This is a genomic window from Nocardia sp. NPDC057353 (assembly GCF_042667085.1).
Taxonomy (GTDB): Bacteria; Actinomycetota; Actinomycetes; order Mycobacteriales; family Mycobacteriaceae; genus Nocardia.
Genome location: NZ_JBHVAK010000049.1, coordinates 1 through 55,426, shown reverse-complemented (window position 1 = coordinate 55,426; position 55,426 = coordinate 1). Strand labels below are relative to the sequence as shown.

General features: G+C 69.8%; 52 protein-coding genes, 1 tRNA gene and 1 pseudogene (1 of these 54 cut by a window edge). 31 read left to right on the top strand and 23 right to left on the bottom strand.

The window, feature by feature from the left end:
- A protein-coding gene (locus ACFUUZ_RS23325; RefSeq protein ID WP_378699541.1) for a 3-oxoacyl-ACP reductase crosses the window boundary here: on the bottom strand, positions 1–843 show its 5' portion. 522 nt of this gene lie to the left of the window's left edge; 843 of the gene's 1,365 nt are visible here — the first part of the coding sequence; its start codon is at positions 841–843; the stop codon falls past the left edge of the window.
- 112 nt (positions 844–955) lie between these two features.
- On the opposite strand from ACFUUZ_RS23325, the gene ACFUUZ_RS23320 reads away from it, so the two are divergent.
- Positions 956–2,254 carry an acetyl-CoA C-acetyltransferase gene (locus ACFUUZ_RS23320; protein ID WP_378699539.1) on the top strand — a complete coding sequence of 433 codons (1,299 nt, stop codon included), beginning with the start codon at positions 956–958 and terminating at the stop codon, positions 2,252–2,254.
- A gap of 139 nt (positions 2,255–2,393) precedes the next feature.
- Here the strand turns inward: ACFUUZ_RS23320 and ACFUUZ_RS23315 are convergent, their stop codons facing one another.
- Positions 2,394–2,978, bottom strand: a complete 585-nt coding sequence (locus ACFUUZ_RS23315) for a hypothetical protein (protein WP_378699538.1) — start codon at positions 2,976–2,978, stop codon at positions 2,394–2,396.
- 165 nt (positions 2,979–3,143) lie between these two features.
- A complete protein-coding gene (gene gnd / locus ACFUUZ_RS23310) occupies positions 3,144–4,172 on the bottom strand; it encodes a phosphogluconate dehydrogenase (NAD(+)-dependent, decarboxylating) (protein ID WP_378699536.1) in 1,029 nt (342 codons plus the stop codon).
- A gap of 1,349 nt (positions 4,173–5,521) precedes the next feature.
- On the opposite strand from gnd, the gene ACFUUZ_RS23305 reads away from it, so the two are divergent.
- Positions 5,522–7,171, top strand: coding sequence for a VanW family protein (locus tag ACFUUZ_RS23305; RefSeq protein ID WP_378699535.1), 1,650 nt, complete (start codon positions 5,522–5,524; stop codon positions 7,169–7,171).
- Between the two features lie 316 nt (positions 7,172–7,487).
- Positions 7,488–7,811: a hypothetical protein gene (locus ACFUUZ_RS23300; protein ID WP_378699533.1), complete on the top strand. Its 324-nt coding sequence runs from the start codon at positions 7,488–7,490 to the stop codon at positions 7,809–7,811.
- 183 nt (positions 7,812–7,994) lie between these two features.
- Here ACFUUZ_RS23300 and ACFUUZ_RS23295 read toward each other — a convergent pair whose 3' ends face one another.
- From ACFUUZ_RS23295 to ACFUUZ_RS23285, 3 genes are read right to left on the bottom strand one after another with little or no spacing between them, the layout of a single operon-like run.
- A complete protein-coding gene (locus ACFUUZ_RS23295; RefSeq protein ID WP_378699531.1) occupies positions 7,995–9,020 on the bottom strand; it encodes a hypothetical protein in 1,026 nt (341 codons plus the stop codon).
- The gene (locus ACFUUZ_RS23290) at positions 9,017–10,189 is read right to left on the bottom strand and encodes a sensor histidine kinase (RefSeq protein WP_378699529.1); all 1,173 of its coding nucleotides are present in this window, start codon (positions 10,187–10,189) and stop codon (positions 9,017–9,019) included. Before ACFUUZ_RS23290 ends, ACFUUZ_RS23295 begins: the two co-directional genes overlap by 4 nt.
- On the bottom strand, positions 10,156–10,818 hold the full coding sequence (locus ACFUUZ_RS23285; RefSeq protein ID WP_378699526.1) for a response regulator: 663 nt from the start codon (positions 10,816–10,818) through the stop codon (positions 10,156–10,158). Before ACFUUZ_RS23285 ends, ACFUUZ_RS23290 begins: the two co-directional genes overlap by 34 nt.
- A gap of 188 nt (positions 10,819–11,006) precedes the next feature.
- Between ACFUUZ_RS23285 and ACFUUZ_RS23280 the strand changes: the two genes are divergently transcribed.
- The gene (locus ACFUUZ_RS23280) at positions 11,007–11,201 is read left to right on the top strand and encodes a hypothetical protein (protein ID WP_357017450.1); all 195 of its coding nucleotides are present in this window, start codon (positions 11,007–11,009) and stop codon (positions 11,199–11,201) included.
- A 56-nt stretch (positions 11,202–11,257) separates the two neighbouring features.
- Here the strand turns inward: ACFUUZ_RS23280 and ACFUUZ_RS23275 are convergent, their stop codons facing one another.
- Positions 11,258–12,352, bottom strand: a complete 1,095-nt coding sequence (locus ACFUUZ_RS23275; protein ID WP_378699524.1) for a DUF4185 domain-containing protein — start codon at positions 12,350–12,352, stop codon at positions 11,258–11,260.
- A gap of 112 nt (positions 12,353–12,464) precedes the next feature.
- A complete protein-coding gene (locus tag ACFUUZ_RS23270) occupies positions 12,465–14,297 on the bottom strand; it encodes an acyl-CoA dehydrogenase (protein WP_378699522.1) in 1,833 nt (610 codons plus the stop codon).
- A 167-nt stretch (positions 14,298–14,464) separates the two neighbouring features.
- Here ACFUUZ_RS23270 and ACFUUZ_RS23265 point away from each other — a divergent pair, with 167 nt between their 5' ends.
- A complete protein-coding gene (locus tag ACFUUZ_RS23265) occupies positions 14,465–15,088 on the top strand; it encodes an alpha/beta family hydrolase (protein WP_378699520.1) in 624 nt (207 codons plus the stop codon).
- On the opposite strand, the gene ACFUUZ_RS23260 is transcribed toward ACFUUZ_RS23265, so the two are convergent.
- Positions 15,074–15,745, bottom strand: a complete 672-nt coding sequence (locus ACFUUZ_RS23260) for a class I SAM-dependent methyltransferase (RefSeq protein WP_378699518.1) — start codon at positions 15,743–15,745, stop codon at positions 15,074–15,076. The two genes, ACFUUZ_RS23265 and ACFUUZ_RS23260, sit on opposite strands and share 15 nt — an antisense overlap.
- 104 nt (positions 15,746–15,849) lie before the next feature.
- Here ACFUUZ_RS23260 and ACFUUZ_RS23255 point away from each other — a divergent pair, with 104 nt between their 5' ends.
- The 3 genes from ACFUUZ_RS23255 to ACFUUZ_RS23245 are packed head-to-tail and all read left to right on the top strand — an operon-like array spanning position 15,850 to position 18,785.
- Positions 15,850–17,382 (top strand): acetyl-CoA acetyltransferase, encoded by a 1,533-nt coding sequence (locus ACFUUZ_RS23255; RefSeq protein WP_378699516.1) that lies wholly within the window; start codon positions 15,850–15,852, stop codon positions 17,380–17,382.
- Entirely contained in the window at positions 17,379–18,143 is a 765-nt protein-coding gene (locus tag ACFUUZ_RS23250) for a crotonase/enoyl-CoA hydratase family protein (RefSeq protein WP_378699514.1), read from the top strand. Before ACFUUZ_RS23255 ends, ACFUUZ_RS23250 begins: the two co-directional genes overlap by 4 nt.
- A gap of 3 nt (positions 18,144–18,146) precedes the next feature.
- Positions 18,147–18,785, top strand: coding sequence for a TetR/AcrR family transcriptional regulator (locus tag ACFUUZ_RS23245; protein WP_378699512.1), 639 nt, complete (start codon positions 18,147–18,149; stop codon positions 18,783–18,785).
- Here the strand turns inward: ACFUUZ_RS23245 and ACFUUZ_RS23240 are convergent, their stop codons facing one another.
- Positions 18,786–19,562, bottom strand: coding sequence for an alpha/beta fold hydrolase (locus ACFUUZ_RS23240; RefSeq protein WP_378699510.1), 777 nt, complete (start codon positions 19,560–19,562; stop codon positions 18,786–18,788).
- A gap of 53 nt (positions 19,563–19,615) precedes the next feature.
- Between ACFUUZ_RS23240 and ACFUUZ_RS23235 the strand changes: the two genes are divergently transcribed.
- From ACFUUZ_RS23235 to ACFUUZ_RS23220, 4 genes are all read left to right on the top strand, one after another.
- Positions 19,616–20,458, top strand: a complete 843-nt coding sequence (locus ACFUUZ_RS23235; RefSeq protein WP_378699508.1) for an oxygenase MpaB family protein — start codon at positions 19,616–19,618, stop codon at positions 20,456–20,458.
- On the top strand, positions 20,455–21,042 hold the full coding sequence (locus ACFUUZ_RS23230) for a TetR/AcrR family transcriptional regulator (protein ID WP_378699506.1): 588 nt from the start codon (positions 20,455–20,457) through the stop codon (positions 21,040–21,042). Before ACFUUZ_RS23235 ends, ACFUUZ_RS23230 begins: the two co-directional genes overlap by 4 nt.
- Positions 21,043–21,116: 74 nt before the next feature.
- A complete protein-coding gene (locus ACFUUZ_RS23225) occupies positions 21,117–21,443 on the top strand; it encodes a hypothetical protein (protein ID WP_378699503.1) in 327 nt (108 codons plus the stop codon).
- Positions 21,444–21,511: 68 nt separating this feature from the next.
- A complete protein-coding gene (locus ACFUUZ_RS23220) occupies positions 21,512–22,735 on the top strand; it encodes an acyl-CoA dehydrogenase family protein (protein ID WP_378699501.1) in 1,224 nt (407 codons plus the stop codon).
- Here ACFUUZ_RS23220 and ACFUUZ_RS23215 read toward each other — a convergent pair.
- Positions 22,725–23,213, bottom strand: a complete 489-nt coding sequence (locus ACFUUZ_RS23215; RefSeq protein ID WP_378699499.1) for a GAF domain-containing protein — start codon at positions 23,211–23,213, stop codon at positions 22,725–22,727. The genes ACFUUZ_RS23220 and ACFUUZ_RS23215 overlap by 11 nt on opposite strands.
- A 98-nt stretch (positions 23,214–23,311) precedes the next feature.
- Here ACFUUZ_RS23215 and ACFUUZ_RS23210 point away from each other — a divergent pair, with 98 nt between their 5' ends.
- The 5 genes from ACFUUZ_RS23210 to ACFUUZ_RS23190 all read left to right on the top strand — a co-directional run bounded on the left by ACFUUZ_RS23210 (position 23,312) and on the right by ACFUUZ_RS23190 (position 28,176).
- Positions 23,312–24,703, top strand: coding sequence for a styrene monooxygenase/indole monooxygenase family protein (locus ACFUUZ_RS23210; RefSeq protein ID WP_378699497.1), 1,392 nt, complete (start codon positions 23,312–23,314; stop codon positions 24,701–24,703).
- Positions 24,704–24,806: 103 nt separating this feature from the next.
- Positions 24,807–25,919, top strand: a complete 1,113-nt coding sequence (gene sfnG, locus ACFUUZ_RS23205; RefSeq protein WP_378699495.1) for a dimethylsulfone monooxygenase SfnG — start codon at positions 24,807–24,809, stop codon at positions 25,917–25,919.
- Positions 25,919–27,151 carry an SfnB family sulfur acquisition oxidoreductase gene (locus ACFUUZ_RS23200; protein ID WP_378699493.1) on the top strand — a complete coding sequence of 411 codons (1,233 nt, stop codon included), beginning with the start codon at positions 25,919–25,921 and terminating at the stop codon, positions 27,149–27,151. The genes sfnG and ACFUUZ_RS23200 overlap by 1 nt, the downstream gene beginning before the upstream one ends.
- A gap of 19 nt (positions 27,152–27,170) precedes the next feature.
- Positions 27,171–27,686 carry an NADPH-dependent FMN reductase gene (locus tag ACFUUZ_RS23195; RefSeq protein WP_378699490.1) on the top strand — a complete coding sequence of 172 codons (516 nt, stop codon included), beginning with the start codon at positions 27,171–27,173 and terminating at the stop codon, positions 27,684–27,686.
- Entirely contained in the window at positions 27,679–28,176 is a 498-nt protein-coding gene (locus tag ACFUUZ_RS23190; protein WP_378699488.1) for a flavin reductase family protein, read from the top strand. Before ACFUUZ_RS23195 ends, ACFUUZ_RS23190 begins: the two co-directional genes overlap by 8 nt.
- Here the strand turns inward: ACFUUZ_RS23190 and ACFUUZ_RS23185 are convergent.
- Entirely contained in the window at positions 28,173–28,466 is a 294-nt protein-coding gene (locus tag ACFUUZ_RS23185; protein WP_378699487.1) for a hypothetical protein, read from the bottom strand. The two genes, ACFUUZ_RS23190 and ACFUUZ_RS23185, sit on opposite strands and share 4 nt — an antisense overlap.
- Before the next feature lie 124 nt (positions 28,467–28,590).
- Here ACFUUZ_RS23185 and ACFUUZ_RS23180 point away from each other — a divergent pair, with 124 nt between their 5' ends.
- The 3 genes from ACFUUZ_RS23180 (at position 28,591) to ACFUUZ_RS23170 (ending at position 29,837) form a co-directional block, all read left to right on the top strand.
- Positions 28,591–28,995 (top strand): VOC family protein, encoded by a 405-nt coding sequence (locus ACFUUZ_RS23180; RefSeq protein ID WP_378699485.1) that lies wholly within the window; start codon positions 28,591–28,593, stop codon positions 28,993–28,995.
- A gap of 5 nt (positions 28,996–29,000) precedes the next feature.
- The gene (locus tag ACFUUZ_RS23175) at positions 29,001–29,426 is read left to right on the top strand and encodes a nitroreductase family deazaflavin-dependent oxidoreductase (protein ID WP_378699483.1); all 426 of its coding nucleotides are present in this window, start codon (positions 29,001–29,003) and stop codon (positions 29,424–29,426) included.
- A gap of 93 nt (positions 29,427–29,519) precedes the next feature.
- Positions 29,520–29,837: a transposase gene (locus ACFUUZ_RS23170; protein WP_378699543.1), complete on the top strand. Its 318-nt coding sequence runs from the start codon at positions 29,520–29,522 to the stop codon at positions 29,835–29,837.
- Positions 29,838–30,520: 683 nt separating this feature from the next.
- Here ACFUUZ_RS23170 and ACFUUZ_RS23165 read toward each other — a convergent pair.
- The 4 genes from ACFUUZ_RS23165 to ACFUUZ_RS23150 all read right to left on the bottom strand — a co-directional run bounded on the left by ACFUUZ_RS23165 (position 30,521) and on the right by ACFUUZ_RS23150 (position 34,034).
- Positions 30,521–31,177, bottom strand: coding sequence for an MAE_28990/MAE_18760 family HEPN-like nuclease (locus ACFUUZ_RS23165; protein WP_378699481.1), 657 nt, complete (start codon positions 31,175–31,177; stop codon positions 30,521–30,523).
- On the bottom strand, positions 31,174–32,292 hold the full coding sequence (locus tag ACFUUZ_RS23160) for a DUF262 domain-containing protein (RefSeq protein WP_378699479.1): 1,119 nt from the start codon (positions 32,290–32,292) through the stop codon (positions 31,174–31,176). Before ACFUUZ_RS23160 ends, ACFUUZ_RS23165 begins: the two co-directional genes overlap by 4 nt.
- Positions 32,293–32,449: 157 nt before the next feature.
- Positions 32,450–32,523 (bottom strand) — tRNA-Gly (locus ACFUUZ_RS23155).
- A gap of 827 nt (positions 32,524–33,350) precedes the next feature.
- Entirely contained in the window at positions 33,351–34,034 is a 684-nt protein-coding gene (locus ACFUUZ_RS23150; protein ID WP_378699477.1) for a hypothetical protein, read from the bottom strand.
- Positions 34,035–34,122: 88 nt separating this feature from the next.
- On the opposite strand from ACFUUZ_RS23150, the gene ribH reads away from it, so the two are divergent.
- Complete coding sequence (gene ribH / locus ACFUUZ_RS23145; RefSeq protein WP_378699475.1) at positions 34,123–34,635, top strand: 6,7-dimethyl-8-ribityllumazine synthase; 513 nt, start codon at positions 34,123–34,125, stop codon at positions 34,633–34,635.
- Here the strand turns inward: ribH and ACFUUZ_RS23140 are convergent.
- Together ACFUUZ_RS23140 and ACFUUZ_RS23135 are read right to left on the bottom strand one after the other, a co-directional pair.
- Entirely contained in the window at positions 34,598–35,437 is an 840-nt protein-coding gene (locus ACFUUZ_RS23140; RefSeq protein WP_378699473.1) for a deoxyribonuclease IV, read from the bottom strand. The genes ribH and ACFUUZ_RS23140 overlap by 38 nt on opposite strands.
- The gene (locus tag ACFUUZ_RS23135; protein ID WP_378699471.1) at positions 35,437–36,210 is read right to left on the bottom strand and encodes an SDR family NAD(P)-dependent oxidoreductase; all 774 of its coding nucleotides are present in this window, start codon (positions 36,208–36,210) and stop codon (positions 35,437–35,439) included. Before ACFUUZ_RS23135 ends, ACFUUZ_RS23140 begins: the two co-directional genes overlap by 1 nt.
- 128 nt (positions 36,211–36,338) lie before the next feature.
- Between ACFUUZ_RS23135 and dcd the strand changes: the two genes are divergently transcribed.
- Positions 36,339–36,938 (top strand): dCTP deaminase, encoded by a 600-nt coding sequence (gene dcd, locus ACFUUZ_RS23130; protein WP_378699469.1) that lies wholly within the window; start codon positions 36,339–36,341, stop codon positions 36,936–36,938.
- Here dcd and ACFUUZ_RS23125 read toward each other — a convergent pair.
- On the bottom strand, positions 36,935–37,393 hold the full coding sequence (locus tag ACFUUZ_RS23125) for a hypothetical protein (RefSeq protein WP_378699468.1): 459 nt from the start codon (positions 37,391–37,393) through the stop codon (positions 36,935–36,937). The genes dcd and ACFUUZ_RS23125 overlap by 4 nt on opposite strands.
- Before the next feature lie 230 nt (positions 37,394–37,623).
- On the opposite strand from ACFUUZ_RS23125, the gene ACFUUZ_RS23120 reads away from it, so the two are divergent.
- From ACFUUZ_RS23120 to ACFUUZ_RS23110, 3 genes and pseudogenes are all read left to right on the top strand, one after another.
- Entirely contained in the window at positions 37,624–38,985 is a 1,362-nt protein-coding gene (locus ACFUUZ_RS23120; protein ID WP_378699466.1) for a helix-turn-helix domain-containing protein, read from the top strand.
- Positions 38,986–39,072: 87 nt separating this feature from the next.
- Entirely contained in the window at positions 39,073–40,320 is a 1,248-nt protein-coding gene (locus ACFUUZ_RS23115; protein WP_378699464.1) for a pyridoxal phosphate-dependent aminotransferase, read from the top strand.
- Between the two features lie 313 nt (positions 40,321–40,633).
- A pseudogene (locus ACFUUZ_RS23110) lies at positions 40,634–41,887 on the top strand (YibE/F family protein); the annotation flags it as partial.
- 411 nt (positions 41,888–42,298) lie between these two features.
- Here ACFUUZ_RS23110 and ACFUUZ_RS23105 read toward each other — a convergent pair.
- The 3 genes from ACFUUZ_RS23105 to ACFUUZ_RS23095 form a co-directional block, all read right to left on the bottom strand.
- Positions 42,299–43,171 carry an Abi family protein gene (locus tag ACFUUZ_RS23105; protein ID WP_378699462.1) on the bottom strand — a complete coding sequence of 291 codons (873 nt, stop codon included), beginning with the start codon at positions 43,169–43,171 and terminating at the stop codon, positions 42,299–42,301.
- A 310-nt stretch (positions 43,172–43,481) separates the two neighbouring features.
- A complete protein-coding gene (locus ACFUUZ_RS23100; RefSeq protein ID WP_378699460.1) occupies positions 43,482–44,804 on the bottom strand; it encodes an Hsp70 family protein in 1,323 nt (440 codons plus the stop codon).
- 170 nt (positions 44,805–44,974) lie between these two features.
- Positions 44,975–46,297, bottom strand: a complete 1,323-nt coding sequence (locus ACFUUZ_RS23095) for a UDP-glucose dehydrogenase family protein (protein ID WP_378699458.1) — start codon at positions 46,295–46,297, stop codon at positions 44,975–44,977.
- 279 nt (positions 46,298–46,576) lie between these two features.
- Here ACFUUZ_RS23095 and ACFUUZ_RS23090 point away from each other — a divergent pair, with 279 nt between their 5' ends.
- The 5 genes from ACFUUZ_RS23090 (at position 46,577) to ACFUUZ_RS23070 (ending at position 50,451) form a co-directional block, all read left to right on the top strand.
- Positions 46,577–47,119: a YdcF family protein gene (locus tag ACFUUZ_RS23090; protein WP_378699456.1), complete on the top strand. Its 543-nt coding sequence runs from the start codon at positions 46,577–46,579 to the stop codon at positions 47,117–47,119.
- A gap of 78 nt (positions 47,120–47,197) precedes the next feature.
- On the top strand, positions 47,198–48,427 hold the full coding sequence (locus ACFUUZ_RS23085) for an acyl-CoA dehydrogenase family protein (RefSeq protein ID WP_378699454.1): 1,230 nt from the start codon (positions 47,198–47,200) through the stop codon (positions 48,425–48,427).
- Positions 48,427–49,572: an acyl-CoA dehydrogenase family protein gene (locus tag ACFUUZ_RS23080; protein ID WP_378699452.1), complete on the top strand. Its 1,146-nt coding sequence runs from the start codon at positions 48,427–48,429 to the stop codon at positions 49,570–49,572. The genes ACFUUZ_RS23085 and ACFUUZ_RS23080 overlap by 1 nt, the downstream gene beginning before the upstream one ends.
- Before the next feature lie 55 nt (positions 49,573–49,627).
- The gene (locus ACFUUZ_RS23075; protein ID WP_378699450.1) at positions 49,628–50,095 is read left to right on the top strand and encodes a hypothetical protein; all 468 of its coding nucleotides are present in this window, start codon (positions 49,628–49,630) and stop codon (positions 50,093–50,095) included.
- A 113-nt stretch (positions 50,096–50,208) separates the two neighbouring features.
- The gene (locus ACFUUZ_RS23070; protein WP_378699448.1) at positions 50,209–50,451 is read left to right on the top strand and encodes a hypothetical protein; all 243 of its coding nucleotides are present in this window, start codon (positions 50,209–50,211) and stop codon (positions 50,449–50,451) included.
- Positions 50,452–50,501: 50 nt separating this feature from the next.
- Here the strand turns inward: ACFUUZ_RS23070 and ACFUUZ_RS23065 are convergent, their stop codons facing one another.
- Positions 50,502–53,954: a heterodisulfide reductase-related iron-sulfur binding cluster gene (locus ACFUUZ_RS23065; protein ID WP_378699446.1), complete on the bottom strand. Its 3,453-nt coding sequence runs from the start codon at positions 53,952–53,954 to the stop codon at positions 50,502–50,504.
- Between the two features lie 475 nt (positions 53,955–54,429).
- Here ACFUUZ_RS23065 and ACFUUZ_RS23060 point away from each other — a divergent pair, with 475 nt between their 5' ends.
- A complete protein-coding gene (locus ACFUUZ_RS23060) occupies positions 54,430–55,143 on the top strand; it encodes a hypothetical protein (RefSeq protein ID WP_378699444.1) in 714 nt (237 codons plus the stop codon).
- The last annotated feature ends 283 nt before the right edge of the window (positions 55,144–55,426 follow it).

Below are 55,426 nucleotides of genomic sequence, written 5' to 3'. Positions count from 1 at the left end.
GAACTCGGCCAGCTTCTCGGCGGCGTCCGGCGCGGTGACGTCCAGCGCCAGCGCGGTGCCGCCGACCTTGTTCGCGGTCTGCGAGAGCGCCTCGCCCGCGGCCGGGATGTCGGCCACGATCACGGTGGCGCCGTCGCGCGCGAAGACCTCGGCGATGGTGGCGCCGATGCCGCGTGCCGCGCCGGTGACCACGGCGACCTTGCCCGCCAGCGGGCGGTCCCAGTCCAGCCCGGTGACCGCGGCGTCGTCCTTGCCGACCCGGATGACCTGGCCGTCCACGAACGCGGACTTGGCGGAGAGCAGGAAGCGCAGCGTCGACTCCAGCCCGGTCGCGGCGGGCGCCGCCTCCGGGTGCAGGTAGACCAGCTGCGCGGTGCCGCCGCGGAGCAGCTCCTTGCCGACGCTGCGGGTGAAGCCCTCCAGCGCGCGCTGCGCGATCTGCTCGTCGGCCGAAGCGGTCAACTCCGGGGTCGTGCCGACCACGACCACCCGGCCGGACGGCGCGATGCTGCGCATGGCCGGCTGGAAGAACTCGAAGAGCTGCGACAGCTCCTCCACGGTGCCGATGCCGGTGGCGTCGAAGACCAGCGCGCCGTACTTGGTGCCCTGGGCGAGCGTGTCGGCGAAGGTGTAGTCGGTGAGCAGCGCCCGGATCGGCTCGGCTACCCGGCCCTTGCCGCCGAGCAGCACCGGGCCGGGCAGCGCCGGTTCACCCTGCTGGTAGCGGCGCAGCGCCTCCGGCTGCGGCAGCCCCAGCTTTCCCGCCAGGAACTTGCCCGGACCGGAGTGGACGAAGGAGCCGTAGAGGTTGGGCGCACCTTTGGCGGCAGAGGACTTGGCCACTGTTCCTACCTATTCTCTCGGGTGTCGGCGTGCTGGGGTGCTGTGTCGACAAATAACTTACTCCAGAGTAAGTTTAGTGTAAACACCGACCGACCACGACGGGGAGACTCGAGTGACCACCTCAGCCAAGAACACGTCCACGCGCCCGGTCGCGATCGTGGGCGGCAACCGCATTCCGTTTGCCCGTTCCGACAAGGCCTATGCGCACGCCTCCAACCAGGACATGTTCACCGCCGCGCTGGACGGGCTGGTCAGCCGGTTCGGCCTGCAGGGCGAGCGGCTCGGGATGGTGGCGGGCGGCGCGGTGCTCAAGCGGGTCGGCGAGCACAGCCTGATCCGGGAGAGCGTGCTCGGCAGCACCCTCTCGCCCTACACCCCCGCGCACGACCTGCAGCTCGCCTGCGGCACCGGCCTGCAGGCCGTGGTCACCGTCGGCGACGCCATCGCGCTGGGCCGCATCGAGGCGGGCATCGGCGGCGGCACCGACACCACCTCGGACGCGCCGATCGGCGTCAGCGAGGGGATGCGCGAGTGGATGCTCGACATCAACCGCGCCAAGACCGGCAAGGACCGCGCCAAGTTGGTCGGCAAGCTGCGTCCAGGCATGGTCGGCATCGAGATCCCGCGCAATGCCGAGCCGCGCACCGGGCTCTCCATGGGTGAGCACGCCGCCATCACGGCGAAGGAGTTCGGCATCGCCCGCGAGGCGCAGGACGAGCTCGCCTACCTCTCGCACAAGAACATGGCCGCCGCCTACGACCGCGGCTTCTTCGACGACCTCATCACCCCCTTCCTCGGCCTGACCAGGGACGACAACCTGCGTCCCGGCTCCACCGTGGAGAAGCTCGCCACCCTGAAGCCGGTCTTCGGCGTCAAGGCGGGCGGCGCCACCATGACCGCGGGCAACTCCACCCCGCTCACCGACGGCGCCTCCGCCGTCCTGCTGTCCAGCGAGGAGTGGGCCGCCGAGCGCAACCTGCCCGTCCTCGCGCACCTGGTGGACAGCGAGGTCGCCGCCGTCGACTACATCCACGGCCCCGACGGCCTGCTCATGGCCCCCACCTACGCCGTCCCGCGGCTGCTCGCCCGCAACGGCCTCACCCTGCAGGACTTCGACTACTACGAGATCCACGAGGCCTTCGCCTCCGTCGTCCTCTGCACCCTCGCTGCCTGGGAGTCCGACGCCTACTGCAAGGAGCGGCTCGGCCTCGACGGCGCGCTCGGCGCCATCGACCGCAGCAAGCTCAACGTCAACGGCTCCTCCCTCGCCGCCGGGCACCCGTTCGCCGCCACCGGCGGGCGGATCGTGGCCTCGACCGCCAAGTTGCTCGCCGAGAACGGTGGGGGTCGGGCGCTGGTCTCCATCTGTGCCGCCGGTGGGCAGGGGGTCGTGGCGATCATCGAGCGCTAGCTCGGTGGGAATGCTCGAAACACCCAGCGTGCTAGAGTGATCTGGAGCAAGGAGCCGGTCCTCTGAGGTTCGCCTCGGACAGCCGGTCCGGCCCCCGGTGTAGCTACGGCAGCCGGGGGCCTGCTTGTCTCCGAGTTCGTCAGTCCAGCGGTGGCGCGAAGTGCACCCGAGCCTCGATCAGGCCGAAGAACTTCCCGGTGCGGTCGCTGTGCGTGAGCGATCGGCGATAGGCGGACGAGATCAGATCCGGGAGCCACAGCAGCCGTTCGGCCGCAGGTGAGGTCTGCAGCAGTCTGGTGCCGCGGGGAATCAACCCGTCGCCGAGCAGTTCGCGGTGAGTCCGCTCGTCCGCGGCCCGCAGCGTTTGCTGGTTGCGCTGCTCCAACACCATCAGGTCGGTGGCGGCCCAGTCGTCACCGCCGTTGGCGAGCCGTATGGTGAGGCCCCGGTAGCAGCTCCGACGCGCGGACTCTCCGGTCGTATCCCCAGCCTCGATCGGGGCGCGCAGGGCGAGTACGCACGTCTCCGGGCCGTCGGCCAGGAAACCGAGCATGTCTTCGGTCCGGTCTCGGCCGTCGTCGCGCTGCAGTGCCTCCGTCGTGTGCCACCAGTCCCCGCCTGCGATTTCCCGCAACCCGCGCCGGAGCTCCGCCATCTCGTCGAATCCGACTATTACCGCCGTCAGGATGTAGAAGGTGTTGTCGACCGTGACATCGGCGTTCACCACCTGATATGACTCGTCCAGGTAAGCGACCGGCCCCCGAGCGTTCCGGTAGGCCGCCGCCAGCACCTCGCGCTGTCCCCCCACTGTGCTGCGCATCCGCGGGATCTTAGAGATCGGCGGCGGTTACCCCGAAGTCACCTGTCGGATCGGCAGAATCCTGCCGATTCACCCTCCGGCCAACTCCTCATGCCCTCCGAACGCCTTCCGCATCGCCGACAACACCTTGTCCGCGTACACCGCCTCCCCCCGCGAGGAGAACCGCGCGAACAGCGCCGAGGCCAGGACCGGGACCGGGACGCCGGTATCGATGGCGGCGTCGAGCGTCCACCGCCCCTCCCCGGAATCGGAGACCCGCCCGCCGAAGGCGTCCAGATTCGGGTCGGCGTGTAGTTCGGCGGCGGTGAGGTCGAGCAACCAGGAGGCGACGACCGACCCGCGCCGCCACACCTCGGTGATCTCCGGCACATCCAGGTCGTAGCGGTACAGCTCGGGCCGCTCCAGCGGCGTCTCCTCGGCGGAGAACTCCTTCGGGTCGACCGTGCCGAGGTTCGCCCGGTGCAGGATGTTGAGCCCCTCGGCGTATGCGGCCATCGCGCCGTACTCGATGCCGTTGTGCACCATCTTCACGAAGTGGCCCGCGCCCGCCGGACCGCAGTGCAGGTACCCCTGCTCGGCGGGGGCGGGCTCGCCGGTGCGGCCGGGGGTGCGCTCGGCGGCCTCGACCCCGGGGGCGATGGACTTCAGCAGCGGGTCGAGGTGCGCGACCGCCTCCGCCTCGCCGCCGATCATCAGGCAGAACCCGCGGGTGCGGCCGAAGACCCCGCCCGAGGTGCCGATGTCGACGTAGTGCAGCCCCTGCGGCTTCAGCTTGGCGGCCCGCGCGATGTCCTCGTGGTAGCGGCTGTTGCCGCCGTCGATGACGATGTCACCGGGCTCGAGCAGCTCGGCGACCTGGTCGATGACGGCGCCGGTCGCCCCGGCCGGGATCATCACCCACACCACCCGCGGGGCCTGCAGCGCACCGACGAAGTCGGCCAGTTCGGTGGTCCCGGTGAAGGTGCCGCCGAGCTCGGAGGTGAGCGCTTCGATGTTGCTGTGCTGCCGGTCGAGGCCGACGGCGGTGTGCCCGTCCGCGACGACCCGGCGGACGATGTTCGCCCCCATCCGGCCGAGGCCGATCATTCCCAGCTGCATGCCGTTCCACTCCTCGTTCGTCGGTGCCCGTGGCTGCGCTTGCGACGACCCGGGGGCCGTGGCCTCGATTCTTCCGCCCCGGGGCCGCAACTCGCACGCCGGTGTGCTCGGGCGAAACCCGAATATTTTTTCCGGCGGGGTGTAACGCCCCGTGCGGGGTGCCGATATGCAGGTTGGCTCCGCGTAGTTGCCAGACCCCCGACCCGGCAACTGCGCGGAGCCTTTCGGCGTGTCGGCCACCGGCGTTGCGGGTGATTTGCCACCGCTCGCCCGTGCTGCTGACGTCGGGGTGGCCCATTATCGTGGGCATGGGCCCGCACCGGGCGGGCCCGACAAGTGCATCCCAGCGGGGAGGACCGTTCGTGACCGACGAGTCGAGTTCGGGGCGGCGCGACCGCCGTTCCGGGACCGAAGTGGGGTTGCGCAGGCTCCTCGAAGGTACCCAGGTTCCCGATCCGGGTGCCGCTCCCTCCGCTCCGGTGTCACCCACCGATCATTACCCCACCGAGCAGTTCGCCAACCCTCGGAATCCGGCGCAGGCGCCGCGCGGTCGCGGCGAACCCCCGGCGATCCAGGGGGAGCCGGCGACCGAGGAGCTCGAGGCGTGGAATCCGCACGGCTCGACCCAGCCCATGCCGAGTTCGCGGCGGGGGGCGCCGGTGCGCAGTGCCGGGGCCGGGTTCGCCTTCTGGGGCGAGCCGGATCAGCCGGAGTCCGGTGCGGGCACGCAGGGTGTGGCAGGTGGCCATCCCGAGACCGGCTCCTTCGGCGGCGGTCAGCCCCAGGCAGGCTCCCTCGGCGGTCGGCCCGAGGACAGGCAGTTCGGCGGTGCTCGTCCGGCTGCCGATCTGTTCGGCGGGCCCCGTCCTGACGCAGGCTCGTCCGGTGGTCGACCCGGCGACAGTCCCTACGGTGGTGCGCGGCCCGAGACCGGCGGCCCGTCCGACGGTCGTCCCGGAGACGGCCCCTACGGTGGTGCGCGGCCCGAGGCCGGTCCGTCCGGAGACGATCCCTACGGTGGTGCTCGCCTCGAGACCGGCCCCTCCGGGGGGCGGCTCGGAGACAGTCCTTATGGTGGGCATCCGGAAACCGGCACGTTCGGCGGTCGGCCCGACCCGAACCCGGGCGGCGGGCGCCCCCCGCACGGTTCCTACCCCGACCCCAGGTCCGACAGCGGCGCCCGCGCCGGGGCCCCCCGCCCCGGTGCCCCCCGCCCCCGGAACGCCGCCCGTTCCCGCGCGGCCGGGAACAACCGCCCCCCGCGCGGCAGCGGGCCCAGCACCTTCACCGACTTCCTCAAGTCGGACACCGGCCGCAAGGCGGGCATCGCCGCGGGCGCGGTGCTCGCCGTGGCCGCACTCGGCTACGCCGCCGACTGGTTCCTCTCCTCCGGCCAGGTGCCGCGCGGCACCGTCGTGGCCGGTGTCGACGTCGGCGGCATGGACACCGCCAAGGCCGACGTCGTCCTCCGCTCCCGCTTCGAGGCCCGCGCCGACCAGCCCCTCGACCTCACCATCGCCGACGTCCGGGAGCAGATCGTCCCGGCCGCCGCAGGGCTGCAGATCGACTGGGACGGCACCTGGGCCAGGGTCGGCGACCAGCCCGCCAACCCCTTCACCCGACTCGCCTCCTTCTTCACCACCCGCGATGTCCCGATGGCCACCGCGGTGGACGAGGCCGCGCTGGAGGGCACCTTCACCCGGCTCCGGGTGCACGACATCCCGACCGTCGAGGGCACCATCCGCTTCGACGGTTCCCGCCCGGTCGGCGTCCCGCCGACGCAGGGCCGGGTCCTGGACGGCGCGGGCGCCCGCGACACCCTGCTCGACGGCTGGGTGACCGCACAGACACTCGACCTCCCGGTCATGCCCGCCCCGCTCACCGTGCGCCCCGAGGCCGTGGACGAGACCCTGCGCGCCGTGGCCCAACCCGCGGTGAGCGCCCCCATCCGCTTCGCGGGCCGGGACGGCGACGCCGAGCTGACCCCCGCCCAGACCGCCACCGTGCTCACCTTCGCCCCGGACGGCTCCGGCGGCCTCGCCCCGGTCTTCGACGTGCCCGCGCTCACCGGCCTGCTCGCCCCGCAGCTGGCCGCCTCCGAGGTCGAGCCGAAGGACGCGACCTTTGCCGTCGGCGGCGGCGCGGCCAGGGTGGTGCCCGGCATCGTCGGCGAGAAGGTGAACTGGCCCAAGACCCTGGAGCAGCTGGCCGCGCTCGCCGTCGCCTCCGGCGCGGGCCGCACCGGCCCCGCGGTCTACGAGAAGGTCGAACCGAAGCTCACCACCCAGGCCGCCGAGGCGCTGCGGATCGTGGAGCCGGTCGGCCAGTTCACCACCAGCGGCTTCAGCGGCCCCTCCGGCGTGAACATCCGCACCGTCGCCGCCCGCGTGAACGGCGCCGTGGTGAAGCCGGGCGACACCTTCTCGCTCAATGAATTCACCGGTCCCCGCGGCGCCGCCGAGGGTTATGTGGAGTCCGGCATCATCGACCACGGCAGGCCGAGCACCGCCGTCGGCGGCGGCATCAGCCAGTTCGCCACCACCCTCTACAACGCCGCGTACTTCGCCGGAATGGAGGACGCGGGCCACACCGAGCACAGCTACTACATCTCGCGCTACCCGGCCGCCCGCGAGGCAACGGTTTTCGACGGCGCGATCGATCTGCAATTCCGGAACAACACCGAAACCGGTATCTATATCGAAACTCTGGCGGGCGGTTCGGATATCACCGTCCGCCTCTGGGGCACCAAGACGGTGAACGTCGAGTCCATCACCGGCGAACGCACCAAGCCCACCGAGCCGACCACCGTCACCCTGCCCGAGGGCAAGGACTGCATCGCCTCATCGGGCGCCCCCGGTTTCACCATCTCGGATACCCGCATCATTCGCGACGCCAAGACCGGCCAGGAAATCTCCCGGCACACCCGCACGGTCAAATACGACCCGGTACCGGTGGTCAAGTGCGAGAAGAAGGACGAAGAACCGAAAGAAGACGAGTGACATAGATCACTCTATGTCCGAGGTTGCCGACCGCCCTGAGTTCTCGGGGCGGGGCGCCGAGTGAACTTCGGGTTGATGCCACTATTTCTGGGGCTATGTACGCGAGCCGAAAATATATAAGTGCAGGTGGGTGGGGTCGCCGCCGCGTCGGTGCTGCTGCTGTGTAGCAATTTGAAAGATTTCATATCGAGGAATCTGGCAACTTCGAAGCAATCGATTGCTGGGAAGGGGCTGCAATTTGCCGGAGCGGCGTGGTAGAAAAGCTCGTCGCTCACACACGGTGGGCGTTCAGGGAAACCTTCGAGGGGCACAAAACATGACCAAGATTCGTTCGTTCGGCATCGTTCTCGCTGCGGCCGCGGGCATCGCGCTCGCGGGTGGCGGGCTGGCGTCCGCCCAGGACGAGACCCCGGCGGGCACCGGCTCGGCCGAGGCGCTGCCCGCGCTGATCGAACTGCTCTCCACCGGCTCCGCCGGCGCGGGCACCGAGACCCCGGCCGGAAACACCGCGCAGGCCATCCAGGACGAGGAGCCCGGCACCGGCTCCGCCGAGGGCCTCCCCGCCCTCCTGCAGGCGCTGATCACCGGCTCCGCGGGCGCCGAGACCCCCGGCACCGGCGCCGGCGCCGGCACCAACTAGTACCCGCGCACAGATCCCCGCCCACCGCGGAGGGCCTCCGCGACAGGCCGTGCGAGATCTTCCGATGCCCCGCTCTCGATTCGAGAGCGGGGCATCCTGCGTTCACCGCCCGAGAGGGATGAATGAGCGACGGTCGGACGACGCTGCCTATCTATAAGGCCGAGTAGCGGTGCCCCACGATCTTCAGGCACTTTTCGCAGGCTGGGTAAGGGCCCCGTCACGGCCGAGATCCAGCCGCCGCGCCGCCTCTGCCCCTGAACTCACCACGGTGACCGCCCGCCGCCGCCCTGGCGGCAGGATCCGCACTGTCACCGTCCCGTCGGTGACCCCGTTCACCTCCGCGACGATCCGCTGGTGAATCCGTTCCCGTACCACCGGATCCGATCCGGTCAACCCGCCGTCGTCGTGCAGCCGCACCCGGACTCCGCGTTCACGAGCCGCCCGGACAGCGGCGTCCAGCTCCGCCCCGACCAGCCCCGGTGCCCGCAGCGTGTCCCGCAGATGCGCCTCCAGCACCAGGAATCCGGAGATCTCCGCGTCCAGGAAAGGCGGCCCGGCGGCGATTCGATCCAGCGCCGGGCGAACGAGCCGGTCCAGTCGGCGTAACCGCGCATCCCGAACAGCGAGCGCCGCTCCGGCGGCGGCATCGTCGGCTGCCCGCCGCGTGTTCTCGGCCCGCAGCCGGTAGATGGTGTCCGCCGCTGGCACGATGGTGACGGCGAAGAGCGTGCTCATCATGAGCGGGCCCGCGTTCAGGATCGAGATCGAGATGGCGGTACCCGCGGGCTGCCCGGTGAGCCCGGTCCACGCCAGACTGACCAGCGTGAGCGAAATCCCGCCGATCCACCCCGCCAGGATCCGGCGGCGCACGCAGAGGAACGTGTAGGGCAGCACCGAGGCCCCGACCGGCCACAGCTGGTGCGACGTCTGCACCGGCAGCGCAATGGCGCTGAACTGGAGCGCGCAGGCGAGCGGGCAGGCGAGCACGATCACGATCGTCGCCCAGAGCGGCAGGGGATCACCGGGGGTGGCGATCAGGACCACTCCGGCCAGGACGAAGAGCGCGATGGCGCCGACGACGGCCCAGTGGCAGGTGTACGCACCCCAGGAGGCGAGCGGCTGCGCGACGGTGGCGGCCAGGTAGCAGCCCGCCAGCAGCCAGGCCACCCAGGTGCGGGCGCCGAGCAGGGTCCAGGCGCCGCCGCTCATGCCGCCTGCCAGGTGAGCCGGATGCTGGTGCCGACCCCGGGCGCCGAGGTGATGGCGGCGCCGCCGCCGGGCAGCTGCCGCATACGCCCCTGGATGCCGACGCGCACGCCGAACCGCTCCGGCGGCACGGCGGCGGGGTCGAAGCCGCGGCCGTCGTCGGTGACGACGGCGGTGAGCGAGCGCGGCCCGACGCGCAGCGCGACGGCGCGGGCGGCACCGGTCCCCGCGTGCCGCAGGCTGTTTCGCAGCGCCTCGGCGAGCGCGGCGCCCATGGCGCGCACCACCTCGGCGGGGTAGGAGCTCTCCGAGTCCACCTCGAGCTCGATGCCGAGCTGGGCGTCGACCGCGGTGGCGGCCGAGCGCAGGTGCGCGGCAGCGGCTTCCGCGTCGAAGGGGGCGTCGCTGAGTCCGGAGCGCAGCTGCTCGACCTGGCGGATCGCCTCCTCCGCCTGGCGCACGACGCCGGGGTCGTCGGGGGTGCGGCCGACGGCGAGCAGCGCGCTCATCACCCAGTCGTGGGTCAGGCCGTCGATCCGGCCGCGCTCGACCTGCTGGGCCTCGCGGGCCGATGCGGTGGCGGCGGTGGCCTCGGCGGAGGAGCGGGTGCGGTCGAGCAGCCGCGCGGTGCGCAGCGCCATCAGGGCGGCGCAGGTGTAGATCAGGGTGAAGGAGATGGACCAGGGGATCTCGATGAGCGGGTTCGGCGGGTTCACCCGGAGCGCGGCATTGGCGAGCTGGGCGCCGACGGTGGCGGTGACGAGCAGCGCGATGGTCGGCAGCGGCGGCCAGACGATGGCGACGGCGAGCGCGGGCAGCCCGGGGATGGTGGAGAGCCAGAAGCCGTGGTCGATGTCGACCTCGCGCCCGTCCCAGGCGAGCGGCCAGGTGGCGAGCGCGAGCAGGAAGCCCGCGGCGACCGTGGAGACCGCGACGCCGAGCCGGTGCGGCCGCTCCGGGGCCGCGGCCACCACCAGCCCGAGCGCGGGGGCGAAGACCGCGAAGACCGCGAGCGGCAGCCACCAGTCCGCGGTCGACCTCGCGCTGTCCGCGATATCCGAGGTGAGGACGAGCAGGTAGGCCAGGTAGCCGAAGGCGACGAAGCGGGCGAAGAGCCGCTTCATGCGCAGCTCGGTGCTCACCTCCTCCGGCGGCGCGGAATGGGCAACCATCCGTCCTCCACGGCTCGTTTCAGCAGCTCCGCGCGGTTTCCGGAGGGGCGCCCCGCGGCCTCGTACTTCTTGCGGATGCGCTTGAGGTACTCGGTGACGGTGTCCTCGGCGATATCCATCAGGTGCGCCACCCTGGCCGCCGTCTCGCCCGAGGCGTAGAGCTCCAGCACCTGGCGCAGCTGCGGCGGCAGGTCGACCGCGAACTCCTCGTCGCTGTCGATGGCGAGCGCCAGCTCGGTGCCGAGCTCGCCGTCCTCGCGGGCGGCGGCGCGCACCGCCTCGACCACCCGCTCCGGCGGCTCCGACTTCAGCACCATCCCGCCGACGCCCGCCCTGGCCGCCGCGCGCATGAGGTACGGGTCCTCGCCCGAGGTGTAGACCAGGGTGCGCAGCCCGGCCTCCTGCAGCCGGTGCACATTGTCGCCCGGCGACGAGCCGTCGGTCAGCCGCAGGTCGAGGATCACCAGGTCGAGCGGGACCCGCTGGGCCAGCAGCTCTTTCACGGTGTCGGCGGCGGCCTCGATGCGCAGCTCCGGGTGCGGGGCGAGGATGTTCCGCAGCCCGGCCACCATGACGGCGTGATCCTCGACGATGCCGATCCGCACCGGTTCCCGTTCGTCGGCTGCCACGGCCCTCCCCTTCGCTCCCCTGGATGCGCCCCGATCTTAGGGGGCAGGCGGAGAACTCGTCAGCAGGTAGGTGCGAAGGAACTTCGATTGACATCCCGACAAACCGGTCTGCCTGCCCGGCATCTCTGGTAGACAATCCGCACGGACGGCGAAATGCCGCCGTTTCAGATCGAAGATGGGATCGCTCCATGAAGGTACGTGCCGCCGCCGTCACCGTCCTCGCCGCCACCGGGCTGATGTTCGGTGCCGGGCTGGCCTCCGCCACCCCCTCCACCCCGCCGCCGAGCCAGGGCGACAGCCTGACGGTGCTGCTCACCGCGCTGCTCGGGCTGCTCGGCACCGGCTCCTCCACCGGCGGCGGCGCGGACAGCGGCATCGGCTGACCCGCCCCCCGATCGCCCCGCCGCGGAGCTCCCCGCGGCGGGGCGATTCGCTGCGTTCAGCGCAGGGCGTCCAGCGGCGTGCGCATGAGCAGCACGTTGTACTGGTTGTGCACGGTGAGCAGGTAGTACAGGTCGTCGCCGGTCTGGTAGGGCCAGATCATCGGGGCGTAGGAACTCGGCAGGTCACGGGTGTCGACCAGCACGCGCGGCGCGCTCCACGGCCCCTCCGGGGCGTCGGCGGTGCGCGCGACCACCGAGTTGGTGGGGTCGGTGGTGGTCATGACGTACTTGCCGAGGTAGCTGCTCCAGTTCACCGAGAGCTCGGCGACGCCGTCCAGGATCGGCGCGGAGGCGAGCGGGTCGTTGAGTCTCCACTCCTTGCCGTCCCAGTACTCGTAGGCGTCGATGTTCGCGATCTCCGGCTCCCGCACCCGGGAGACGAACCCGGGGTTGTTCCGGCCCGCCGGGGTGCCGTAGCGGTAGACGAAGCCGTCCCGCTTCAGGAAGGCGTTCTGCTGGAACCGCTCGTGGCCGTCCACGTTCGCCCGCCGGGTGGTGGTGAGCGGCGTCCAGTTCTGCCCGTGGTCGTGCGAGACGGCGAGGGTGGCGAAGTTGGTATCCCACTTGCCGTGGTCACCCCAGGCCCGCACCGACATCATGCTCAGGTACTGCGCCCCGCCGACCTCGACGCCCGCGGTGGGGATCAGGCTGATCTCGATGCCGGGGATCTTGGGGCTTGGCAGCGGATTCGGGACGAAGCTGTCGAAGCGCAGCCCGTCCGAGGGGTCGTGGTTGGCGCTGCGGAACAGTGCGTTGCTGGTCCAGGCCCACACGCTGCCCGCGAGCAGGTTCGGGATGCCGAGCCCGGCGCTGTCGCCGAAGGCGGTGAAGAGCGTGCCGTTGCCGTCCCACATGACGCCGAGGTCGGTGCCGAGCATGTTGTACCGCTCGGTGCGGTTCGGGCTGTCCATGCCGGTGACCTGGAAGACGGCCTCGGTCGGGCCGGGCAGCGCGGGCAGCCCGCGCGGTTGGCCGTTCATGCCGGGAATGGGGTTGACGTTGTTCGGGTCGGCCCCGGCGGGCGCGCCGGCGGTCACCGCTAGCGTCAGGGCCACACCGGCGGTGACCAGGGCTGTCAGTGGGCGTTTCATCAGGGGCGGGTCCCTTCTGCTTGGCCGGGATGCGTGCCCATTCTGCCTGCCGGACCCGAAAAAAGGCGACGGCCCGGCAGCTGCCGGACCGTCGCCGCTACGAACTCCGCGCTCAGAAGGCCGCTTCGTCGAGCTCCATGATCTCGTTGTCCAGCGTGGCGAGCACGGCGCGGGTGGCGGTCAGCTCCGGCAGCACGTTGCGCGCGAAGAACTGCGCAACCGCGACCTTGCCGGTGTAGAAGGCCTCGTCCTTGCCCGCGCCGTTGTCCAGCGCGGTGATCGCCAGCTCGGCGTGGCGCAGCAGCTGCCAGCCGATGAGCAGGTCGCCGACGGCGAGCAGGAAGCGCACGGAACCGAGGCCGACCTTGTAGAGCTCGGCCGAGTCCTCCTGGGCGGCCATCAGGTGCCCGGTGAGGGTGGCGGCCATGGCCTGCACGTCCTCCAGCGCGGTGGCGAGCAGCTTGCGCTCACCCTTGAGCCTGCCGTTGCCCGCCTCCGAGTCGATGAACTTCTGCACCTGCCCGGCGACGTGCCCGAGCGCGACGCCGCGGTCGCGGGCGATCTTGCGGAAGAAGAAGTCCTGCGCCTGGATGGCGGTGGTGCCCTCGTAGAGCGAGTCGATCTTGGCGTCCCGGATGTACTGCTCGATCGGGTAGTCCTGCAGGAAGCCGGAGCCGCCGAGGGTCTGCAGCGAATCGGTCAGGTACTGGTAGGCCCGCTCGGAGCCGACGCCCTTGACGATCGGCAGCAGCAGGTCGTTGACGCGCGCCGCGAGGTCGGCGTCCGCGCCGGAGACCCGCTCGGCGAGCGCGGCGTCCTGGTGCGCGGCGGTGTAGAGGTAGACGGCGCGCAGCCCCTCGGCGTACGCCTTCTGGGTCATCAGGCTGCGGCGCACGTCCGGGTGGTGGGTGATGGTCACGCGCGGCGCGGCCTTGTCGGCCATCTTGGTCAGGTCGGCGCCCTGCACCCGCTGCTTGGCGTAGTCGAGCGCGTTCAGGTAGCCGGTGGAGAGCGTGGCGATGGCCTTGGTGCCGACCATCATGCGGGCGTGCTCGATGACGTTGAACATCTGCGCGATGCCGTTGTGCACCTCGCCGACCAGCCAGCCCTTGGCCGGGACGCCGTGCCCGCCGAAGGTCACCTCGCAGGTGGAGGAGGCCTTGAGCCCCATCTTGTGCTCCAGCCCGGTCACGAAGACGCCGTTGCGCTCGCCGCGCTCGCCGGTCTTCGGGTCGAAGTGGAACTTGGGCACGAAGAAGAGCGAGAGCCCCTTGGTGCCCGGCCCGGCGCCCTCGGGGCGGGCCAGCACCAGGTGCATGATGTTCGGGAAGAGGTCGTCGGAGTCGCCGTTGGTGATGAAGCGCTTGACGCCCTCGATGTGCCAGGAGCCGTCCTCCTGCTTGATCGCCTTGGTGCGGCCCGCGCCGACGTCGGAGCCCGCGTCGGGCTCGGTGAGCACCATGGTGGCGCCCCAGCCCTGCTCGGCGACGATCTTGGCCCATTCCTTCTGCTCGTCGGTGCCGTTGTCGTGGAAGATCTGCGAGAAGCCGGAGCCTGCGGCGTACATGAAGGCGGCGGGCTGGGCGCCGAGGATCAGCTCGGCGAAGGCCCAGTACGCGGCGCGCGGCATCGGCAGGCCGCCGAGCTCCTCCGGTACGCCGAGCCGGTCCCAGCCGCCGTCCTGCATCGCGCGGTAGCTCTTCTTGAAGGGCTCCGGCAGGTGCACGGTGTGGGTCTCGGGGTCGAAGGTCGGGGGAGTGCGGTCGGTCTCGGCGAAGGACTCGCCCAGCGGGCCCTCGGCCAGGCGACGCACCTCGTTGAGCATCTCGCGCACGGTGTCGGCGTCCAGGTCGCCCCAGGCGCCGGTCTCCAGCAGCGACTCCAGGCCCAGTACCTCGAAGAGGTTGAACTCCAGGTCGCGGATGTTGCTCTTGTAGTGACCCATGTCGGTACTCACTCTCCGTTGAGTTGGTGCGGTCGGTTGTCTGCCGTTCCCGCCCATGCTTCAGCTACTCGCGGGTAACTTACTCTCCATATTACTGGCTGGTAATGAAGTAGCAAAGTGGAATGGGTCGATGTGATGTGCGGAACATCGAGTCGTTACCGTTGCTCGTGCGCATCGACACCTGTGCGGGGCCCGCCGAGGTCGAGATCGACGCCGTCGAGGAGCCGTCGCTGCTGGTGCTGCTCACCCACGGCGCGGGCGGTGGAGTCGACGCCAGGGACCTGCTCACCGTGCGTGACCTGGCAGTTCGCTGCGGCGCCGCGGTGGCGCGGGTGCTGCAGCCGTACCGGGTGGCCGGGGCGAGGGCGCCAGGGTCGGCGGAGAAGCAGGACGCGGCCTGGCTCGAGGTCGTCGCCGCGCTCCGCGCGCGCTACGGGCCGCTGCCGCTGGTGCAGGGCGGGCGCAGCAATGGGGCGCGGGTCGCCTGTCGGACCGCCACCGCGGTCGGCGCGGTCGGCGTGCTCGCGCTCTCCTTCCCGCTGCACCCGCCGGGGAAGCCGGAGCGTTCACGCCGCGAGGAGCTGCTGGCCGCGGCGGAGGCCGAGGTGGTGGTGATCAACGGCGGCAGCGATCCGTTCGGCATCCCGGACGCCGGTGACGTGGCGGAGCTGCACGTGATCACGGGGCAGCCGCACTCGTTCCGCCGCGGGTTCGACGAGATCGAAGCGGTCGTCGAGCCCTGGCTCCGCCGCTGGGCGGAGAGGGGTCCGGGGACGTCAGTCCCCGGGTGAATCTTCTTTTCGCTTCGCGACCACGAGCGCGTCGATGGCGTCCCGCTCCTCCGTCGGACGGAGAACCCGCTCTGCCACCGCGATTCGGATCCGCGCGGACAGCGGCCCCAGATCCGCCCTGATGTCGTCGGGCGTGAACAGGATGGCCGGGTCCTGCGGCCCCCCGTACCCGTCGCTGATGTTGGTGGTGTCGTGCCCGAGCACCAGCAGCGTCCCGCCGGGCGTCAGCGCACCCGCGGCCCGGCGCACCAGCGCGCGCCGCTGCTCCGGCGGCAGGTGCAGGAACACCATGAGCACCAGCTCGTACCGCCCGCTGAGCGCCGCGGTGTCGGTGACGTCGGCGCACTCCCAGCTGATCCTGGACCGCACCGAGCGGGAGAGCCGGGTCGCGACGGTCCGCCCCTTGTCCACCGCAACCTGCGACCAGTCCACCGCGCGCACCTGCCACCCGTGTGTGGCCAGCCACAGCGCGTTCCGCCCCTCGCCGCAGGCCAGGTCGAGCGCGCGCGGCAGCTCCGGCACGGTGCCGTCCGGGTCGGGCGGCGGGGCCGCGGTGCGCTCCAGGCCGTGGATGTGCTCGACCACGGTGCTGTTCGGCGGGGCGCCCCAGACGAGTTCGGTGCTGGCGTAGCGCTCGTCCCATGCGGCGGCGTCCATGCCGCCCAGTGTAGGAAGCGGGTGCGCCCCGCCGACCACTGGCGGTTCCGTCACACGGCAGTTACCGTCACTGCTGACGGTTATTGCCGACGAGCGGAGGAACGATGCTGCCAGCCGGAGTGGATCCACGGACCCCGGTCCTCGTCGGAGCCGGACAGGTGGTGCACCGGGGCAGGGAGCCAGGGCTGCCCGGCCCGGCCGAGCTCGCCGCTGAGGCGCTGCGCCGGGCGGGCGCGGACAGCGGCACCGGCGACCGGCTGCTGCGCGCCGCGGACCTGGTCGCCGCGGTGGCGCCGGTGAGCAAGCCGTACGAGGACCTCGGCGCGCTCGCCGCCGCCGAACTCGGCGCCGCCCCGGCCCGCACCGTGCAGTCGGTGCGCTTCGGCGGCGACGCCCCGATCAAGCTGCTCGGCCGGGTCGCGCAGGCCGTCGCGGACGGAAAGGCCGAGGTCGCGCTGCTCACCGGCGCCGAGGCGGTGGCCGCCGGGATCACCGCGGCCCGCACCGGTACCACTCCGGGCTGGCCGGACGAGCCCGCGGGCGCGGCGCCGGACGAGGTGGTCGACACCGACCGCGGCCCCAACTCGGACATGGAGAACGCCGCGGGGCTCTGGGGCCCGGTGTACTTCTACGCGCTGATGGAGACCGCGCTGCGCGCCCGGCTCGGGCGCACCGAGGAGGCGCACCTGGCGCGGATCGGCGCGCTCTGGTCCCGCTTCTCCGAGGTCGCCGCGGGCAACCCCTTCGCCTGGCAGCCGGAGCCGCACGGCAGCGCCGACCTGATCACCCCGACCCCGGCGAACCGCCTGGTGGCGACGCCGTACCCGAAGCTGCTCACCGCCAACCTGACGGTCAACCAGGGCGCCGGGCTGATCGTGTGCAGCGCGGCCGCGGCGGACGCGGCGGGCGTGCCGCACGACCGCTGGGTCTTCCTGCACGGCGCCGCCACCGCCACCGACGAGTGGTTCGTCTCCGAGCGCGCCGACCTGGCCGCCTCGCCCGCCATCGCGGCGGCGGGCGGCGCCGCGCTGCGCAGCGCGGGCGTCGGCATCGACGACGTCGCGCACATCGACCTGTACTCCTGCTTCCCGATCGCGGTGCAGGCCGCCGCGGAGGCGCTCGGGCTGGCGCTGGACGACCCGGCGCGCCCGCTCACCCTGACCGGCGGGCTGACCTTCGCGGGCGGGCCAGGCAACAACTACACCACCCACTCGCTCGCCACCCTGGTCCAGGTGCTCCGCGCGCACCCCGGCGATTTCGGCCTCGCCACCGCGCTCGGCTGGTACATCACCAAGCACGGCGCCGCGGTGCTCTCCACCCGGCCGCCGGTGAACCCGTTCCGCGCCGAGGAGCCCGAGGTGCCCGCCGCCCGCCGGGCCACCGCGCCCGGCTACACCGGCCCGGCCACCGTCGAGTCGTACACCGTCGCCTACCGCAGGGGCAGCGGCCCCGACCGCGCCGACGAACCGGAAGCTGTCGTGATCAGCGCCCTGAACCCGGCCGGTGCCCGCATACTGGTGCGGGCCTCGGACGCGGAGACCATCGCGGCCTTCGCCGACGGCGATCCGCTCGGCGCCGCAATCGAGATCGCGGCCGCGGACCGGCTCACCCTGCTCACCGAAAGGACTCTCCGATGACCGACTCGCTCCTGGTCGAGCAGCGGGGTGCGATCACGCTGCTCACCGTGAACCGCCCCAGGGCCCGCAACGCCATCGACCTGGCGACCGCGCGCGCCGTCGAGGCCGCGGTGGACGAGTTCGAGGCCGACGACAGCGCCCGCGTCCTGGTCCTCACCGGCGCGGAGGGCACCTTCAGCGCGGGCATGGACCTGATCGCCGCCTCGAAGGGCGAGATGCCGATCACCGAGCAGCGCGGCCCGCTCGGCATCACCGCGAAGCCGCCGAGCAAGCCGATGATCTCCGCGGTCGAGGGGTACGCGCTGGCGGGCGGTTTCGAGCTGGCGCTCGCCGGTGACCTGATCGTCGCCGCGAGCAACGCGCGCTTCGGCATCCCCGAGGTCAAGCGCGGGCTGGTGGCCGCGGCGGGCGGCGTGCTCCGGCTGACCCAGCGGTTGCCGCGGCCGATCGTCGCCGAGCTGGCGCTCACCGGCGGGCAGATCTCCGCGCAGCGCCTGTACGACCTCGGGCTGGTGAACCGGGTGGTCGAGCCGGGCGAGACGCTGGCGGTCGCGCTGGAGCTGGCGGCCGAGATCGTGGCCGCGGCGCCGCTCTCGGTGGCGGCGAGCAAGCGGATCATCGACGAGTCCCCGGACTGGCCGAGCGCCGAGGCCTTCGCCAGGCAGGGCGAGATCGCGCTCCCCGCGCTGATCTCCAAAGACGCCGCCGAGGGCGCGATCGCCTTCGCCCAGAAGCGCGAGCCGGTCTGGCAGGGACGCTGACCCGTGCCCGGCCGGGTCCGCGAGACGCAGGAGCAGCGGCGCACCCGCATGCGGGCCCGGCTGCTCGACGCGACCGTGGCCAGCCTGGTCGAGGTGGGGTACGCCGGGACGACCACGCTCGAGGTGCAGAAGCGCGCCGAGGTGCCGCGCGGCACCCTGCAGCACCACTTCCCGACCAGGGCCGACCTGCTGGCGGGCGCGGTGGAGCACGTCGCGCTGCGCCGGATCGCCCAGCTGGAGGCGGAGTTCGACGCGCTCCCCGACGGCGAGGACCGGCTCGCCCGCGCGGTCGACATGACCGCGCGGATGCTCTCCGGCCCGGAGTTCATGGCCGCGCTGGAGATGTGGGTCGCCGCGCGCACCGACCCCGAGCTGCGCGCGGAGTTCCTGCCGCTGGAGGTCCGGCTCTTCGAGCAGATGCAGAGCCGGGTGCGCGAGGCGTTCCGCGCCGAGTTCCCGGACGACAGCCGGGTGCCGATCATCACCGAGTTCACCATCGAGATCGTCACCGGGCTCGCCATGCGGGCCATGCTCACCGGCGACCTCGCGGGCAACCGGAAGATCCAGCGCCGCTGGGACACCGCGGTCCGGGTGCTGCTCGGCGTCGCCGACCCGGCCGCGCTGGCCCCGCGCCGCGGCTGATCAGCGCTGGTCGAGCAGGACCCGCGCGCACCCGGCCGGGTCGTCGTAGAACGGCGTGTGCCCGCTGCCGGTGAGCGTGATGTGCCTGGCGTTCGGCAGCACCTTCCGCGCCCGCCTGCTCTGCGTGGCGTAGGTGAGCAGGATGTCGCGGTTGCCCCAGGCCACCGTCACCGGGATCTCGGCGAGCGCCCCGAGCTCGTGCAGCCGCGCGTGCTCGAAGGAGGCCAGTGCCTCCGGGAAGCCGGGCGCATCGACCGCCCCCTGCACGGTCGCCAGCGCGACCTCCGGCGTGACCCGCCACGGCTTGCCGAAGACCAGCTCCAGGAACACCGTGCGCCCCGCCGCAGTGCCGAGCAGCGCGGGCAGCCTCGGCCCGAGGACCCGCCCGAGCTCGCGGGCCCGGCCCAGCGACTGCTGACACCAGACCCGGCCTGGCCTGTCCCAGAACCCGATGGGGGAGAAGGCCGTCACCGAGCGGGCGAGGCCGCGGGCGGCGGCGTTCAGCGTGATCAGCCCGCCCATCGAGTTGCCGCCGAGGTGCGGCCGCTCCAGCCCCTCCGCCGCGATGAACTCGGCGAGCGCGTCGGTGAGCGAATCCACCGTGGTCGACGGCAGCGGCCCGCTGCCGCCGAAGCCGGGCAGGTCCACCGCGATGACCTCGAACGATCCGGCCAACCGGTCGAAGAGCGGCTCCCACACCTGCCAGCGGCTGCCGATGCCGTGCACCAGCACGAGCGGTTCGCCGGAGCCGATGCGGTGCTGGTTCAGCTTCACCATGGCTGAGACCCTAGCCCATTGCCGAGCAACAGATGGTCAATTACTGTTGCTCTATGTCTTCCGTAGATCAGGTTACGGTTCCGCTCGGCCCCGATTCGCTGACCTGGCAGTACTTCGGCGATTGGCGCACCTACCTGATGGCCCCGGCGGCCGGGATCATGCAGCTCATGCTGCCCGGCCTCGGCGCGGGGGTGACCCAGCACTCGAACTTCTTCACCGAGCCGTGGGAGCGCATCTTCCGCTCGGTGCCGCAGATCGCGGGCGTGGTCTACGACGGCCCGGAGGCGCTCGCCACCGCCGCCAAGGTGCGCGACTACCACCGCGACATCAAGGGCGTCGACCACAACGGCAGGCGCTACCACGCCCTCGATCCCGAGGTGTACCACTGGGCGCACGCCACCTTCCTGTGGGCCGCCATGATGACCGCGGACATCTTCGACCACCCGCTCACCGAGGCCGAGCAGCGCCGCTTCTACGCCGAGGGCAAGCAGTGGTACCGGCTCTACGGCGTCAGCGAGCGCCCGATGCCCGCGGACTGGGACGGCTTCCGCGCCTACTTCGACCGGGTCTGCACCGAGGAGCTGGAGGTCACCGAGGCGGCGGCCTGGGTGGTGGCGCAGCTGGACGACCCGGCCGAGATGCAGATCCCGTTCGTCCCCGACCTGGTCTGGCGGCTCTTCGGCAAGCGCTTCATGCGGGAGTACCGGGTGGTCGCGGCGGGCACCATGCCGCCGGCCGTACGCGAACGCCTCGGACTCCCGTGGGGGCCGCTGGAGCGCGCGCGCTTCGCCGCGCTGGTGCAGCTGGTGCGCCGGGTCTGGCCGCTGCTGCCGGAGCGGGTGCGCTACCAGCCGCGCGCACTGGCCGGGTTCGCCAGGGAGCGCGGGGCGGCGTGATCACCGCGCTGCTGGAGGAGCCCGGCACCGGGCAGGACCCGGTGACGGTGCGGATCCTGGACGCCGCGCTCGCCGAGCTCGGCGACTACGGGCTGCGCCGGGTCTCGGTGGAGGACATCCGGCGCCGCGCGAAGGTCAACCGCACCACCGTCTACCGCCGCTTCGGCACCAAGAACGAGCTCATCGCGGCGGCGCTGCAGCGCTGGATCCTCGGCGTGCTCACCGAGATCGCCGCCGCCGTCGCGGACCGCCCGACGGTGCGCGAGCGGCTGGTCGAGGGGTTCGTGCGCGCGGTGCTGCTGGTCCGCACCGACCCGCTGGTCGGCCGGTTGCTGCACAGCGAGCCGGAGACCTTCCTGCCGCACCTCACCACCGAGGGCGCCCCGATCCTCGCCGCCTGCCGGGAGTTCCTGGCCGCCCAGTGCCGCGCGCTGCAGCCCGACTTCGAGGCCGACGCCGCCGCGGAGATCGCGCTGCGGCTGGCGCAGTCCGTCGTGCTCACCCCGGACGGCTGGTTCGACCTGCGCGACGAGGCCGCGCTGCGCGCCTTCGCCGACCGCTACCTGGGCCCGCTCACCCGGTGAACCGGGGGCTGGTGCCGGAGGCCGCGGGTACGGCATGATCCGCAGCGAATGCACACGCAGAGGGAAGGATTCGGGTGCGGAAAACCCTGATCGTCGCGGTACTGATCGCGCTGCCGGTACTCGCGGGCTGCGGCGGCGAGGAGGCGGCGCCGGAGCTGAGCGCCGCCGACATCTCGAAGTCGCTGCAGGAGAAGGGGCTGAGCGACGCCGCGCTGGCCGACTGCGCCGCGAAGGTCTTCGTCGACGCCGGGATCTCGCAGGCCGGGCTGCGCACGCTGATCAGCGATGACCAGGCCGCCGTGCAGGCCGACCCGGAGAACATGGGGATGAGCCCGGAGGACGCCGCCAAGTCCCGCGAGGCGCGCGGCAAGATCGGCACCGAGTGCGTGGTCACGCGCTGAGAAACGGATTCCGATCCGCCTGAACGCAACGGGTGAGGCGGTGGCCGGGCTCGGTCATCGTTGGCTGCATGACCTCCACCCAGTCGCAGCAGACGACAGACGCCGAACTCGACCGGATCTTCCAGCCGATCTTCGCGCGGATCGCCGACGGCGCGGTCGAGCGCGAAGTGGACCGCAGGCTCGCCTACGACGAGGTGGCCCAGCTGCGCGCCGCCCGCTTCGGCGCGCTGCGGGCGCCGGTGGAGTCCGGCGGCTACGGCGCGAGCGTGCGGCAGCTCTTCCGGCTGCTCATCGACCTGGCCGCGGCGGAGTCGAACCTGCCGCAGGCGCTGCGGGTGCACTTCGTCTTCGTCGAGGACCAGCTGCTCGCCGAGCCGGGGCCGGTGCGGGACGAGTGGCTGCGCAGGGTCGGCGAGGGGACGCTGGTCGGCAACGCCATCACCGAGCCCGGCGTCGGCGCGGTGGATCGGTATCGGACCCGGCTCACCAAGCGCGGTGCCGACTGGGTGCTGGACGGCACCAAGTACTACAGCACCGGCTCGCTCTACGCCGACCACATCCTGGTCGCCGCCGACCGGGACGGCGAGCGGCTCGGCATCCTGGTCGACGCGAACGCCGACGGGGTCAGGCAACACGACGACTGGGACGGCTTCGGGCAGCGGCTCACCGCCAGCGGCACCACCGAGTTCACCGGCGTCGTCGTGCCGGAGGACCGGATCCTCGGCCCCGGCTACGGCAACCCCGGCGCCACCTACTCCACCGGCTACCTGCAGCTCTTCCAGCTCGCGGTGCTGGCCGGGATCGCCGCGCGCGCCGAGCGCGACACCCGCGAGTGGGTCGCGCGGCGCACCCGCGGCTACACCCACTCCGCGGGCGACCTGCCGCGCCACGACCCGCTGGTCCAGCAGGTGATCGGCAGGCTCTCCGCCGCCGCCTACACCGCGCGCGCCACCGTCCTCGCCGTCGCCGACGAGCTGGACCGCGTGCTCGCGGCGGGCGCCACCGACGAGCAGGACCTGGTCGCCGTCGAGCTCGCCGCCGCGCAGGCCCAGCTCGGCGTGATCGAGACCGTGCTGCCCGCCACCTCGCTGCTCTTCGAGGTCGGCGGCGCCTCGATCACCTCGGAGAAGCTGCGGCTGGACCGGCACTGGCGCAATGCCCGCACCATCTCGGTGCACAACCCGGCCATCCAGAAGGCGCGCGCCATCGGCGACCACCTGCTGAACGGCACCGAGCTGCCCTTCGCCTGGAGCGCGGGCGAGCGGAAACCCACGAGCGACCTCACGCGCTGAGCGAGGCGACGAAAACCGCCGCCAGCCCCTCCAGCCCGGCCCGGTCGACCTCGTCGAACCGGCCGGGCTTCGGGCTGTCCAGGTCCAGCACCCCCACCACCTCTCCGCCGCGGCGCAGCGGGATCACGATCTCCGACCGGCTGTCCGCGTCGCAGGCGATGTGCCCGGGGAAGGCGTGCACATCCGGCACCACCTGCGTCTCTCCGGTGGCCGCCGCGGTCCCGCACACCCCGCGCCCCCACGCGATCCGCACGCACGCGGGCTTTCCCTGAAATGGTCCGACGACCAGTTCACTACCCTGTGTGAAATAGAAACCGGCCCAATTCAAATCCGGCAGGGCGTGGAATATCAATGCCGCCAGATTCGCGGAATTGGCTACTCGGTCGGTTTCTCCGGCGAGCAGCGATTCGGCCTGTTTTCGCAGCTGGCGGTACTGTTCGGCCCGGTCGCCGGTGAGTTCGGTGCTTTCGAACGACATACCGCCGATGGTAAAGCTACTACCCGGCAATAGCCGGAATCCATTCTCCCTGATCGCAATACTCCAGCCCCGTCCGCGCCGCCCGCACCATTCCGGGTATGACATCGACTACCTCCTCCACCCCCGGCACCCGCAGCGCGGCGATCGTGGGCGCCGGGCAGACCGGTGTCACGGCGGCACTCGGCCTGCTCGACGCCGGGTTCGACGTGACTCTCTACAGCGACAAGGACCAGCGCGCGCTGCGCGACGACGTCCCGGCCACCGGCACCGCGCTGGAGTTCGGCGAGGTGCAGCAGGCCGAGTCCGCGCTCGGGCTGGACAGCTACACCGGCCGCGCGCCGAGGCACACCGGGCTCAGCGTGCGGATCGCCGGTCCGGGCCCGGAGCGCCCCGAACTCATCGGCTTCGACGGCACCTTCGACGGCTACGTCGGCGTCGCCGTCGACACCAGGCTCAAGGCCGACGAGCGGCTCACCGAATTCCGCCGCAGGGGCGGGAACTTCGTGGTCGAGGCGGTGACCCGGGAGACGCTGGACGGCATCGCGGGCAGGCACGACCTCACCCTGGTCGCCACCGGCAAGGCCGGGCTCGTCGACCTCTTCCCGGTGGACAGCGCCCGCACCGTCTACGACGAGCCGCAGCGCACCCTGCTCGCGCTCACCGTAGGCGGGCTCGGCGCGGGCCGCGACGTCTTCGCGCACCGCAGCCCGGCGGGCGGCGCGCACAGCCTGTTCTCCATCGTCGCCGACCAGGGCGAGGCCTGGTGGGGGCCCTACCTGCACAAGGACGTCGGCTGGACCTGGGCCTTCATCGGCTGGGCGCGCCCTGGCAGCGACTGGGAGCAGCGCTTCGCCGCCGCCGACTCCGCCGAGTCCGCGCACGCGATCGTGCAGCAGCTCTACCGCGACTACCTGGAGTGGGACCTGCCCGAGGTGCTCGCCACCAGGCACCTCACCGAGGATCCGCACTCCTGGCTCAAGGGGGCCGTGCGTCCGGTGGTCCGCGAGGGCGTCGGGCACACCGCGAGCGGCCACCCGGTCGGCGCGCTCGGCGACACCGCGGTCGCGCACGACCCGGTCGCCGGGCAGGGCGCGCAGGGCGGGCTGGTGCAGGCGCAGCGGCTGGTCGCCGCCGCGGCCGTGCACGACGGGCCGTTCGACGCCGCCTGGCTGGGCGCGCGGTACGCGGACTTCCTCGCCTACCGCGCCGAGGCCGCCGCCAAGGTCACCCGGCTCTTCCTCAGCGACCCCGAGTTCGGCGAGATCGGCAATGCCTTCTTCGCCGCCGCCGCGGTCCACCCGAAGTTCGCCTCCGCGCTGGTCGGGCTGCTGCACCGGCCGCAGCCGTTCGCCGAGATCGACTCGGCCGACGACGCCGTCGCCTACATCTCCCGGATCACCGGCGAGGACGCGGGCGAGCTGCTCGCGAAGTTCGCCCCGGCGGGCCGTTTCGCGCGGTCCGAGTACCAGGCGGACCTGACTCCGGCCTGACGTTTTCCGGCACCGGCGATCGGATCGCGGGGATTCAAAACCTCGGTTGAACCGGTCGCCGGTGCTGACATGGAGAAAGACCCCGGACACAGGGAGCACACGTATGACCACCGAGAAGATCGCCGAGCAGGTCCGGTTCGCCTACTGGGTACCCAACGTCAGCGGGGGGCTGGTGACCAGCGACATCGAACAGCGCACCAGCTGGGATTTCGAGTACAACAAGAAGCTGGCGCAGACCGCGGAGAACAACGGCTTCGACTACGCGCTCTCCCAGGTGCGCTACACCGCCTCCTACGGCGCCGAGTTCCAGCACGAATCGACCTCGTTCAGCCTCGCGCTGCTCGGCGCCACCGAGCGGCTGAAGGTGATCGCCGCCGTGCACCCCGGGCTCTGGCACCCGGCGGTGCTGGCCAAGTTCGGCGCCACCGCCGACCACCTCTCCAACGGCCGGTTCGCCATCAACGTGGTCTCCGGCTGGTTCGCGGGCGAGTTCAAGGCGCTCGGCGAGCCGTGGCTGGAGCACGACGAGCGGTACCGCCGCAGCGCCGAGTTCCTCGAGGTGATCCGCAAGATCTGGACCGAGGACGAGGTGAACTACGGCGGCGATTTCTACCGCATCCGCGACTTCACGCTCAAGCCCAAGCCGCTGAACACCCCGGAGCGCCCCAACCCCGAGCTCTTCCAGGGCGGCAACTCCAGCGCGGCCCGCCGCAACGGCGGCTACTACGCCGACTGGTACTTCTCCAACGGCAAGGACTTCGACGGCGTCACCGAGCAGCTCACCGACGTGCGCGGGCACGCCCGCGAGCGCAACCGCGAGGTGAACTTCGGCCTGAACGGCTTCATCATCGCCCGCGACACCGAGAAGGAGGCGCGCGAGACGCTGCGCGAGATCATCGCCAAGGCGAACAAGCCCGCCGTCGAGGGCTTCCGGGACGCCGTGCAGCAGGCGGGCGCCGCCACCGGCGACCGCAAGGGCATGTGGGCCGACTCCACCTTCGAGGACCTGGTCCAGTACAACGACGGCTTCCGCACCCAGCTCATCGGCACCCCGGAGCAGGTCGCGGAGCGCATCGTCGCCTACAAGAAGCTCGGCGTCGACCTCATCCTCGGCGGCTTCCTGCACTTCCAGGAGGAGATCGAGTACTTCGGCGCGCACGTGCTCCCGCTGGTGCGCGAGCTGGAGGCCGCCGAGCAGCCGGTGGCGGTGAGCTGATGACCGCGGTCGCCGCCGACCGGATCGGCTCGGCGGAGTGGGCGTTCGCGGTCGCCGCCGAGCTGGCGGCGGAGTTCGGCCCCGGCGCGGCGGGCCGGGACCGGGAGCGCACCCTTCCGCACGCCGAGATCGCTCGGTTGGCGGCCAGCGGGCTGCTCGCCGTCACCGTCCCCGCCGAGCTGGGCGGCGCCGACCTGCCGCCGAGCGCGGTGGCCGAGGTGGTGCGGGTGCTCGCCACCGCCGACCCGAACATCGCGCAGATCCCGCACAGCCACTTCGTCTACGTGAACCTGCTCAAGCTGGCGGGCTCCCCGCGGCAGCGCATCCGCTACCTGGGCGCGGTGCTCGAAGGCGCCGTGCTCGCCAATGCGCAGGCCGAGCGGAGCAGCAGCACCAGCGCGCGGATCTGTACGACGCTGCGCCCCGCGCCCGGCGGCTTCCGGGTGGACGGCACCAAGTTCTACTGCACCGGCTCGCTCTTCGCCGACATCATCGCGGTGCTCACCCGGCTGGACGACCCGGCGGGCAGCACCGGGCTGCCGGACGGCGAGTACGTCGCCTTCCTCCCGGCGAACACCCCCGGCCTGCACGTCCTGGACGACTGGGACGCGCTCGGCCAGCGCACCACCGGCAGCGGCACCGTCGAGTTCGACGGCGTCGCGGTGGAACTCGACCAGGTGGTCGCGCGGGCCGACGCGGTCAATGCCCCCACCGGCTACGGCGCCTTCGCCCAGCTGCTGCACGCCGCCATCGACGCCGGGATCGCGCGCGGCGCGCTGGACGCCGCCGCCCGCTTCGTCCGCACCGCCAGCCGCCCCTGGTTCGAGGCCGGGGTCGACCGGGCCGCCGACGACCCGCTGCTCATCCAGCGCTTCGGCGAGCTCACCGTCGAGGTGGTCGCCGCCGAGGCGGCGCTGGCCGCCGCGGGCGCCGCCGTCGACCGGGCCACCGGGCACACCCCGGCGCCGGGCAGCACCGACGCGGAGGCGTCCGGGCGCGCCTCGCTGGCCGTCGCCGCGGCCAAGGTGCTCACCGACCGCGCCGCGAACGAGGTCGCCGCCGCCGTCTTCGAGGTGGGCGGGACCCGCAGCGCGGGCGTCGCCACCGACCTCGACCACTTCTGGCGCAATGCGCGCACGCACACCCTGCACGACCCCGTGCGGTGGAAGTATCAGCACATCGGCCGCGCCCTGCTGCAGGGCACGCCGCCACCGCTGCACGGCGTCATCTGAACGTGCGGAAGGAGAGGACATGACCGTCACCGTCGTGGTCGGCAACCCCAAGCCGGCCTCGCGCACCCTGACCGCCGCGGTCCTGCTGGCCAGAGGTTTACGGCCGGGCGAGGAGCCCGCCGTGATCGACCTGGTCGAGTTCGGCGCGGGGCTGCTCGGCTGGGGTGATCCCGCGGTCACCGCGGCCAAGGAGCAGACCGCGGGCTCCGACCTGGTGATCTTCGCCAGCCCGACCTTCAAGGCCACCTACACCGGGCTGCTCAAGCTCTTCCTGGAGCAGTTCGACGGCGGCACCGGCCTGGCCGGGGTGGTCGCGGTCCCGCTCATGCTCGGCGCGGGGCCCGCCCACGCGCTCGCCCCGGACCTGCTGCTCAAGCCGGTCCTGACCGAGATCGGCGCGACCACCGCGCTACCCGGGCTCTACCTCGCCGACCGCACCTTCGCCGAGGACGGAGTCCTGACCGCATATACCGAGCGCTGGCGACCGGTGGTCGACGCGCTCACCCCTGGTACGGGAGTGACGAATCATGCATGACCTCTTCGAGTTCCCCGCCGACGGCTCCGGCCTGCGCCGCGCCTTCGCCAACTTCCCCAGCGGGGTGGTCGCGGTCGCCGCCGAGATCGACGGCACGCCGTACGGCCTCGCGGTGAGCACCTTCGTCCCGGTCTCGCTGGACCCGCCGCTGGTCTCCTTCTGCGTGCAGAACTCCAGCTCAACCTGGCCGCTGCTGACCAAGGCGGGCCACCTCGGGTTGAGCCTGCTCGGCACCGACCAGCAGGCCGCGGCGCGCGCTCTCGGTACTCGCGACGGCGACCGCTTCCACGGCTCCGAGCTGCACCGAGGCACCGGCGAGTCGATCTTCATCGACGGTGCATCGGCCTGGATCGAAGGGGTGCCGGAGGTGGAGGTGCCCGCGGGCGACCACAGCGTGGTCATCCTGCGGATCCACCGCATCGCCACCCGCGCCGACATCGAGCCCCTGGTCTTCCAGGGCAGCAAGTTCCGCAGGCTGCTCGCGAGTTAGCGGCAGACGCCCGCGGCGGCGATCCCCTCGCGGGGGTTGATGCCATCCAGGATGGTGCACGGGGTGCCGTCGGCGACCGGCACGAAGGCGATCGACAGCATGCGCGCATTGCCGCACTGCACGGTCGCGGGCCGGTAGCCGGTGGCCGCCTGACCCGCGTCGTAGGTGTAGCCCTGCGACTCGCACGCCGCCGTCGCGGCCTGCACGTACGCGTCGATCACCGGGTCCGCCGCGGCGTTCCCTGCCCCCGCCACGGTCAGCGCCGCGGCCGCGGCCGTTCCCACCAGCATCGCGATTTTCCTCATGGGCGGAAATAGTAAGCGGTCGAGCGCTTTTCACACGAATCCCGGTGTTGCCGGAACCGGTCAGGAATCGAGAAGCGCAGGTAGGCGCCGCGCTCGTAGCGTCGACGCCATGGAACTCAGCATCGACCAGACCTTCCTCCCGCACACCGACCCCGACGCCGCGCTCAGCTTCTACCGCGACGCCCTCGGCTTCGAGGTCCGCGCCGACATCGGCAGCGGCGCCATGCGCTGGATCACCGTCGCCCCGCCCGGCGCCACCTCCATCGTGCTCTACCCCGTCGACGGCGACCCCGACCTCGCCGCCGACGAGCGCGCCGCCATCGCCGCCATGATGACCAAGGGCACCTACGCCCGCATCCACCTCGCCGCCCCCGACCTCGCCGCGGTCTTCGACCGGGTCCAGGCCGCCGGCGCCGACGTCGTCCAGGAGCCCACCGACCAGCCATGGGGCATCCGCGACTGCGCCTTCCGCGACCCCGCGGGCAACCTCGTCCGCATCAACCAGAAGGGCTGAACCCCATGTCCCTCTCGCTCTGGTTCCAGCGCAAGATGAACGCCCGCACCGCCACCCGCATCCGCCGCAAGGGCGGCTCCATGATGGGCATGGAGGTCCTCATCCTGCACACCGTCGGCCGCAAATCCGGCGCACCCCGCGAAACCCCCCTCAGCTGGTTCGCCGACGGCGCGGATCGCCTGGTCATCGCCTCCGGCGGCGGCGACCGCAACCCGGATTGGTACGCCAACTTGCGCGCCAACCCCTCGCAGGTCGCCGTAGAACTTCACGGCGAACCGGTCACCCCGGTCGTCGCCACCCGGCTCGACGGTGCCGATCGGGAGCAGGCGTGGGCGCGGATCGTCGAGGCACAGCCGCGGTACGCCAAGTACCAGAAGAAGTCGGACCGCCAGTACCCCTTGGTCCGCCTCTCCCATCATGACAATGTGTAATGAGGGATGATTGAGACCGCGTCTCACGTCGTAGATCGTCCGCCCGGCGTGGGCATGTAATGAGTAGTGGTGCATGATGTCTGGTCGTGGTCGATGCGTTGTCACAGCGATTTGGTGCCGGACGGGTTCTGGGCGCTGGTCGAGCCGTTGCTGCCGAGGTTCGAGGCCCGCGCCCAGGGTGCCGGGACCGCGCCGGTCGATGAGCGAGCGTTGTTCACCGCGGCCGTGTTAGTGCTGACTAGCGAGTGTGCGTGGCGGATGCTGCCGGTGAGCCATCGGTGCGCTGTAGGAACCGAGACTCCAAACGACGGCGCTGGCGAAGCTCAACCGGCCCACATGAGACACGATCTAATGTTTACCTGCACTGATAGTAGCTTCTGGCATCGACGAATGCAGCGTCTAATCCGGTAGTGAAAATGTTCAGTGGATTGTGTACGCAGAAATTGTTGTCCAAGCGCCGCATTGATACGTGCGAGTGTAAATCGTCTGCTGTGGAGCCAGTCCTGGACATTATGCGTCGAAGATCGGGTGTTGCGAGCAGACTGCTGCTAATGCGCAAACTTGTCGAGGCGCGCCAACTCGGTTATCGGCGTCATAGGACTCGCACTGACGCTATGACCGTGCAGCCGCCTTCCCGCGGGACTAGTGTTGATCGTGGGACTCCTCGGATCGAACCGTGTCCACAATTTGCGCACGCAGTTGAAGAATCAACCAACTGATGCGCTAGGCATCTTAGAAAAGTAGGGCGGCATGGAATTCGGCCGTGTTCATCGCCGACAGCGACTGCTAGAACATCCGTGACTACCCAACGCCCCGGATATGCTGCGAATTGAGCTACCAATCGGAAAGCAAGAATATTGCCTCCCGCCGGTTGGTCCAAGCCCGAGCGGGCACGTTTCCGGGCGGACGATTCGGAAGGTCTGGCGTGCATGCGGGCTGCGCGCGATAGTACAGCGGTTGCGACGACCGAGGGTCGGCGGCGCACGAAACTCGCCTACGCAACCTGAATTCGATCCGACGCCGCTCTTTGAGGCTGCGCACGACCTACAGATAGTACCTGGGAATGGTAGCGCTAATAGAAAGAGAAGGACCTGCTAGGCCTTCCAGGCATAGTAAGTCTGCTCAACCGCCGCGTTCAAAATCTGGGTTGCTATATCGTCCATCATCCAAAGCACATGGTGCGACAAGTCATCCCATTCGGTCCTCTTGATAAAACTATACTCACCGTGTGCAATTCTATTGCGGGCAGCTACCAATTGCTCGTTTATCAAGTCTTCATATTCGTTGTATCTCTCTGAGTCGCATCCTACCGAAGTGAGTATCTCTACTAGGACCGGAAAAGAGAGGTTGGATTCTGTCCGGACTGCATCGCTATGAGTGGGTATGTTTGCGCGATCCGTTGCTCGTTCGCGAATCAAGCGCACTATTTCGGCGTGGAGGCTCGTCTTCTTGGCGCGGGCTGCACTAGTCATTGTACCCCTGATGGCCAACGCTGCCAGTTCAGGACGGAGTTGCTGCATAGTAAGTCTTCGTGTGGCGAGAAATCCCAAGTACGACGTGCAAGTGTTTTTTACGAAGCCTTCCCAGTGGCCATATAGAAGAGCGACTGATGATCTGAGGAGAGCTTTTTGGAATTCGGCACTAACCTTGTCGATTTGAGAAGTAAATAGTACTATCTCGCGCCTTCGCCACGCCAAGTCATCGTATATGAGGTCATACAAAGCTTCGACGGTGGAAGCTTTGCCGGTCATATCTTGAAGTAGCTCCGAGCTTCGGGAAGGGTCTTAGCGAGTCGCGTGGAAGGCCGAATTCCACCCCGGGATCCAGCCCTGAAATTGTCATTTGACCACCATTGTTGGATGTGTGCTTGCACAGCCCCAGGTCGGCGGCCTTCGCGTCTCTCCCACTTGTCGATATTTTCTCCGATTCCAATAGAAATCGTTTCGAACGCTGAGACTGAGAAGGCGCCAAGAAAGCGGCCTCGATCATATTTTTTGAACGAGTCTTCACCCAAGGTGTCCCTTAGTAGCGTGAAGGTTCTCTTGAAGCGAGAAGCCTCGTCGCCACGATCAAAGCCATGCGAGTCGATGGTTTCGAATATTTTGTCTGATAGAAAAGTATCAAGATTCTCGATTCCGCGCAGTTCGGCTTCTCCCGATCGTAAAAGCGCGAAGAATCGACATACCAATTCCATGTCGTACGCTTCTTGAAGGAGGCGGTCTGTGATCGGGATGGTGTCTTTGAATTCTTCGCTAGTGCGCAGACCTTCAAGCCATTTGTAGAGTGAAGCGTCCCGCATCAGTAGTTGAGTATTCCTGATCTCTTGGGCTGATAGAGGACTTCCTCCGGTATTGAGTCTATCGAAAAGCTCAAACTTAGAGTTCTCGTTACTTTCTGGGAGGAGGATCTTCACATCTAGTTTTGCTCGTTTAAGGGCGAGACGCTGGCCGGGTGTGAACGAGTGTGAGGCATTAGCTGTGTCTTCTTCGTACGCCATGCCCTTTAAGGAAGGTAAGTATTTGGTTCCGACGAGCACGCTTGGGGGGTCCAGTTCTTTAGTGGACTCGTTGCGTAGCTCTCCCATAAACTCCAAGATTGTGCTAATTCGTTGGAGGCCATCGATTACCTCCCAAATCCCGTCGTCGCGCTGCATCACGAAGATCGAAGGAACGGGTATCCCAAGTAATAAACTCTCGATCAACCGGGCTTTTTGGGAAATATCCCATCGGAAAAGACGTTGGAATTCGGGCCTGATGACGATCTCGGAGTTTCGATACAAGTTGGCCACTTCGCCTACAGACATGGCCAAGGCGTCGGAACGGATCGTTTGGCGCGCGGCTTCGATCTGATCCTGCAGCGATGTCAACCGAACTCCTAGGTAAGGGTAGTTGAGGTTCTGATGCTTCCATTATGCCGAAATACGCCTTGAGCGTAGCGGTAGGAAGCTCGCCTCCGGATTCTGCTAAATCCCGGTTAGCTCTGCCAGTCTATGGTTGCATCGCTGCCATATGCCATCAGGGCGGTGGAGCCGATGACGGGAATCGAACCCGCGCCATCTGCTTGGGAAGCAGAAGTTCTACCATTGAACTACATCGGCGTGCGCCCGAAGCGCGGTTGCCAGCGTAGCAGATCTGCCCCCCAACGATGCAAATCCCCCGGTTGTGTTGATGGGGTGATCCCGTCCTTGAGCGCGATCGCCGAGGGCGGTTCAGGCGCCCGGCGTGTCGTCTGTGCTGGACCGATGTCGGGGAAGGCCCCGCCGCGAAACGCTGCGCTGATGGTGACGCCGCTGATGATCGTGGCTACCTACGTAGGCGTGCTGTACTGGAGCCGATCCGTGTACTGCACCACCGATTTCGCCGATGCGGTCGCGCGCGCCCGCCCGTGCTGAGCGCGAGTTCGGTCGTCGCGTGAGCGCGCCGTGTGGCTTCCGTGTCGCGATGAATCAGCGGCGCCCGGGCACGGTCCGAGCCGTTGGCGACGGCCTGAACTGCACCGCCACGCGATGTGGGTTTGCGGCGCCCCGCCCACGGTGATTACATCGCCACCCGGCACCACGGCGCGGTTCAGCACGAACCAGTTCCACTAGACCTGGCATCTGCTGCCCGACCCGTATGGGGCCCCGCTCCACCAGGCCAGGCCAGGCACGGTCGTACTGATCGACCGCCCTTCCAGCCAGCCAGTTTGCTCGGGTCGCGCGCGGGTTGGCGATTTCGCTGTCCGGGATCTACGGCGGTGTGCAGCCTTCCGGCGCAGGAAGGTCGGGCAGCGGTGGGTCATCGCCCACGCGGTCCTGTTCTTCGTGCTGATGATCTGGATCTGCGTCGACCTGAAAGCCATCAATCTGCTCCTGCCCGGCTGGCCCGCGCTGATCTTCCTATTCGCGGTCAGCGGCTCCACCTCCCGATGGGTCGAGTACGCCCCTCAGCGGGCCTGCCCCTCGGACGGGCAGCTCCAGCGTGGCGCGTCGGGGCCGATGACGCATCCCCCGAGCACGATCTCCCCCCGTTCGGCGCGCGCGAGCGCTTCCCGGGACGGGCGGCCGTACAGGATCGGCGTCATGGGCGCACCGCAGTGCGGGCACGGCGGCCCGCTGACCTCCGTCACGGCCTCCGACGGCGGCCCCGCCAGCAGGTCGAGGGAGAGCGAGGCGATGTCGAAGACCTCCCCGGGCTGCGGGACGTCGAGGTAGAACCACGCGGTGTTGTCCGCTACCCGGTATCCGTGGGCTCGGATGCGAGCCTCCCCCCGCCGCCCCCGCATCTCCGCGAGCCGCACGGAGAAGAGCCGGATCCCTGGTAGCGGTGCGCCGAGCGGTGGGTGCGGCGTCGCAATCCCGGCCTCGGCCACCTCCGGCTCCGCGTGGAACACCGGCCACTCCCGGAAGTGCGCGACGACCTCCAGCGGGACGGTCGCGATCGCATAGAGATGCAGCGGCCCGTCGCCGAGGTTTTCGACACCGATCGAAAACTCGATAGACCCGTCCTGGACGCAATAGGAATCGGCGAATACGCGGAACTCTGCTCCCGAGATCAGCTCCAGTACTTCCAGGTCGAGCTCGAACGCCGGAGCGCCACCCGGCCACTCCTCCGGCTCGGTCAGTGTCATCCCCATCGCTCCCCCTTCATCCCCGACTCGCTCCCGCCCGGTTGATCACATGATCGGCCGAGGACCGACAGGCCCATCGTCGTTGAAGGTGCTGCACTCTGCCGGCGAATATCGTGGGACGGTGCGAATAGCTGCCGACACCTCCGAACTGCCAACGGTGAACGGCGCGAGAGTGGCCGTGGTGCAGTCCAAGTGGTACCGGGACCAGGTGGACCGGATGGCGGACGCCTGCCGCGTGACATTGCGTGCGGCGGGCTGCGTGGAACCAACGACACATATCGTGCCGGGCGCGCTGGAGATGCCGCTGGCCGTGACGCTGCTCCTGCGAAGCGACCCGACCCTCGATGCGGTGATCTGCCTCGGCGCGGTCATGAAGGGCGACACCTACCACTTCGAAATGGTGGTCGACGCCTGCGGCCGCGGTCTCGCGGAGGTAGCCCGCGAATATCTGACGCCGGTGATCAACGAGGTGCTGCCGATCACCGACCTCGCCGACCTGGACAAACGGTCCCAGCCGGACGGTTTCAACAAAGGAGTCGAGGCGGCCGCCGCGGCGGTCGAGTTCATCGCGTGGCGCCGCGCGCTGCCCGCAGCTCCTTGAGCAGCCCGACCCCGGCCCCCGCCTCCGGCGTCTCCACCAGCATCGGCACCTTCCGCAGCACCGGCGACCCGAACAACCCCGGCAGCGGCGCGGTCCCGAGCACTCCGGTCCCGAGCGACGCATGCCGATCTCGTTTCGACCCCCGCACATCCTGACTGTCGTTGACGTGCAACAGATCCAACCGCCCGACATCCCTGGCCAGCTCGCGCAGCACCTTGGTCAACCGGGACGGCGTGGAGAGATTCTCCCCGGCCGCATGCAGATGGCACGTATCAAGGCACAGCCCGACCCGTTCGTCACCCAGCGCCGCGAAGTACTCGACGGTGCTCGCACTGTCGGATGCCAGCGCGGCCCCACCACCCGCGGTGGGTTCGATGAGCAACCGCGGCCCGGCAGGCGCGGCGTCGAGCAGCGGCCCGAGCACGTCGGGGAGCCGCCGCAAGGCTTCGTCCCGGAAATCCGGGGTGATGGACGACCCGGCATGCAGGATCACACCGAGCGCCCCGACAACAGCGGCTCGTCGTAGACATTCGGCAAGCGCAGCAACCGAATTGGCCAGCACAACGGAATCGGGCGACCCGACATTCAGCAGGTACGGCGCGTGGATGTACACCGAAACCCCGACCTCACCGCAGTAGTCCCGAAAAGCGGAAGCATCCGCCACGTCGAGCGCAGGCGCCTTCCACCCCCGCGGATTCCCGGAGAAGAACTGAACGACCTCCGCCCCGATCTCCCGGGTCTCCCGCACCCCGGTCTTCATCAGCCCCCCGGAAACCCGGATGGCCGCACCGATCGGCGCCATCAGAAAACGCTGTACCCGCCGTCGATGAGCAGCGTGTCAGCGGTGTGGAACGCACTCGCGGGACTCGCCAGGTACACCGCCACGGACTCGAAATCCTGCGTGGTACCCCACCGCCCGACCGGAACCCGCGGCTGCACCCGCTCCCGGAACCGATCCCAGGCGAAGATCCCCTCGGTCATCGGCGTCTCCACCCACCCGGGCAGCACCGAGTTGGCCCGCACCCCGTGCCGCGACAATTCGACGGCGATCGAGTTCATCATGGCGATCAGCCCCGCCTTCGAAGCGGCGTACGACTGCCCGCGCGCTGGCCCCTGCCGAGCGGCGAGGCTCGCGGTCCCGACCAGGCTCCCGCCGTCCCCCTGGGCGACGATCACCTTGGCGGCCTCCCGCAGCGTGACGAAGGCGGCATCCAGATTGATCGAGGTCACCGACCGGAAGTCGGCCAGGCTGGTCTCCAGGAACGGACTGCTGGTCTGCGGAACGCCTGCGTTCACGAAGCAGGAGTCGATCCGCCCGAGCTCGGCCGCGGCCCGCCCGATGGTGTCGACGACCTGCTGCTCCTCGCCGACGTCACAGGCCAGCGCGAGCACCTCCCCGCCGAACCCGCGCAGCTCCGCGGCGGCGGCCTCGTTGCGCTCGACATTGCGCCCGATCACGCAGACCGCGGCGCCCGCACGGGCCAGGCCGCGGGCGAACCCGAGCCCGATCCCGGAGTTGCCGCCGGTGATCACGGCCACGTGGCCGCTCAGGTCGAACGGGTTCGAGTCGGTCATCGGCACAACCTCCGGTCGCTGGCGAATACCGGCGGGACGGGCGCGCCGGTGAACAGGTGCGAGGATATCTGCCTCGTCATCGCACCCGGGGCGAGCCGCCCGGATCGGCCGGGCGATACGCTCACCCGGTGCTGCTCTCCGATCGTGACCTGCGCGCCGAGATCGCCGCCTGCCGGCTCGGCGTCGAGCCGCTGCTGGAGAACGCCATCCAGCCGTCGAGCATCGATATCCGCCTGGACCGGCTCTTCCGGGTCTTCGACAACTCCCGCTACACCCACATCGACCCGGCGAGGCAGCAGGACGAGCTGACCAGCCTGGTCGAGCCCGCGGAGGGCGAGCCCTTCGTGCTGCACCCCGGCGAGTTCGTGCTCGGCTCCACGCTCGAGGTGTGCTCGCTCCCCGACGACCTGGCGGGCCGCCTGGAGGGCAAGTCCAGCCTGGGCAGGCTGGGCCTGCTCACGCACTCCACCGCGGGCTTCATCGACCCCGGCTTCAGCGGGCACATCACGCTGGAGCTCTCCAATGTGGCGAACCTGCCGATCACGCTCTGGCCGGGCATGAAGATCGGCCAACTCTGCCTCTTCCGGCTGAGCAGCCCGGCCGAGCACCCGTACGGCAGCGCGGCCGCGGGCTCCAAGTACCAGGGCCAGCGCGGCCCGACGCCGTCCCGCTCCTACCTGAACTTCCCGCTCCCGCCCGCCGTCGTCGAGGCCACCGAGGGCCGCTAGGCGGTCGCGGCCAGCGCGGTGCGCAGCACGGTGGAGAGCGCGGGCAACGCCACCTCCCGCTCCGGCGGGATCACCCAGTGGCACCCCTCCCTGGTCCACCGCCCGAACCCGGTGGGCAGCATGACCGCGCTGCCGACCCCGGGCAGCCCGATGTCGTTGCGGCCGAGCGATTCCAGCACCCGCGGCCCCGGCGCGATATCCGGCTCGGCCAGGAAGCTCCAGCGGATCTGCCTGGCCAGCACGGGACCCCTCGACCCGTGCCGATCCAGCGCGGCCCGCACCCGGTGCGCGCGCACGGCGGGGACGTGCACCACCCCGATCCGGCCGCCGATCGGCAGCATGAGGTACCCGCCGCGTTCGACCACCGGGAGCCCGTACGCTTCGCGGTAGTAGGTCACCCAGTCGTGCACGGTGACCGGTTCGTCGACGCCCATGGCCGCCTCCTCGCCTGCCATGCGTCCCAGAATGGCGCGGCGCGCGCACCCCGGGCAGCGCACCCGCGCCAGCGCACCGCTGCCCCTCCGCTGCCCCACCGGCACTGCCACTGATAGCGATTGCGAATTCCCTGTGGCCGCACCCACAAACCGCCCGTACCCTGGGATGGAGAGTTCGTGCGGGAAGGGATGGCATCGTGGTCCGGCACTGGTCAGGAAGAGAGGCCCGGGCCCTTCGCGATGCCAAGCGCATGAGTATCCGGGAGTTCGCCGCCCATCTCGGCGTGCACGAGCGCCTGGTGTCGAAGTGGGAGGCCGGCGGCGCCCGGGTCCGCCCACGGCCGATCAATCAGGCCGCGCTGGATACCTCCCTCGCCAGGTCCGACGATGTCGTGCGGGCGCGTTTCGCGGCGCTGATCGAGCACTCGCGGGAGGAACGCCCGTCCGTTCCCACGGCGAAGGCCGACGATCAGCAGCCCGACGATCAGCAGCGTGCTCGCGCCGGAGCGCGCATCGGGTATTCCAGCGACGCCGAGCTGCTCGCGCTGATAGACGCGGGCGCACTGAGAGGCGATGCGCTGACTGTGGTTTCGGAGAGGGATCTGATCATGGCTGCTGCCCACGAGGCCAGCGAACACGCGGGCCGGGCCGAGACCACGAACGTGGGCCCGACCACGCTGGAACAGCTCGACGCCGACGTCGCGCGCATCGCCAACGACTACGTGCACGTGCCGCCGGTGCCGATGGCGGTCGAGATGATGCGGGTGCGCCGCCGGGTCTACCGCTTGCTGGAGGGGCGCCAGCAGCCCGCCGACACCGACCACCTCTACCTGCTCGCGGGCATCCTCTCCGGCCTGCTCGCCAATGCCAGCACCGACCTCGGGCACTACGACGCGGCGGGCGACCAGGTGCGCGCCGCCTGGGCCTACGGCGAGCTGTGCAGGCACAACGGCCTGCGCGCCTGGACCCGCGGCATGCACGCGCTGGTCGAGTACTGGTCGGACCGGCCGCGCCGCGGCGTCGAGCTCGCCCGCAGCGGCCTCGACTACGCGGATTCGCCGACCGCGCGGGTGCGGCTGCTGAACATCGAGGCGCGGATCTGGTCCCGCCTGGGCAGCGCGGACGACGTCGAGCGCTGCATCCGGGCCGCCGAGGAGGCCAAGGCGGGCGCGGGCACCGACCTGCTGCACGACGAGATCGGCGGCGTCTTCGGCTTCGGCGCGGCCAAGGCGCAGTACTACGCGGGCGCCACCCTCATCGATCTCGGCCGCGCCGACCCGGCGCTGGCCGCCACCGAGCAGGCCATCGAGCTGTACGCGAACGGGCCGTCGCACCAGCGCTCCTACGGCGCCGAATCGCTGGCCCGGGTCGACAATGCCACCGCGCACCTGGTGAACGGCAGCCTGGACGGCGCCGCCGAGGCGCTGCAGCCGGTGCTCGCGCTCGCCGAGGACAAGCGGATCAAGCAGCTGCAGGAGCGGCTCGGCGGGGTCCGCCGCCGGATCGCCGCGCCGCACTTCCGGGACGCCGCCGAGGCGCGCGAGCTGGACGAGCGGATCGAGGAGTTCTGCGCGAGCACCGCCGTCCGCGGCATCGCGGGAGGCCAGGGCTGACCTGCGAGGAGTCCAGTCCGGCGAAACAGGACCCTTTCGCTACCGGAGGGTAGCCGGGCCGGATATCCGGTTGCGGATGGTGGCACCATGGGACGGGTGAGCCCCAGTCATCCCGCCCCCCGTGTGCTCGAGCAGTCCACGAAGCTGCAGAACGTCGTCTACGAGATCCGTGGACCGGTGAACGCGCAGGCGGCACGGCTGGAGGCCGAGGGGCACCGCATCCTCAAGCTCAATATCGGCAACCCGGCGCCGTTCGGCTTCGAGGCCCCCGACGTGATCATGCGCGACATCATCGCCGCGCTGCCGAACGCGCAGGGGTACTCCGAGTCGAAGGGGATACTGCCCGCCCGCCGCGCCATCGTCACCAGGTACGAGCTGGTCCCCGGCTTCCCCGAGCTCGACGTCGACCACGTCTACCTGGGCAACGGCGTCTCCGAGCTGATCACCATCACCATGCAGGCGCTGCTCGACAACGGCGACGAGGTCCTCATCCCGGCGCCGGACTACCCGCTCTGGACCGCCATGACCAGTCTGGCGGGCGGCACCCCGGTGCACTACCTCTGCGACGAGGCGAACGGCTGGCAGCCGGATATCGCCGACATCGAGGCCAAGATCACCGACCGCACCAAGGCGCTGCTGGTGATCAACCCGAACAACCCGACCGGCGCCGTCTACTCGGCCGAGGTGCTGCAGCAGCTCGCCGACGTGGCCCGCAGGCACCAGCTGCTGCTGCTCGCCGACGAGATCTACGACAAGATCCTGTACGACGACGCCAAGCACATCTCGCTCGCCACCATGGCGCCCGACCTGCTCTGTCTCACCTTCAACGGCCTCTCCAAGGCGTACCGGGTGGCCGGGTACCGCTCCGGCTGGCTCGCCATCACCGGCCCCAAGGAGCACGCCGCCGGTTTCCTGGAGGGCATCGACCTGCTCGCCTCGTCCCGGCTGTGCCCGAATGTGCCCGCGCAGCACGCCATCCAGGTGGCGCTCGGCGGGCACCAGAGCATCGAGGACCTGATCCTGCCCGGCGGCCGGCTGTTGGAGCAGCGCGACGTCGCGTGGGAGCGGCTCAACATGATCCCCGGCGTCTCCTGCGTGAAGCCCAAGGGCGCGCTCTACGCCTTCCCTCGCCTCGACCCCGAGGTGCACGAGATCCACGACGACCAGAAACTCGTGCTCGACCTGCTGCTGCAGGAGAAGATCCTGATGGTCCAGGGCACCGGCTTCAACTGGCCGCACCACGACCACCTGCGCATCGTCACGCTCCCGTGGGCCCGCGACCTGGCCGTCGCGATCGAGCGCTTCGGCAACTTCCTGTCCTCGTACAGGCAGTAAATCCCCTGTTTGGCCCGGGTGAAACAAACTCCACGTATGGATAAAAGCGAGTTTTGAAGACTGACTAGCGCAAAACGAGGACGTTTGTGTACAGTGGGCCTCGGCACTTCGAGTGCCCGGTCGGATTGTCTACCCCCCCTGGACAATCCGGCCTTCGGGTCCGGCCGCCTACCCCCCTGGGCCGCCGGCTCGCGGGCGGCGGAGACATCCCCCTGCTCTCCGCCGCCCCTTCCCGAATTCCCTTTCCCGCCGCTCTCGCGGTACCCCTCCCGCAGGTCGCGGACATGACAACCACATCCTTTAAGCTCGCCCGGTGAGCGATCATCACCACCACCATCACGGCCACTCCGGCCCCATCGCGATCGGCGCGACCGCCGCCAGGGTGGTCGTCGGCCTGCTCGCCGCGATCGGCATCCTGGTGGTGGCGGGTGCGGTGCTGCTGTGGCCGAGCAAGCAGCACGTCGAGATCCCGCTGCCCATGCAGAACGCGGGCGGCGGCGCGGTGGAGACCGAGGCCGGGACGGTGGTCCAGCAGGACATCGGGCCCTGCGGCAGCCCCTCGATCGGCAAGGTCCTCGTCGACGCCCCCGAACCGCCGCGGACCAATGCCTACGAATGCCAGCGTTCGCTGATCAGCATCGACTCCGGGGTGCACCAGGGGAATCGCACGCTCTTCGAGATCGCACCCGGGCCCGGGCAGCCGGACCTGCGGGTCGGCGACAAGATCCGGATCGTCCGGCAGACGGACCCGTCGGGCACGCCGATGTACTCCTTCGACGACTACGCGCGCGGGATGCCGCTGACGATCATCGCGCTGGCGTTCGTGGTGGTGGTGATCGTGGTCGCGCGCTGGCGCGGGCTGCGTGCGCTGCTCGGCCTCGGCTTCGCCTTCGGCGTGCTGGTGGTCTTCATGCTGCCAGCGCTGTTGGACGGGAAGCCGGCCATTCCGGTTGCGCTGGTGGCGGGTTCGCTCATTTTGTATTCCGTGCTGTACCTCGCTCACGGGGTGAATCTACGTACCAGTTCAGCGTTGCTCGGCACGCTCACCTCGATGGTGGTGGCGGCGGTGCTGTCCTGGGTCACCATCAAAATGACCCGGATCACCGGGCTCTCCGAAGAGCAGAACACCAACGTCGCCACCTATTTGGAGCACGTCAGCATCACCGGGCTGCTGCTGGCCGGGTTCATCATCGGCTCGCTCGGCGTGCTCAACGACGTGACCATTACTCAGGCCGCGGCTGCCTTCGAAATGGCGGCGCTGGACGAGAAGGCGACGCGGCGGGAGATCTTCGCCGCCGCCATGCGGGTCGGGCGGGATCACATCGCCAGCACCGTCTACACGCTGGTGCTCGCCTACGCCGGTGGGGCATTGCCGCTGCTGCTGTTGTTCAGCGTTGCCGGGCGTTCGTTCAAGGATGTGCTGGTCGGGGATGCGGTGGCGATCGAGATCGCGCGGTCCGCGGTCGGTGGTATTGCTTTGGCGCTGTCTGTGCCGCTGACCACGATCATCGCCACGTTGCTGGCGCGGCCGTTCGGGGGGAAGAAGGAGCCGGTCCGCGCGGCTCGGCGGCCGGTCGATGCGAAGAAGCCTGCACGGGCCGGTTCGCGGACGCCCGGGCAGGGGACGGAGCGGGTCCGGCGGTCGGCCGGGGGTGCTCCTTCTCGGACCGACGAGTCCGGGCGGCGGCGGCCGATGAAGCCGAGTTCGTCCTGGGCGGATGCTCCGACGCCGCCGCAGGGAACGCGGGCGCCGACGCCCCCGCCGCAGGGGTGGCCGCGGAACGACGAGCCGCCGAGGTCGCGGCACTCGCGCGAGTAGGGCGGGTCTGCTCAGCCGAGCGGCAGTGGCAGATCCGGCACGTCGGGGTATCCGGCCAGCTCGGGCGCAGCGTCCCCCACTCGCCGCCGGCCCCACCGGCGATACCGGTCGTATTCACCATCCCACGTCGGGGCCGACCGGCACTTCACAAAGGTCGAGTCACGTTGTCCGAGGGTCCTTCAACCCATCGTGCAGATCCTGGTATTCGTTGAGAAACTCATGCAGCCCTACCGAGAAACTCAGGTCAGACGAGCCACCGTCTCTTTGAATTCTGTCGACGAGGTCGCCCAGAGCTACGACCCAGGCCCATGGAGTCCTGTGATACACGCGGTCGGGTTCGGTTTTCAAATTCGCTTTGACTGGCATGGCTACTGTGGCAACACGATTCCATATTCGACCATGATGTGCACAGATGTTGCGCAGCACCGATAGGCTCTGCAGAGTGCCTGCGGCAATCGTGAATGGCAGACCAAGCGACTTGGCTACTGGCTTCACGAGGTCGGGATCGCTGATCAACTCGAACATCTTCGAGACGGTGCCGAAGCTACATACCTCTAGAGCAGCCCATACAGGCACAGACTCACCAGACCGGTTGAACTTTACAATGTAAGGCTCCCGAGACTGATCTAAATCGCGTTTTATCCGTTCAAGCAGCTCAAGTGGTTCGTTGTCGCTCTTCCCTGAGGAATATGTAGATGCGTTCAGATATGCTTCCGGGGTGGCGAGGCCGAGTGCCAGCGCGTACGCGAAGCGGGCTCTGAACGTCACTTCAAGGATGCAAAGCCCATCGAACAACCAACGACGCAACTCGTCATCAAAAACATAGATGCGGCGGACAGCCTCGAAGGAAGAGCCAGGACGAAATAGGTTGTCTCCTCTACCGGGATTGCGCTGGAAATACCTCAGGTATCCCGAAAACCGGTAGTAACTGTGGTCGTGTAGAAACTGTCTGACCTGGCTCGGATCGGACCAGGTCAAGCCTCTTGAAGCCAACAGTTCCATCTGCTTCTCGAGCGTCAGCGCCGGTTTCAATTTCCCCTCTGAAGTCCCCCTGCAAAACAAAGCCCGCCGGTTTGAGGAAGCTTGCGCTCTAGCCTTGGCGGGGAATGTTGACTCCAAGCGTAGTTGACAACGGAGGCGCTAGCAAGCCTCCGGCTGACGCCAACCTGAAGCGCCCTTCAAGCGTATCGGCCTGGGAACCGGCTCGAATTCAGATCCGAGACGGTCGGCTGGGAATGTAGGAGGGCATGGTCTCGCCGGTCGCACCGCTGCACCAGCGGGACTCGATCTTGGTGATGCCGCTCCTGCCGCAGCTCAGACGCTATCTTGTGGACGAGCGAGGCTAGCGCGGGGGCGGGAAGAGGGGCGGGATGGTGGGGACGACGATGGGGGGGAGGCCGGGGACCACGAAGGTGTTGGGGCCGGGCGGGGGCGGGGGTGGTGCCTGCTCCTCGGTGGACGACTGTCGACGCGGCGGGACGGCTACCGACTCGCGCACCGTCTCGGTGGTGGTCGCGGGGGCGACGGCGATCTGCGGGTCGAGGGTGGTGGTGCGGGGGACGCTGCTGGTCGGGACCGCGGTGTCGCCTTCGCCCTGCTGGTTCGAGTCCCGCTCGAGTACCTGCGGCCCGTACCCGAGCCCGAGGCCGATGGCGGCGACGACGGCCAGCGCGCTGACTGCGAGTACCGCACCGCTGACGCCGCGGCGTTCCCCGCGCGTGGCGGGGGCGGAGAGCCAGGCGGGGGCGAGATCGGCGTCGTCCAGCCGGGGTTCGGTGGGGGCGGAGGCGAGCGGCTGCCCGGGCTGCGGATGCTGCGGGGGCGGCGGCGCGACCGGGCGCACGGGGCGGGCGAGCAGGGCGGCGCCGCGTGCCATGACCGTTTCTGGCTCGGCGGGCACGATCACCGGGACGCCCATCCACCGCTCGAGCACCTTGGCTACCAGGGGAATCCGTGCGCAACCGCCGATGGCGAGCACGCCGTGCACCGGGCGATCGGAGCGGACGATGACGTCCCGCGCCATCCGCGCCGACGATTCGATCGCCAGCATGATCAGCGCCTCGAAGTTCTCCTGCGCCAACAGGACCAAGCCCTGCTCGCTCGGCAGCGCCACCGCGGTATTGCTGGAAAGCTGCTCCTTCGCCTCGCGGCAGAGCGCATCCAACGCGGCCAGCCCGGCGGGGTCCTGCGGGTGCGCGATCCGCCCGGAGGCGATCTGCTGCTCGCGGATCAGCGAATCCAGGTAGTCGCCGCTGATGTCGCTGGTGCGCTCGCTGTGCCGCACCTCGCGGTTCTGCGCGTCGACCACGCTCACCGTGAGCCCGGAACTACCGAGGTCGTAGACGACCAAGGAAGAGATCCCGCGGATCTCGCCGGTGCGGTGCACGTACTCCAGCGCGGCGACGACCTCGGGGACCAGTTCGTAGTTGGTGAGCTGCTGCCGCGCCATGGCGGCGCGCAGCGCACGGGCCTGCTGTTCGCTGCGGTAGGAGATGGCGGTGGCGCCGATGTCGGGGCCTGCTTCGCAGGTGACGCCGATGGCCTCGGCGGTCAGCTCCTCGACGGGCTTCCGACCCGTCGGAATGGTCTGAATGTCATAGGCCGGGCCGGCCTGGGGGGCGGAACCGGCGAGCGGGCGTGCCAGACGGACGGCCCCTGCCCCCACCGAAACTCCCAGTACCGAACTCATCCGCTGCCCATCTCGTCGAATACCGCACGACATGCGAGCCCGCGCCGGTTGCCGACGGTGAACTCACTCCCGAACATACCGTCGTCGTCCGACGTTGCCTGCGGCAGGACTGGTCGTTCGGCAGTCGCTCCTGCTCGGCGTCAATGCTACGACGTGCCGAGTCCCGCGTATACCCATCCGGCCTGTCGCCAAACGTCACGGTCGAGGCAGTTGCGGCCGTCGATGATGCGCCTGGCCCGCACCACGGCCTCCAGGTCAACTGGACGCAGCGCGGTGAATTCGTCCCATTCGGTCAGTACCAGCACGACATCGGCGCGGTCGCAGGCCTCGACCACCGAGGTGGCGTAGTTGAGGGTGGGGAAGACGCGGCGCGAGTTCTCCAGCGCCTTGGGGTCGTAGACGGTGACGACGGCGCCGTTGAGCTGGATCATTCCGGCGACGTTCAGCGCGGGAGAGTCGCGGACGTCGTCGGATTCCGGCTTGAAGGCGGCGCCGAGCACGGCCACATTGGCGCCGAGCAGGGAGCCACCACAGGCCTGGGCCGCCATGTCGACCACCTTGGTGCGGCGGCGCATATTGATGTTGTCGACCTCGCGGAGGAAGGCGACGGCGTGGCCCGCGCCGAGTTCGCCCGCGCGGGCCATGAAGGCGCGGATGTCCTTGGGGAGGCAGCCGCCGCCGAAACCGAGTCCGGCATTGAGGAATCGGCGGCCGATGCGCTCGTCGTAGCCGAGGGCGTCGGCGAGCACGGTGACGTCGGCGCCGGTGGCGTCGCAGACCTCGGAGACCGCGTTGATGAACGAGATCTTGGTGGCCAGAAAGGCGTTGGCGGAGACCTTGACCAGTTCGGCGGTGGCGAGATCGGTCAAGAGGAAGGGGACCTCGGCCTGGAGCAGATCGGCGTAGAGCTCGCGGACCTGCTGTTCGACCCAGGCGGAGGCATCGCGGGCCGGGTCGACGCCGAGCACGAGGCGGTCCGGGCGCAGGGTGTCGCGCACGGCGAAGCCCTCGCGGAGGAACTCGGGGTTCCAGGCGACCTCCACGTCGACCGGGGCGAGCGCGCGGGCCCGCTCGCCGAGCGCGGCGGCGGTGCCGACCGGGACCGTGGACTTGCCGACGATCACCGACGGGCGCTCCAGCAGCGGGGCCAGCTCGTCGACGACGGCGTGCACATAGCCGAGGTCGGCGGCGTACTCACCCTTCTTCTGCGGCGTGCCGACGCCGAGGAAGTGCACCTCCGCGTGCGCGGCGGCCTCGGCGTAGGAGGTGGTGAAGCGGAGCCTGCCCGCATCGAGGTTGCGGCGCAGCACCGCCTCCAGGCCGGGTTCGTAGAACGGCGTCACGCCGTCGGAGAGTTTGGCGACCTTGCCCGGATCGACGTCGACGCCGATCACGTCGTGTCCGAGTTCGGCCATGCACGCCGCATGCGTAGCGCCCAGGTACCCGGTTCCGAAGACTGTGCATCGCATGATCGATTGGTAAGCCGCGACTGTGGCCGCGCCGCGTCAGCGAGGCAAGGTGGGTGGCAACAGTAGGTGTACATGCGGGGATCTCGCGGTTTGTGGTCCCCGTTACTGCGGTTCGCCGCGCATCGGCCCAGGTCGTGCGGTTCCGCGAGTACAGGCCGCCGCGCGGTGCCGGGCCGCGGCGGACGGGGTCGCCGTGCGCGACGGGGCTGACGCGGGTGACGGCTCGGCGGGGGTAGCGGTATCCAGGGCCGTGCGCCCGCAGCGGGATAGCATCGCCCGGTGACCGGGTTCCGCCGCGCGGCGCTGCTCCTCGGCGTGACGGTGGCGATCTGCGTCGCCGCGCTCTGGCCCGTCTACGTGACCCCGCAGCGCGACGACCCCGCCCCGGCCGACGCGATCCTCGTGCTCGGCGGCGCGCACGACGGCCGCGAGGAACTCGGGCTGCGGCTGGCCCGCGACGGCTACGCCCCGCTCGTCCTGTTCTCCGACCCGTACGACGGAAGCCCCCTGATCAACCGCATCTGCCACGGCGGGTACAGCTTCGCGGTCACGTGCTTCGACCCCGCCCCGCGCACCACCCGCGGGGAAGGCAGGGAACTGGCCCGGCTCGCCGCGGAGAACGGCTGGACCAGGGTGATCGTGGTGACCTTCACCCCGCACACCTCGCGCGCCCGCTACATCCTCGGACACTGCTGGGACGGCGAACTGCTCTTCGTCGACCCCCGCCCGCGCCTTTCCCCGGCCCGCTGGGCCTGGGACTATTTCTATCAATCCGCCGGGTACGCGAAGGCATTCACCGAACTCGCCCTGCACGGCTGCTGACCAGCGGAATACATGTGCTGGCGGACGCCATCAGTTTTGCTCTAGAGTGCGGGAAGCGACAACCCTCCGGGAGGACAGATGGAATACGACTGGTCCGAGGCCGACCTGGCCTTCCGAGACGAGGTGCGGGCGTTCCTCGACGCCGAGCTGACGCCGGAGATCCGGCGCGCGGGCAGGCTGGCGACCAGCGTCTACCCGGACCACGAGGCCAGCATGGAGTGGCAGCACATCCTGCACCGCAAGGGGTGGGCGGCGCCGCACTGGCCGGTGGAGTACGGCGGGCAGGACTGGACCCTGACCCAGCACCACATCTTCGCCAGCGAGTCGACGCTGGCGGGCGCGCCCGCGCTCTCGCCGATGGGTATCCGCATGGTCGCCCCGGCGATCATCGCCTTCGGCACGAAGGAGCAGAAGGAGTTCTTCCTCCCGCGCATCCTCACCGGCGAGGTCTTCTTCTGTCAGGGCTACTCCGAGCCGGAGGCGGGCTCCGACCTGGCCGCGCTGAGCATGTCCGCGGTGGACGACGGCGAGGACTTCGTCTGCACCGGCAGCAAGATCTGGACCACGCACGCCACCGAGGCGAACTGGATCTTCTGCCTGGTGCGCACCACGCGCGGCAAGAAGAAGCAGGAGGGCATCACCTTCGTGCTGATCGACATGAACCAGCCGGGCATCGAGATCCGCCCGCTGGTCATGAGCTCCGGCGAAGAGGTGCAGAACCAGGTCTTCTTCGACGGCGTGCGGGTGCCGAAGAGCAATGTGCTCGGCAAGATCGACGAGGGCTGGACCGTCGCCAAGTACCTGCTCGTGCACGAGCGCGGCGGTGCCGCTGCGCCGTGGCTGCAGGTGATGGCGCAGGACCTGGCGGAGGCCGCCGCCGAGCAGCCGGGCCCGGACGGCCGCCCGCTGCTCGACGACCTGGCCTTCGCCGCCAGGCTCGCCGATGTGCGGATCCGCTTGGACGTGCTCGAGGTGCTGGAGTACCGGACCCTCGCTGCCATGTCGACGGGGAAGAACCCGGGCCCGGCCTCCTCGATGCTCAAGGTGCTCGGCACCGAACTCAGCCAGCAGCTCACCGAGCTCGCGCTGGAGGCGGCGGGGCCGCGCGGGCGGGTCTACCAGCCGCACGCGGCCATGCCGGGCGGCCCGGTGGCGGGCTACACCCCGCCCGCCGACGGCTACCTCAGCGGCGCCGAGTGGCAGGCCGTCGCGCCGCTGCGCTACTTCAACGACCGCGCGGGCTCGATCTACGCGGGCAGCAACGAAATTCAGCGAAACATCCTCGCCAAAGCAGCATTGGGGCTCTGATGGACTTCACCCTGACCGAGGAGCAGGAGATGCTCCGCTCCGCGCTCGCCGCGTACCTCGGGGCACGCTACGACCTGGAGAAGAGCCGCGCCGCGGCCAAGTCCGACCTGGGCTGGCAGCCCGCGGTCTGGCGCGGCTTCGCCGACGAGCTCGGCATTCTCGGCGCCACGCTGCCCGAGCGGGTGGACGGCTCCGGTGGCGGCGCCGTCGAACTGCGGGTGATCGCCGAGGAGCTGGGCCGCGCGCTGGTCGTCGAGCCGTTCCTGGACACCGTCGTCGTCGGCGCCGGGCTGCTGGACCGGGCCGGGGGTGACCGGGCCGACGAGGTGCTCACCCAGATCGTCTCCGGTGACGCCAGGATCGCCTTCGCGTCCACCGAGGCGACCGCCGGGCACGTGCTGCACGACGTCGGCACCACCGCGCGCCGGGACGGCGAGGACTGGGTGCTCGACGGCGCCAAGGTCGTCGTGACCAGCGCGCCGCTCGCCACCCACCTGATCGTCTCCGCCCGCACCTCGGGGGAGCGGCGGGACGAGCACGGGATCTCGCTCTTCCTGCTCGAGTTCGACGCCGCGAACCCGCCCGCCGGCGTCGAGGTGCACTCCTACCGCACCATCGACGACCGGGTCGGCGCCGACCTGGTCTTCACCGGGCTCCGGCTCCCGCCGAACGCGCTGCTCGGGGTCGAGGGCGCGGCGTGGGAGGTGATCGCGCCGACCATCGACAGTGCGATCGCCGCGGTCTCCGCCGAGGCGGTCGGGGCGATGGGCAAGGTGCTCGCCGACACCGTCGAGTACGCGAAGCAGCGGCACCAGTTCGGGGTGCCGATCGGCAGCTTCCAGGCGCTGCAGCACCGCATGGTCGACATGTACATGGAGCTGGAGCAGGCCATCGCCGCCTCGCACCTGGTGACCGCCGCGCTCGACGCCGAGCCTGCCGCCCGTGCTCGCGCCGCCTCGGCCGCGAAGGTGACGATTGCCCGCGCGGCGCGGTTCATCGGGCAGAACGCGGTGCAGTTGCACGGGGCGATGGGGATGACCGAGGAGTTGGCCATCGGGCACTACTTCAAGCGGCTCACGGCTATTCAGCGGGAGTTCGGTACCGCTGACGAGCATCTCGCGAGGTACGCCAAGCTCACCCGCTGAGTTCGGGACTACTCAAGCCCCATGTTGTCTGAAGTAGTTCAGATAACATGGGGCTATGAGTGCTACGGCTTCCTGGTCGGAGTTCCTACGGGATCCGAACCGGGTCATCGAAACCATGGAGGCGCACGGCGAGGTCACGCTGGTGCGGCGCTCCGCCGCGCCGGTTCGCCTCTCCGATGCTGGGCGCGCCGACGCCGACGAGGCCACACTCGGCGCCTTGACCATGCTGCTCGCGCTCGCCATGGACGACGAGGTGCTCGACCGGCTTGTCGGCAAGCTGAGCATCGCCTTCCCGTGGCTCGAGCTGCTGCCTGAACCGCAGCGGGCGGAATTCGTGGCGGAGTTTCTCGCCGTGGCCAGGGGTGGGCTCGCGGTCGGCAAGCTCGGTGCGCTCACCGCCGTGCTGGCGGCCTGGCGGGAAACCGCCGCGGCTCACGCCGATTCGCGGATCCGCGTCGACGGGTCCGACCTGCACTACCTCGAGGAGCCGGTGCCGGTTCCGGATCCGAGGGCGGGGGAGTGAAGCGGAGAGGGGGAGTGCCGCGGCCGGTGAAGCGCGGCGAGTTCGAGCTGGTGTTCATTACGAACTAGGCTCAGAAGGGGTGGACGGATTGCGTGGCGGCGGCTCGGAACGCCATGGCCGATGCGTGGGATCAGTTGACTCGCGAGCCGGAGACGATCTCGGGGCGGCTCTATGTGCTGCGTGGAGAGCTGCGCTACGGCACCTATCAGGGGCGGACCTACGAGCGGTTCCAGTACAAGTTCTCGGATGGCGGTCGGCTCTGGTACTTCGTCGAGCATGCCGGGAAGGGCAGTAGGACTGCCGGTCGCGTGCTGCTCGAGCGTTGTATGCCGGGGCACCCCAAGGAGACGGAGTAAAGAACGGCGCCCGGATCGGATGATCTGGGCGCCGTTCCTGTTCGGGTGGGTCAGCTCTTGCGGCCGGGGGACTTGGCTCCGGACTTGAAGCCGAGGCCGCCGGGCTTGGCGGTCGGCGGCGGTGTGCCGGTGGAGCCGTTGCCGTTGTGGCCGTTCGTGCCGTTGGTGGAGGTGGCGGGTGCCGTGGTCTCCGTTTCCGGCTCGGGCCCGGGGGCGGAGGTTTCCTCGGCCTGCGGTGCGGCGGTTTCCTTTGCCTCCGGTTCCGGGGTGTCCTCGGCCTTCGGGGAATCTTCCGCCTGGGGGGCGGGGGATTCCTCGGCTGTGGGCTGAGCCGGCTCAGGGGTGCCGGGGGCCTTGGGGCCGGGGCGCTTGAAGCCGGACTTCATGGCGAGGCCCTTGGCGGCGACGGTGGGCTTGTGCTCGGTCGCCTGGGTCGGGGCCTCGGCTTCCGCCGTCGCAGTGGTTTCGGCCTGAGCCGGTGCTTCCGCCTGTGTCGTGGTCTCTGCCGCAGCTGAAGTCTCGGTCGGTGCCGAGGCTTCTGCCGGAGCAGCGGCCTTCGCTTCGGTCGCGGCGGCGGGCTTGGGTGCGCCCGGCGCCTTGGGGCCTGCCTTCTTGAAGCCGGACTTCATGGCCAGGCCCTTGGCCGCGACGGTGGGCTTGCTCTCGGTCGCCTCGGCGGGGGCCGTCGAGGTCGTCTCCGCAGGGGCGGTGGGTGCTTCCGCCTCGGCGGCGGCGGCCGGGGTAGCGGCGGCGGGGGCCGCGGCCTTCTTGCCGGGCGGCTTGGGGGCGCCCCTGCCGGGTGCCTTGCCGCCGCCCTTCATGGCCAGACCCTTGACCGGCTTCGCCGGTGCCGCGGCCTGCGCTTCGGTGGAGGTGTCGGCGGCAGCGGCGTCGGCCGGCGTGGCGGCCTCGGCCGGAGCCGCGGCCTTGGCGCCGGGCGCCTTGGCGGCGCCCTTCATGGCGAGCCCCTTGCCACCGGGTGCCTTGCCGCCCTTCATGGCGAGCCCACCGGCCTTGGCGGCCGGCTTCTTCTCCGCAGCGGCGTCGGCGGTGTCGGTGGCAGCGTCGGCCTCGGCGGGAGCCGCGGCCTTGGCGCCGGGCGCCTTGGCCGGGCCCTTCATGGCGAGCCCCTTGCCGCCGGGCGCTTTCCCGCCCTTCATGGCGAGCCCACCACCGGCGGGCTTCGCAGCCGCGGACTTCGCCTCCGGCTCGGCCTTGGCTTCGGCGACGACGGGCTCCGGCTCGGCGACCGGCTCCTCCTCGACCTTCGGCTCCTGCACCACCGTCAACGCTTCGGTGAGCTTCGCCGGCTCCACCCGATCGATGGCGTCGAGCATGAGCTGCGCGACGTCGATGACCTCGACGCCCTCACCCTGCCCGCTCTCCTGCCGCGCGGTCACGCCGTCGTGCAGCATGACCCGGCAGAACGGGCAGCCGGTCGCGATCTTGGTGGGCGAGGTGGAGAGCGCCTCGTCGACCCGGTCGATATTGACCCGCTTGCCGAGCTGCTCCTCCATCCACATGCGGGCGCCACCGGCGCCGCAGCACATGGAGCGCTCGCCGTGCCGCGGCATCTCGACCAGGGTCGAGCCGGAGGCGGCCATGAGCTCGCGGGGGGCGTTGTAGACCTTGTTGTGCCGCCCGAGGTAGCAGGGGTCGTGGTAGGTGATGTTCTGCGCGACCGGGGCGACCGGGACCAGCTTCTTCTGCCGGACCAGCCGGTTCAGCAGCTGGGTGTGGTGCACGACCTCGTAGGAGCCGCCGACCTGCGGGTACTCGTTGTTGAGCGCGTTGAAGCAGTGCGCGCAGGTGACGACGATCTTCTTCTTGCGGTCATCGACGCCCTCGAAGACGGCGTTCAGCGTCTCGATGTTCTGCATGGCGAGCTGCTGGAAGAGGAACTCGTTGCCCGCGCGGCGGGCGGAGTCGCCGGTGCAGGTCTCCTCCTGGCCGAGCACCATGTACTTCACGCCCGCGGTGGCGAGCAGCTCGGCGACGGCCTTGGTGGTCTTCTTGGCGCGGTCCTCGTAGGCGCCCGCGCAGCCGACCCAGAACAGGTACTCGTAGCCGTCGAAGGACTCGGCGTCCTTCCCGTACACCGGGACGTCGAAGTCGAGCTCGTTGATCCAGTTGAGCCGGTCCTTGGCGTTCTGGCCCCAGGGGTTGCCCTTGTTCTCCAGGTTCTTGAAGAGCCCGGCCAGCTCGGAGGGGAACTCCGACTCGATCAGCACCTGGTAGCGGCGCATGTCGATGATGTGGTCGACGTGCTCGATGTCCACCGGGCACTGCTCGACGCAGGCGCCGCAGGTGGTGCAGGACCACAGCACCTCGGGGTCGATGATGCCGTTGACCTCGTGGTCGCCGACGAGCGGCCGCTCGGCCTCGGCCCGCGCGGCCTCGCTGATCTTGGCGATCGCGGCCTCGTCCGGCTTGCCGTCGCCGTCCACCAGCCCGACCTCGTCGCCGCCGGGATCCTTGCGGCCACCGGCCAGCAGGTAGGGCGCGACGGCCCGGCCGTGGTCGCGCAGCGACATGATGAGCAGCTTCGGCGAGAGCGGCTTGCCGGTGTTCCAGGCGGGGCACTGGCTCTGGCAGCGGCCGCACTCGGTGCAGGTGGTGAAGTCCAGCCAGCCCTTCCAGGAGAAGTCCTCGATCCGGCCCGCGCCGAGGGTGTCGGTGTCCGGGTCGACGTTCTCCATGTCCAGGGCGCGGCCCTTGGACATCATGGGCTTGGCGGCGCCGAGCGCGACGCCGCCGTCGGCCTCGCGCTTGAAGTAGATGTTGGGGAAGGCCGAGAAGCGGTGCCAGGCCACGCCCCAGGTGATGTTGCGGCCGACCAGGTACAGGAAGGCCATGCCGGACATCAGCTTGATGAAGGCGAAGATCGACACCATGGTCGGGCTGGCCGGGAGCAGCTTGGCCACCTGCATGGTGAAGAAGTCGGTGGCCGGGTTGGCGTGGCCGTAGGTCGCGATCTTGCCCGCCTTGACCATCACCATGCCGATGCCCTCGAGCAGCACGATGGTCTCGATGACGTAGGCAGGCGCGAACTTGGAGCCGCTGAAGCGGGAGAGCCGGTCGGGCACGCGCGGGTGGTTCAGCTGCCGGATGACGATCAGCGTGGTGATGCCGACGATGGTGCCGATGCCGAGGATCTCGTCCCACAGGTGGTACGCGGCGGTGTTGCCGATGATCGGCCAGTGGAAGGCCGGGTCGAAGGTCTGCCCGTACGCCTCGAACCACAGGATGGCGCCGCCCATGAAGCCGATCATCACCAGCCAGTGCGCCCAGCCCACGGTGCGGAACTTGTTCATCCTGGTGTGCGCCAGGAACTCGACGAGCATCTGCTTGAACCGCGGGAAGAACGGCCGCCAGCGATCGGGCGCGGACTGCCCGAGCATGATGGCGCGGACGATGTCCCGGACGCCGCCGAAGAACGACGCCCAGCACAGCAGGCTGAGCGCTGCTCCAATCGTGCCCAGCGTCAGTGTCAGGGCATTCATGTCGCGACCTTTCTTTAGAAGCAACACGAGCATGGGGTCGAGCCCCGGCGCCGAAAACCGGCCGGTACTCGAATCGCTCGTATCCTAACCCGGGGTAAGTTACCCACCAGTAACTTACACTGTCCATCGTACGATCGACATTCGGCTGTTTGCCCCGTCTTGCTGGGGCTTGACCCGAAAAACGCCTGTGACGAATGTCACGGGAAATTCTGCGCGCCCACCCCGGACGGGGGCAATGATCACGGTGAATGTCTTCGTGAAAGGCCAGCTCGGTAAGGGCACGCTAACTAGCTAGCAATAGTAAGGAATCTCGCATCCGTCGGCCTGTTCCATTAGGCTCACGACGTTCTGTTCGCCGTGCCCGATTTCCACACTGCTCGGGGAGGTCCCGGGTCGCCTGGCTCCGGGATGACGAGCTCTCGCGTATGGAGAGAGTGGGCCGCGAACGACCCCTGAGAATGGATTGGACACTGCATTGAATCTCCGGAGAACCGCCGCGGCCACCGCGCTGGTCGTCGGCGCGCTGACCGTGGGGGCGGGCACCGCGTACGCGAACCCCGCACCGGCTGCCGATCCGGCCGCCGACCCGATCAACTACTCGGTGAAGCTGGTCGAGAAGACGGTCGTCACCACCCTCAAGGGTGGGACGTTCGAGCTCACCAAGGAGACCCAGGGCACCGAAGAGGTCGAGTTCTACAACGTCAAGGACGCGGCGGGCAACGTCGTCATGACGCTGCCGGTCGACTTCTCGCTGGGTGACATCTCGGTCCCGGTCAAGCCCGTGGTCTCCGAGGACGGCAAGGTCCTCGAGCTGACCCCGGAGGAGCAGCCCGCCGTGCCCGAGCAGAAGCTCAACACGGTCAACGTGAACGTCCAGTCGATCGCCTCGCCGATCGAGAACCAGCGGGCGCAGAACGAGTTCGCCAGCCAGTTCGGCATCGCGACCGCGGTCGGCAGCTTCCTCGGCACCGCCGTCGGCGCCATCGCGGGCGGCGTGACCGGCTGCATCATGGGGCTGCCGCTCTTCGGTGTCGGCTGCATCCCGGCGGCCATTGCGGGTGCCGGTATCGGCGGCATCCTCGGCACCATCGCCGTCGGCGGTCCGGCGCTCGCCATCGCGGGCATCGACCTGGTGAACACCATCACCGCGGCCGAGGGCACCACCAAGTGGGCCGACAAGCCCAAGTAGGAAGCGGTTCCACCGCCCGGTGCGGTGGTGACGTTCGGACGGCCCGGACCTCGAATCGAGGTCCGGGCCGTTTCGTGTTCCGGGCCCGGGCCTGTGAGCCCTGGACCGGGCGGTAGGTACTTCGACCCCGGGGCGGGCGATTCAGGCCGGGAGCGTGGCGCTGAGAGCCCGGAATTCGTGCGGGCCGACCGATAGCGGACCGGGCGCGACGGCTGCACAGTGACGTTTTCCGCCGATTCGAAACAGGGCCGTTCCGGTCATACCCACCGGCTCTGAAACAGCG

Coding starts and splice junctions, on each gene's coding strand:
- ACFUUZ_RS23195 (WP_378699490.1), top strand. CDS start 27,171: ATGACCGTCACCGTCGTGGTCGGCAACCCCAAGCCGGCCTCGCGCACC.
- ACFUUZ_RS23080 (WP_378699452.1), top strand. CDS start 48,427: ATGGACTTCACCCTGACCGAGGAGCAGGAGATGCTCCGCTCCGCGCTC.
- ACFUUZ_RS23220 (WP_378699501.1), top strand. CDS start 21,512: ATGACCTCCACCCAGTCGCAGCAGACGACAGACGCCGAACTCGACCGG.
- ACFUUZ_RS23150 (WP_378699477.1), bottom strand. CDS start 34,034: ATGACACTGACCGAGCCGGAGGAGTGGCCGGGTGGCGCTCCGGCGTTC.
- ACFUUZ_RS23170 (WP_378699543.1), top strand. CDS start 29,520: ATGCGTTGTCACAGCGATTTGGTGCCGGACGGGTTCTGGGCGCTGGTC.
- ACFUUZ_RS23235 (WP_378699508.1), top strand. CDS start 19,616: ATGTCTTCCGTAGATCAGGTTACGGTTCCGCTCGGCCCCGATTCGCTG.
- ACFUUZ_RS23175 (WP_378699483.1), top strand. CDS start 29,001: ATGTCCCTCTCGCTCTGGTTCCAGCGCAAGATGAACGCCCGCACCGCC.
- ACFUUZ_RS23300 (WP_378699533.1), top strand. CDS start 7,488: ATGACCAAGATTCGTTCGTTCGGCATCGTTCTCGCTGCGGCCGCGGGC.
- ACFUUZ_RS23085 (WP_378699454.1), top strand. CDS start 47,198: ATGGAATACGACTGGTCCGAGGCCGACCTGGCCTTCCGAGACGAGGTG.
- ACFUUZ_RS23190 (WP_378699488.1), top strand. CDS start 27,679: ATGCATGACCTCTTCGAGTTCCCCGCCGACGGCTCCGGCCTGCGCCGC.
- ACFUUZ_RS23125 (WP_378699468.1), bottom strand. CDS start 37,393: ATGGCAGGCGAGGAGGCGGCCATGGGCGTCGACGAACCGGTCACCGTG.
- ACFUUZ_RS23120 (WP_378699466.1), top strand. CDS start 37,624: ATGAGTATCCGGGAGTTCGCCGCCCATCTCGGCGTGCACGAGCGCCTG.
- ACFUUZ_RS23075 (WP_378699450.1), top strand. CDS start 49,628: ATGAGTGCTACGGCTTCCTGGTCGGAGTTCCTACGGGATCCGAACCGG.
- ACFUUZ_RS23140 (WP_378699473.1), bottom strand. CDS start 35,437: ATGGCGCCGATCGGTGCGGCCATCCGGGTTTCCGGGGGGCTGATGAAG.
- ACFUUZ_RS23290 (WP_378699529.1), bottom strand. CDS start 10,189: ATGGTTGCCCATTCCGCGCCGCCGGAGGAGGTGAGCACCGAGCTGCGC.
- ACFUUZ_RS23200 (WP_378699493.1), top strand. CDS start 25,919: ATGACCGCGGTCGCCGCCGACCGGATCGGCTCGGCGGAGTGGGCGTTC.
- ACFUUZ_RS23215 (WP_378699499.1), bottom strand. CDS start 23,213: ATGTCGTTCGAAAGCACCGAACTCACCGGCGACCGGGCCGAACAGTAC.
- ACFUUZ_RS23065 (WP_378699446.1), bottom strand. CDS start 53,954: ATGAATGCCCTGACACTGACGCTGGGCACGATTGGAGCAGCGCTCAGC.
- ACFUUZ_RS23255 (WP_378699516.1), top strand. CDS start 15,850: ATGCTGCCAGCCGGAGTGGATCCACGGACCCCGGTCCTCGTCGGAGCC.
- ACFUUZ_RS23275 (WP_378699524.1), bottom strand. CDS start 12,352: ATGAAACGCCCACTGACAGCCCTGGTCACCGCCGGTGTGGCCCTGACG.
- sfnG (WP_378699495.1), top strand. CDS start 24,807: ATGACCACCGAGAAGATCGCCGAGCAGGTCCGGTTCGCCTACTGGGTA.
- ACFUUZ_RS23240 (WP_378699510.1), bottom strand. CDS start 19,562: ATGGTGAAGCTGAACCAGCACCGCATCGGCTCCGGCGAACCGCTCGTG.
- ACFUUZ_RS23210 (WP_378699497.1), top strand. CDS start 23,312: ATGACATCGACTACCTCCTCCACCCCCGGCACCCGCAGCGCGGCGATC.
- ACFUUZ_RS23260 (WP_378699518.1), bottom strand. CDS start 15,745: ATGGACGCCGCCGCATGGGACGAGCGCTACGCCAGCACCGAACTCGTC.
- ACFUUZ_RS23295 (WP_378699531.1), bottom strand. CDS start 9,020: ATGAGCGGCGGCGCCTGGACCCTGCTCGGCGCCCGCACCTGGGTGGCC.
- ACFUUZ_RS23135 (WP_378699471.1), bottom strand. CDS start 36,210: ATGACCGACTCGAACCCGTTCGACCTGAGCGGCCACGTGGCCGTGATC.
- ACFUUZ_RS23185 (WP_378699487.1), bottom strand. CDS start 28,466: ATGCTGGTGGGAACGGCCGCGGCCGCGGCGCTGACCGTGGCGGGGGCA.
- ACFUUZ_RS23270 (WP_378699522.1), bottom strand. CDS start 14,297: ATGGGTCACTACAAGAGCAACATCCGCGACCTGGAGTTCAACCTCTTC.
- ACFUUZ_RS23165 (WP_378699481.1), bottom strand. CDS start 31,177: ATGACCGGCAAAGCTTCCACCGTCGAAGCTTTGTATGACCTCATATAC.
- ACFUUZ_RS23180 (WP_378699485.1), top strand. CDS start 28,591: ATGGAACTCAGCATCGACCAGACCTTCCTCCCGCACACCGACCCCGAC.
- ACFUUZ_RS23070 (WP_378699448.1), top strand. CDS start 50,209: ATGGCCGATGCGTGGGATCAGTTGACTCGCGAGCCGGAGACGATCTCG.
- ACFUUZ_RS23280 (WP_357017450.1), top strand. CDS start 11,007: ATGAAGGTACGTGCCGCCGCCGTCACCGTCCTCGCCGCCACCGGGCTG.
- ACFUUZ_RS23095 (WP_378699458.1), bottom strand. CDS start 46,297: ATGCGATGCACAGTCTTCGGAACCGGGTACCTGGGCGCTACGCATGCG.
- gnd (WP_378699536.1), bottom strand. CDS start 4,172: ATGCAGCTGGGAATGATCGGCCTCGGCCGGATGGGGGCGAACATCGTC.
- ACFUUZ_RS23115 (WP_378699464.1), top strand. CDS start 39,073: ATGGGACGGGTGAGCCCCAGTCATCCCGCCCCCCGTGTGCTCGAGCAG.
- ACFUUZ_RS23250 (WP_378699514.1), top strand. CDS start 17,379: ATGACCGACTCGCTCCTGGTCGAGCAGCGGGGTGCGATCACGCTGCTC.